The organism is Paenibacillus tyrphae (assembly GCF_024158745.1).
Classification (GTDB): Bacteria; Bacillota; Bacilli; order Paenibacillales; family NBRC-103111; genus Paenibacillus_G; species Paenibacillus_G tyrfis_A.
Window position 1 is genome coordinate 1 of the sequence record NZ_JAMZAW010000036.1, and the last position, 57,671, is coordinate 57,671.

Sequence of the window (57,671 nt, forward strand, 5' to 3'; positions counted from 1 at the left end):
TTATTTAAAGGTGGCTTCCGGCTGGTGTGTCTGGTCCTGATTCTGCTGCCCGGCAAAGTAATTGACGACGAAATCGCGAAAATGGCGGGCCGCCTTAGATAAATACCGCTTCTCATGCCAAGCGAGCTGGAACGTGCGTTGACATACAGGCTGTTCGATATGCAGCAGCGTAAGCGGCGTTGAGGTTGCGTTAATATTGCATCCCCCGGCAAAAGCGACGCCCAGCCCGGTGCGCACCAAGCTTGCTATGGCGGCAGGTTCGTCTACCCGGCAGACGAAGTTCGGCGATATCCCCGCCTCGCGGCAAAACGCATCGTTCATCTTTTGGAAAATAAATCCTTCCTTATACCCGATAAACGGCTCGTCTGCCACCTCGCTTAACGCAACGCTGCCACGGTCCGCCAGACGGTGACCCGGAGGCACGGCCAGAAACACTTCTTCGTGCAGAACGGCCACAGCATCGATGTCCGGACGTTCGATGGGCATCGCCGTGAAGCAAAAATCGACCTCTCCGGCTTCGAGAAGCTGCGCCATTTCATCCATGGAGGCTTGGGTAATACGAAAGTTCACATTCGGGTAAACGGCCAGAAACGCGCTTAGAGGGTCCGTCAGACGATTCAGCGTGGACATGGCCAAGCCGATGCTTCCTTGCTCGATACCGGCCATATCGGCCACTTCCCGGCGTCCTTCCTCCAGCGCGGTCAGCGCCGTTTCCACTTTGTCCAGAAACGCTTTACCGAACGAGTTGAGCCGGATTTGCCGGCCCTCGCGGTCGAATAACGGCACGCCTACATCGGCCTCCAGCCGGGAAATCGTTTTGCTGAGCGCAGGCTGCGCGATGTGAAGCTCTTGCGCCGCTCTCGTCATATGCTCCAGCTTGGCGACCGTCCGAAAATAATGGAGCTGCAGCAGTTCCATCCTCGTTCACTCCTTTTCATTCCCATTCATTCATATACTCGAGGTTATATAATATATGAGATAAGATGTATTTTTGTTTATTTATGTTCCAGTATAAAATAAATGCTGCAAGCGGGCAAATTCCTGCGAATCCCAAATCAGGAGGCATGACCAATGAGTGCAACATTGTTTATTAAAGCGAACAATCGTCCCATCGATCAAGCGGTAAGCGTGCAATTGTATCACACTTTTTTGGACAGCTATAGGGAAACGCATCCCGAAGATTCGATCACGGAACTGGATCTGTATCGGGAAAAGCTGCCGTACCTGGATACCCATCTGATCAGCGGAAGCTACAAATCCGGACGCGGCCTGCCGCTAACTCCCGAGGAACAGGCGATCACCTCGCTCGCGGACAAATACTTGGACCAATTTTTGGCCGCCGACAAAGTGGTCTTCGCTTTTCCGCTCTGGAACTTGACTGTCCCGGCCGTACTGCATACGTATTTCGATTATTTGAACCGAGCGGGGAAAACGTTCAAGTTTACGGCGGAAGGCGCCATCGGTCTGGTGCCGGATAAAAAGGCTGTTTTGCTGAGTGCGAGAGGCGGCATCTATTCGGAAGGCGAGGCGGCTTCCTATGAAATGTCGGTCAATTGGGTTCTGGCGAATCTGCGGTTATTCGGCATGACGGACATTGTTACCGTGATCGTCGAAGGCCACAGCCAATATCCGGACCGGAAGGAAGCCATCATTGGAGACGGAATTCAACGAGCCATTCAAGCGGCGAAGGTTTTTTGAGTCTAAGCGGAAAAGGGTTTGCGAATAGGCCTAAAAAGAAGCTGTGCGGGAACAGACGGTTCCTGCGGACGGCACAAATAAAAAGGAGGAGTTTGGTATGAAAGCGGCGGCGTTTTCTTCTCCGGGCACACCGGATGTGCTGCAAACGATGGAATTTGACGATCCCCAAGCGGGAGCGGGGCAGGTGAGAGTGCGCGTTAAGGCGGCAGGCGTGCAGCCGTTCGATTTGGCGTTGCGGAGCGGCTGGAGCCCTCCACCCGGTATAACGGTACAGTTCCCGCAAATTCCGGGCAACGAGTTCGCCGGGGTTATCGATCAAGTCGGGGAAGGGGTCACCGGCTTTTCCGTCGGCAGCGAGGTGATCGGCTACAAAATGCTAACCTGCTATGCCGAGTATGTGACGGTCGATGCCAGTCAAATCGTCGTTAAACCGCAGAGCATGCCTTGGGAGGTGGCGAGCGGTCTGTCCGGGGCAGGACAAGCGGCGTATACCGGGCTGAAGGAAATTGGAGCAGGCCATGGCGACACGGTATTGATCCATGCCGCAGCAGGCGCTGTCGGTACGATCGCCGTACAACTGGCCCGGGCTTGGGGCGCGACGGTTATCGGTACCGCCAGCGAGCGCAACCACGACTACCTGCGTTCGCTCGGAGCCATACCTGTCTCCTATGGAGAAGGTCTGGCCGACAGAGTGCGGGCTCTCGCTCCGCATGGAATCAATGCGGTGCTTGACGGGGCCGGAGGCGACGCCCTTCGCGTCTCGGTGGAATTGGTCCGGAACCGGGAGCGCATCGGCACCCTCGTCGGCTTCGACTTGGCCGAGGAATTGGGCATCCGTCCGATCCGCAGCCAGCGGTCGGCTGCCCGGTTGGCGGAGCTCGCCGATCTGTACGAGCAGGGCAAGCTGCGCCTCCATATTCGCAGCACATTCCCCCTGCGCCAAGCCGCCGATGCCCACCGTGAAGTCGAAACCGGACACGGGCGAGGCAAAGTTGTTCTAACGTTCGATTAGAAGCGGGGAAAAAGAGGGTGGGCGGATTCCGCAAGTTTTTCCGTTTTTAACCGGACGGGGTGCGAGAAACGTGAAGGCGGGCGTTATTACCGGCCTCACCGATACGAGCTATGCTCCGAATCGAAAGGCGAGCAGGGCAGAAGCCGCGGTAATGATCAGCCGTTGGCTTACCCTTGCCCAATGGATTAATTAACGGCCAGACAGCAAGCATTAGGATGGAATAGAAGCGACGGAGCCTCGAATTTGCGGGCTCCGTTTTTCGTTGGGAAAAAGTTTAGGTCCAGGCGAGCTTGTCTCATGTTGAAGGTAAAAGCAAAAAAACCGGCGTCCGCCAAGGCAGATACCGGTTTTATAGAAACAGTTGAATTTTAATCGATTTTATGTTAGAATGACGGTTAGCAGTTAAAAAAATGTGATATCTATCACTAATATCCAATTTTATACTATCACATATTTACGGCTTTGTCAAGAATTAATAAAGAGTGGGTTCGGAGAAGAGGGGGCAGCATATGGCGAACGATCAGCACAAGCAAGCGGAAACAGAGCTTACGATTGATCGGGTGAAACAGCAACTCATCGCGCAGGGCAAAGAGCAAGCTTCGCTCGCTTACAAAGAAATTACGGAGAAACTCGCTCCGTTCGATCCCGATCCGGAACAAATCAACGAGTTCGTCGAGCAGCTTAGCGAGCTTGGCATCGAGGTGGGCGGCGAACCGGACGAGGGGCCTGTATTCGGATCGGATCACGAGGAGCATGACCTGCTGCATGACGATCTGTCGCTCCCGCCGGGGATCAAGATCAATGACCCGGTACGTATGTATCTGAAGGAGATCGGACGGGTGCCGCTGCTTTCGGGGGATGACGAAATCAAGCTGGCGGAACGGATTCAGCAAGGGGACGAAGAAGCGAAACGCAGACTGGCCGAGGCAAACCTCCGTTTGGTGGTAAGTATCGCAAGACGTTATGTCGGCCGGGGCATGCTGTTTCTTGATTTGATACAGGAAGGCAATATGGGTTTAATCAAAGCGGTGGAAAAGTTCGATCACACCAAAGGCTTCAAATTCAGTACGTATGCCACATGGTGGATTCGTCAGGCGATTACGCGCGCGATTGCCGATCAGGCGAGAACGATCCGGATACCGGTACATATGGTGGAAACGATCAACAAGCTCGTACGCGTATCCAGACAGCTGCTGCAGGAGCTTGGCCGGGAAGCTACCCCGGAAGAAATTGCGAAGGAAATGGATTTGACGCCCGATAAAGTGCGGGAAATTATGAAGATCGCGCAGGAGCCCGTGTCGCTCGAAACGCCGATTGGCGAGGAGAACGATTCGAACTTGGGCGACTTTATCGAGGACCAGGAGGCGCTTGCCCCGGCGGACGCGGCAGCTTACGAGCTGCTGAAGGAGCAGCTTGAGGATGTGCTGGACACGCTTACGGAGCGGGAGGAAAACGTGTTGCGTCTTCGTTTCGGTCTCGATGACGGCCGTACGCGCACACTGGAAGAAGTGGGCAAGGTCTTCGGCGTGACCCGGGAGCGCATCCGGCAGATCGAAGCCAAGGCGCTGCGCAAGCTCAGACATCCAAGCCGCAGCAAGCGGCTGAAAGATTTTATGGATTGATCTTTATTCATGCGGCGAACGCGGGAAGTCGTGCTCTTGGAGCACGGCTTTTTTTTGTCAATAAGCTAAGGTTAATAATTTCTCATTAATTTCTAATAATAGCTTCTTATAGCAGGCGGGGAGCGGGAAAATTGATTTACTGGAAAATCATGTACTTTTTAATTGTGTTATGGTGTTCTTGGGGCGCTTGCCCAATCGCCAAACCAAGGAGGAAGTCATGATTAACACGAAGAAAAGCCGGATCGTCAAAGCGTTACTGGGAGTAACGATGAGCCTATCGATTGCCGTCACAGGAAATATGCTTGCAGTGCCGCAATCGGCTCAAGCGGCTACCGTATCTAAAGCATCGGTTGCAGATAAAATCATAGCCACGGGGAAGCGTTATTTAGGAGTCCGCTATCAGTTCGCGGCGCCTGCGGGAAGAACGGATGTATTTGATTGCTCTTCATTTACTCAATATGTATTCAAGCAGAACGGAATCAAGCTTCCTCGTTCCTCCAGACAACAAGCTACGGTTGGCATCAAGGTTGCCAAAAATCAACTGAAGCCGGGCGATCTGGTATTCTCGGACACGAATCGGGACGGAAAAATAAACCATGTGAGCATTTATATCGGAAACGGCAAGCTGCTCCATACGTATCGGGTCGGCGTCGGCGTTACCATTTCCAACTTTAAAGGCAGCACATGGGACAAGACTTTCGTTACCGCCCGTCGTGTTATCCGCTAAAACAGGGACGGCTTGCCGGCAGCATGCAAGCGGCTGCCGAATAAGCTTGTACAGGAAAATCCTTGAGCCAATCAAGGATTTTCTTGTTTTTCAGCGGAATAGCCTATGAAGCGGTTTTTCAAGTGATACATAAATGTTAGATATGGCCTATCTGAAAAGTCACATGCAACATATGTGAGTTATATTGACAATTACATAACATAGACATATAGTATAACTCAATAACTGAACTGAGAAGATAAATAAGATAAAGGAAAGGGTGAAGAAGGTGACAACGAACGTCTGCATGGAATGGCTGCGCCTGCTGCCAAAGGTCGACCTGCACCTGCATCTGGACGGGAGCGTCAAGCCGGAGACAGTTCTCGAACTTGCCGCGGCGGAGGGAATCCGGCTGCCTGCCGCTACGCCGGAAGGTCTGCTTCCTTACATGCAGGTTGATGAGCCGTGCGGCAGCTTGCCGGCGTACCTCGGGAAATTCGAGTTTGTCGGACGGTTCCTGCATCGGCCCGAAGCGTTGGAACGGGTGGCGTTCGAAGTCGTAGAGCAGGCGGCGGAGCACGGCTGCCGCTATATCGAGGTGCGATTCGGCCCGCAGCTGCATCGCAATCGCGGCATGACACCGGATGAAGTCATTAGCCGTGTAATCGCCGGGTTGAACCAGGGGGAAGCGCAGTTTGGCGTGAAGGCCAAGGGGATCGCCTGCTGTCTTCGGCATCATGAGCAGCTCGATAATATGGAAGTCATCGAAGCCGCTTCGCGTTTCCAGGGCAGAGGGATCGTGGGAGTCGATTTGGCCGGGGACGAGGCGGCTTACCCTGCCAGACTTCATCGCGAACTGTTTGCTTTGGCCCACCGCAAAGGGCTGCCGGTAACGATTCACGCCGGGGAAGCGGCCGGAGCCGACAGCGTGTACGAAGCGGTCGTCCGTCTGGGCGCGTCCCGTATCGGCCATGGCGTTCGCATGAAGGAAGATCCTTCCGTACTGGAGTTGGTCAAGGAGCGGCAGATTCCGCTTGAGATGTGTCCGGTGAGCAACATTCAGACGAGAGCCGTCCCCGGATGGGCTGCTTACCCGATCCGCGAATACTTCGATCTCGAAATTCCGGTGACGATCAACACCGACAACCTCACGGTTTCCGGCACGAATCTCACAAAGGAATATCATATCCTGATGGAAAAGTTCGGGTTTACCCCGGCGGAGATTGGCAAGCTTCTGTTAAACGGGCTGGAAGCGGGCTTTATGGATGAGGCGGACAAACGCGAGCTGCGTCGGTACTTTCTTCAAGCGTTGGCCGAACTGAATATTTCCTGATAGGCTGCGGCCCGTATGGCGGCGGACTCCCGAGCGGAGACCGCCGCTTCCTTTTTTGCAGGTAAGGACAATCCCGTTTGGGCGTTTCATTACAGCTCCCCCGGTGACTTCGATGTGCAAATATTTGTGTTTGTTTTTATTTATGGTAGACTACTTGCATAAAGAAGTGCGGCGGTGCCCGTCATTTCACGGAGAGGGGGGGAGCGGATTGTTCGCTGAGCAAAGGCATCAAGCAATTATTCAAAAAATAAACCGCGAGAAGTCGATCAAGGCGTCTGACTTGATGGAGCTGTTCGGCGTATCGTTCGAAACGGTCCGGCGCGACCTGGAGCATTTGGAGAAGGCGGGGTACTTGAAGCGCGTCCATGGCGGCGCAATCCTGAAGGAGTGGGATTACCGCGAAGAGATTCCGATGACCGTCCGGGAAAAGGTCCATTTGGACGGGAAAAACGAGCTGGCCGAAATTGCCGCGCGGTATGTGACCGAGGGGCAGTCCATCGCCCTTGACGTAAGCACAACCAATACGCAATTCATCAAAGCGCTGATGAAAAAGATCGAACGGTTGACGGTCATTACGAATTCGCTGCCGATCGCAAACGAGCTGGTCCATATGCCGGGCTACACGATCATTTTGATCGGGGGCGTGATCCGCAACGAAGAGCAGGGCATGATCGGTGATTTGGCCGAGGAGTTCGCTTCCCGGTTCCATGCCGATTTGTTTTTTATGAGCATGAGCGGCGTCACGCTGACCGAAGGCGTCACGGACTACGGTCTCGGCGAGGTGCAGATGAAGAAAATCATGCTGAAGAATGCCAAACGGACGATTGCGCTGGCCGACAGCAGCAAGTTCGAGGCGGTTTCGTTGATCAAAGTGTGCGGCTGTGCGGAGATCGAACGGTTCGTGACCGATTCGAGCATCGATCCGGCCATCGTGGACAAATATAAAAAGCACGGCGTCGAGATTGTCTGCCAATAGCGGGAGCCGCTCCGCCAGCTACAATAAAATACCCAGTAAGACTGGAGTCCCGGATTTTTGTCCGGGACTTTTTGATTTGGATGTGGCGTCGTTAGCTTGTGGAGTGAATAATAGGCTGTTGTAAATGTGTGTGTATGTGTGTTATTATGTTGGAAAAGTTGAATATCTCGGGAGGTGCTTGAAAATTATACTTTCATTGCTCCTTGTAATCGGATCGGGCATGACGCATGCGGTGTGGAATTTGTTCGCCAAGCAGAGCGAAGACAAAAGCGCGTTTTTGTGGGCGATCTTCATGCCTACGACGATCATGCTCATCCCATATCTTGTTCTTGAACTTGTCCAGACGGGGATTCCGGCCGAAGCCTTCCTATTCATCGTCGCATCCTTGGTGGCGCAAAGCGCTTACGCTCTGCTGCTGTCCCACACCTATAAGTTGGGAGATTTGTCGCAGGTGTACCCGGTGATGCGAGGAACGTCCACGCTGCTCATTCCCGCGACGGGAGTCCTCTTCTTGGGGGAATCTCTTCCGCTCTGGGGGTGGCTGGGGATCGGGTGCATGCTTCTGGGCTTTACGGTCATGAGCGGACGGAAGCGGGAACCGGAACGGGCGCCTGCGGTCTGGAAGCCTATCCTGTTCGCGCTATCGGTCGGACTCTGCATTACCTGCTACACGCTGATCGATAAGCAAAATTTGCAGTATTTATCGCCGCTGTCGCTGCTCGCCGTCTCCAATATCGGATTCGTGCTCGGTCTGACGCCGGCCGCTTTATCCTCCGGGAGATTGAAGCGGGCGGTTCGCGGACAGTGGAAGGTCGTGCTGCTCGGATCGATTTTGTCTCCCGGTTCGTATTTGTTGTTTTTATTGGCGATGAGGCACGCTCAAGTGTCCTATATTGCGCCGCTGCGGGAAATCGGCATCGTCTTCGGCACGCTGCTGGGTCTGATCGTGCTCAAGGAACGTCAAGGGACAAGAAGGCTCGCCGCATCGGTCATCGTCGTCGCAGGGATCGTCATGATCGCCGGTTCCGGGTAACGGATATCCTCATTTTCTCCTTGAAGGGAAGCGCTGAACATCAGAATGAATACCGTCTATGAAACGAAGATCGAGCCGCCGCTGCCCGATTATATGAACGCCGAAATGGACCGTGTAGTTAAGCGTTTGGACGAGCTGCCGCAGGAAGAAGCGCTCCGGCTTCTCTTCGTCACCGACCTTCATCACTGGAAGGGCGGGAACCAGCTTCGCACCGCCCGGGCCATCCAAGAGCTGACGCGCCGGCTGCCGCTTGACGCGGTCATCTGCGGCGGCGACCACAGCTTGAACGGGCCGATAGGCGATTTTATGGAATCGCAGCGCGAAATCATCCGCGAGCTGTCGGCAGCGGCATGCCCGGTGCTGCCGCTCAAGGGCAATCACGACGACAATTCGATTCACGACTTTTATCATCATCCGGAGAGTGCGGGCCACGTGGTCTTTCCGGAGGACAGCTTCGCTTTATACGTGGAGGAACGGCAGGAGGCCGTTACGCTGGACGCGGAGCATCCGTTGGGCTTGTATTATTCCTACGACATCCCGGAGAAGCGGGTGAGGGTCGTGCTGCTGAACATCATCGACATCCCGTACCGCGTAACGGAAAAAGGGAATTTGCAGTATAACGGCCAGTGGAAATACGCCTTCTCGGACAAGCAGCTCAACTGGGTAGCGCATAAGGCGTTTGACTTCAGCAGCAAGTCCGATTCGCGGGACTGGCGCGTCGTTCTGTTCTCGCACGCGTCCGTTTTGCAGGAGGGCGTATTCGGTGGCGATCACGGCATCGAGAACGACGAAGCGATGTGGGGCATTATGAAAGCGTTCCGGACGGGCACGTCTTACCGTTCGTCCCGCGAAGGGGAGTTCGGCTACGACGTGGAGGCCGATTACACGCAGCAGGGTCCCGGGGGACTGATCGCCAGCTTTTTCGGACATGTGCATTTCGATCAAATGCTGCTCAAAGACGGCATTCGCGTCATTTCAACCTTGAATGCGTATACGAATCAAGACTTCGAAGAGGCTCCAGCACGGACGGAGGGGACGATCACCGAGACGGCGTTCGATGTGATCACGATTCCGGTGCGGGGCAGCGAAGGTGAGGTGTACTTGACCCGCTTCGGCGCAGGCGAGGATCGGGTGGCGGATTATCGGCTGCACGGGCGGTAAAATGAATAAGCCATTAGGATTAGCTTTATGCGTCTGACCGCGGATAGGCTGCCGGGGGCTGTCCATATTCCATTCGGAAGACCTACAGTTTTCGACAATAGAACCTATTTTATCCTCTTTCCAAATTTAGTATCGTTTTAGTGGGTTACGAAACTGGAAGGAGGAGCGGTCATGCAGGAGCGCAGAAAATGGATTGACGTAGCCAGGGGATTAAGCATCATCCTGGTCGTATTGGGGCATTCCGGGAATGAAATCATCGACCATTATTTCGGTTGGTTCCGTATGCCGTTATTTTTTCTGGTCAGCGGGCTTTTGTTCAAAAGCGTGATGCCGGACAAGTACAGATCGTGGGCGCTGAAACGTATTCGCACGTTTATGATTCCGTATTTTGCCTACGGGATTTGCATTGCAGTGCTGGTCGCAGCCAAGCTGAGAGATCCGCTATCCGTTCCCCGCGATATTTGGAATCTCATTTACGGGGGAACGGTATTGGGCGGGTGGTACGGCGTCTTCTGGTTCATCACCTGTTTGCTGCTGGTGCATCTTTTGATGGGGTTTCTGACCCGATATCCGGTTAAGGTGCAAGCAGGAGCGGTGCTTGTGTCCTATGCGGCAGCTCATCTCGTCAGCATGACGCCTTTGGCCGAAGTGGACATCCCTTGGAATGCGGATGTGGCGCTGATGGCGGTTGCGTTCTTTTTTCTGGGCTATACCTTTAAGGCTCAGTTGGCTTCATGGTTGGAGCGGCGGACTTGGTTCATTCCGGCGCTGCTGATTTCGGCAGCCGCTATTGTTCTTAATAAAGAACAAATTTGGATTTTCCGCATGGACATGAAGATGAAGGTTTATACCCAGCCGGTGCTGGATCTCATCGTTCCGCTGGCGTGTGTCCTCGTCGCGCTTCAATTGTGCTACTGGATATCGCGCTGGCCGGGTTCTTCCGTTCTGGCCTTTTTGGGAACGGTGACCATCTCGATCATGTACCTGCACATTCCGGTCAACATCGTGCTAAAGTACGGTTTAGGCTTGGAATATGGCTCGCTTGTATTTACGCTGGCCGGCGTGCTGCTTCCGTTAGGGGCCGCTTGGCTCATGTCCAAATCGTCCTTGCTGACCACGCTTTTCCTGGGCCAGCAGGGCTTTGGGAGGAAGGAAAAGATCCAAGGCAAGCTGAAGGCGGCAGGTTGAGCTGATCGGGAAAGAGGTCAATGAGCTAATAGAGGTTACGAGGGGGTGGGGTATCTACTTCCGGTCGCTGTTGTCCGCGGGAAATTTTGATTTGAAGCCGCTTAACAGCGGGTATTTCCCGTAGACAAAGGTGAACGCTATCGCTCCTACAGTAGATACCCCACCTACGTATGTATCTCTAATCTTGTCAGAACCACTTTCCCGACACACTGAAGGCCAGCCTCTAGGCCGGCCTTGTTCGTTCAGCTTACTGGTACGTATCGCCGCCCTCGCCGTTCCAGGTCATCTCTGTGAAAGCGGACGGCGCGGCCGTGGTGATCGTGGCGGAGCCCGACGTTTTAAGCCCTCCCGCGACGCCGGTCATCGTATAATCCGAATACAGCTTCGTCGAGCCGAAGTTCGTATGAATCATCGCGCCGCCGAGATTCGAAGCGGTCACGGCTTTGAGCTCAAGATTGCTGCCGTACGATACGCCGTCGGTGGCGGTTATTTTGTTGGCGCGGAAAGCCTGGCCGGTCCCGGCGTTGTTTTTCACCGTCGTGCCGATCACCTGCACGTTGTTCGCGCGGATGAACAAGCCGTTGTTTCCTACCGTGGACTCCGGCACAGTATTCTTGAAATCGACCGTGCTTCCGATCACCTTGATGTGGTGCGTACCTTCCTTGAAGTCGAATCCGTCGTTCTTGGTGAGAATGGCCTTGCAGTTCAGGAACGTAATGTACCCGCTCCGGTCCGCATCCGGCTTCGTCTGCCAGTTCTGATCGGCATCCCCTACGTAGTACCCTTCCCCAAATTCCCCGCTTTGCCCTGTTGACTCTGCCGTGCAGTCTTCAAGTAGCCAGTACTGGCTGTTTTTGCGGATTTTAAAGGCTTCGCCCAGCGTATTTTTCACTGTCACTTTCGTAAGATAGCCGTGAGAGGCTTCGATCAGAATCCCTTTGTTCGATTTGGAATTCGAGTTAATCGTGACATTTTCCAGCTTGTAATAATTGTTTTTGATATGAAAAGCCGCATTGCCCGCGGATTCGGTAAAGGTGAAGCTTGCGCCGCTGCCCGTTCCCCGGATCGTAATATATTTGCCCGCGCTTCCGTTGACCGACGTCGCAATCGTGCCGTCCGATACGGCATACGTGCCCGAAACTTCGAGGATATCTCCCGGCTGGGCACCGGCCAAGTAGCTGCGCAAAGCGGCTACGTCGCCGGGCGGCACGGTTTTGGTCGCGGCCCATGCGGTGTGCGCGGGCGCTCCTATAGCGAGAATGGCAAAGCATACGAAAAATGCTAATGCGAGTGCTGCGTATGTTTTGGCGAACATCAGAACACGTCCTTTCGAATGAATAGCTTTACAGGCTGTGAGGCTTTGTCCAAGCCCAGCACCGGCCGGTTGGTTGTACTGCGGACTTTCTCACCGTCCCCCTTTCGCGAACCGTGCTGCCAAAGACGACATGTCGGAAGCGTTTTCGCTAAACGCCGCCAATTTTCGGATCGAATCCGCCGTTCGGACCGCTTGGAAAAAACAGGTTGTCTTTCCTCTAGCTTAACGGATTTGCGCGACCTCCGAAATGGCGGAAACTCAACTACAATTGACGGATATTGCTTTTTTCCTCGTTTTCGTCCGAACATAAATTATACTATTCCTAATGGAATACTTATGATATATTGATTTTTAACAAGTTCGCCAAGAGCTGGAAGGAGGAGGGAGCGCTCGTGAATATTGAGAATCTCGAGGCGTTCGTCTACGTCATTCATTTCAACAGCTTTAACAAAGCGGCCGACGCGCTGTTCTTGTCCCAACCGTCCATTACCGCCAGAATCCAGTCGCTGGAGCGTGAATTGGACGTCAAGCTTTTCGATCGGGAGGGCCGACATTTCTCGCTGACGGACAAGGGCAAGCAGTTTTTGCCCTACGCCCAGCAAGTGCTGCAGACCTACAAAAAAGGCAAGCAGCAGCTGCAGCAAATGAACGCCACGCCCCACGAGCTTCGGATCGGCTGCACCGTGTCGGCAGCCAATTATATGATCCCGGAGCTGGTGCCTCTCTTTAAGCAAAAATACCCCGATCTCCAGCTAAAATTAGTGACGGCTTCGAGCGAGTCAATCTTGGAGAAGCTGCTGAACAAGGAAGTGGACGTCGGACTTGTGCGCAACATTACGCATCCGCATGTGGACTCTGTCCGGTTCTACGAGGACCCGATCCGTCTCTTCGTGTACCAGGGGCATCCGTTTGTGAGCCAGGACCGCATTGCGCTGGAGGATATCGGAAGCGAGCCGATCGTGTTTTTCGAATGCGGAGCCCTCGATTGGATGAAAATTCACCGGCTGTTCGATACGCTCGACCGCCCGCCGAATATCGAGCTGCAGCTCGATAACCTGGAGACAGCCAAAAAGCTGGTGCTGAAAGAAATGGGAATCAGCTTTCTGCCGGAGCTGTGCGTGCGCAAGGAAGTGAAGGAAGGGCTGATGTGGCCGGTCGACATTCCTTCCCTTGCCGGCATCACCCTGCGCACCAATCTCGTTTCGCTCAAAGGGGAAGGCTCGGCTCTCGGCAAAATGGTGCTGGAGCTCAGCCGGGACATCGATTGGAAACGAAAGGCTTAAATCGAATTGTTCGATTTAAGAATAGAAATCCTCTATTACGTACCCGGTTGACGGACTACAGGGGCGGTGATAGACTTTTTTTAACCAAATAAAACCGACAAAACCTATTGGATTTTAATTAATTCGATAGCCGGATTACAGGAGGAATGGACGATGGGGCTGAAGCTAAGCATCTTGGATCAAAGTCCGTTTGACGAAGGAAAAACGGCAGTCGACGCGTTCCGGCATACGGTGGCTCTGGCGCGCAAAGCGGAGGAACTCGGTTACCACCGGTTCTGGGTGTCCGAGCATCACGATTCGGCCGCCGTCGCAGGCTCTTCCCCGGAAGTGCTGATCGCGCATTTGCTGGCGCAGACCGAGCGGATTCGCATCGGCTCCGGCGGGGTCATGCTGCAGCACTACAGCCCGTACAAGGTGGCGGAAAACTTCAACGTGCTCGCCTCGCTGGCCCCGGGACGGGTGGATCTCGGTATCGGCCGGGCGCCGGGAGGACTTCCCCGCTCGACGAAGGCGCTCCAACAGGAGACGGCCGGACATAGCAGACCGCTGGCGGATAAGCTGATCGAGCTGGAGCAGTTTTTGACCGATACGGTTCCCAGCGACCATCCGCTAAATGGGCTCAAAGCAATTCCGGTTCCGGCCGAGCCTGCAGACTTGTACCTGCTCGGAACGACGCCGGCCAGCGCGGAGCTTGCGGCGAGTCGAGGCATTCCCTACGTCTTCGCGCAGTTTATTAACGGGGATGAGGCGGTTGTCCGGCAGTCGCTGGACACGTACCGGAACCGGTTTGCTCCCCGGAAGTCCGCCCGCCCAGAGGCCATTCTTGCGCTGTCGGTCATTGTGGCGGATACGAACGAGGAAGCGAAACGGCTTGCCGCCGACGCCAAGCTCGTGAAAATTCACCTGGAGAGCGGAAGGACGATCACCGTCAAAACCGTAGAGCATGCGGAAGAATTCGGACGGCAAAGCGAGGAGAAATATACGATCGAAGTCAAGGATGCGGACGTCGTGCACGGCTCCAAGGAAACCGTACGCGCCAAGCTGCTGGACATCCAGCGAAAGTACGGCGTGGACGAACTGATTCTGATTCTCGCCTTGAAGGAATTCGAACAGCGGCTTCAGGCGCTGTCGCAGCTCAAGGAAGCATTCGCCGAATCGATCGTATAAACGTGGAAAACGAGGGAGGAATCGGAATGGCAAACGCAAGAAAGCTGAAATTGGGCGCAATCATCCACGGCGTCGGAGGGAATATGGCGGCTTGGCGACACCCGGATATCCAGGCGGACGCCAGCGTCAGCTTTGAATTTTATACGAAGCAAGCCCGCAAGGCTGAGGAGGGCAAGTTCGATCTGGTGTTTATCGCCGACGGCTTGTTCATTAACGAAAAGTCGATCCCCCACTTTCTGAACCGGTTCGAGCCGCTCACGATTTTATCCGCGCTTGGCGCGGTCACCTCAAAGATCGGTCTCGTCGGCACCTTGTCGACCTCCTACAGCGAACCGTTCACGGTCGCCAGACAGTTTGCTTCCCTCGATCATATCAGCGGAGGCCGGGCCGGATGGAATGTGGTCACTTCTCCGCTGGAAGGCACCGCCCTTAATTACGGCAAAAAAGAGCATCCGTCGCACGACTTGCGCTACAAGATCGCCGAGGAATTTTTGGAGGTGGCCCGCGGGCTGTGGGACTCCTGGGAGGACGACGCGTTCGTGCGGGATAAAGCTTCGGGCGTGTTCTTCGATCCGGACAAAATGCACCGGCTTGATCATAAAGGGCCATTTTTCTCCGTGCAGGGTCCGCTTAACATTGCCCGCTCCAAGCAGGGGCATCCGATCGTGTTCCAGGCCGGGTCGTCGGACAGCGGCCGCACCTTGGCGGCCAAGACGGCCGACGCGGTATTCACCGGGCACGAGTCGATCGAGGACGCCAAGCGCTTTTACCAGGACGTGAAGACGCGGGCAGCCGCATACGGCCGCAGCGCCGACGATATCCTCATCTTCCCGGGCATCGGGCCGATCGTCGGTCGGACGCAGGAGGAGGCCGAGCGCAAATACGAAGAGATCGCGAACCTCATGACGATCGAGAACGCTCTGAATTACCTAGGCCGCTTCTTCGACCATTTCGATTTCTCGCAGTTCCCGCTCGACGAACCTTTCCCCGATTTGGGCGATGTCGGCAGCAACAGCTTCCGCAGCACGACGGACAAAATCAAGCAGACCGCCAAGGAGCAGCGATTGACGCTGCGGCAGGTGGCGCTGCAGACGGCGACGCCGAAAGGCCAGTTCATCGGGACGCCGGAGAAGGTGGCCGACCTCGTTCAGCAGTGGTTCGAGGAGAAGGCAGCCGACGGATTTATTATTCATTCCAGCGTGCCGGGAGGACTCGACGATTTCGTCGAGCTGGTTGTACCGATCCTGCAGGAGCGGGGAATATACCGGGAGGAGTATGAATCCGACACGCTGCGCGGGAATTTGGGCCTCGCCAAGCCGGAAAACCGCCATACGCTCGCCAAACGAACGCCGCAGAATTTTGTGAAAAGCTCCTGATCGGATTCGTCTTGACTTGCAACTTTACGCACACGATTGGAGAGGGTCCCAGTGAAACGGTTACGGTTACTACGCCCATGGATGCTTGCCGCAGCGTTGCTTCTGCTTACGGCAGGCTGCGGAGGCGAAACCGGCGTCAAGCCTTCGTCAGGAGGGCTGGCGGGAGAGACGCAGCCGGGCGCGACGGGCGGCGAATTGACCTACGGCCTCGCCACGTCGCCGTCGGGGCTGGACCCGAACGTCGTCCCGGGAGCTGTCGATTACCGGGTGATGCGGGCGCTGTACGACAGCTTGGTCGTGCAAATGCCCGATCAATCGATCAAGCCGTGGCTTGCGACGGAATGGACGGTTTCCCCTGACGGCAAGAGCTATACTTTCAAGCTGCGCAAGGACGTGAAATTCCACGACGGCACGCCGTTCAATGCTGCGGCCGTCAAGTATAATTTTGACCGCATCGTCAATCCGGCGACCAAATCCCGGTTTGCGGTGACGCTGATCGGCCCTTACGAATCGTCGGAAGTGATAGATGACTATACGGTTAAAGTCAATTTGAAATCGCCTTACAGCGCCTTTCTGAGCAGCTTGAGCCAAGCGTTTCTCGGCATCGTGTCGCCGGCGGCAGCGGAGAAGCACAAGGACCAGCTGGCGAAACATCCAGTCGGCACCGGCCCGTTCACATTCGCCGGCTGGACGGAGAATGCCGCGATTCGGCTCGAGAAAAACGCGGACTACAAGTGGGGGCCTCCGATTGCCGAAAATTCCGGTCCGGCGCGCATCGATAAGCTGACCTTCAAAATCATTCCGGAGGAAGCGACCCGTATCGGCAGCGTGCAGAGCGGGCAGGTGTCGGCCGTCGAGACGGTCCCGCCGCAAAATCTCGTCTCGCTCAAGGGCGATCCGAACGTCAATCTGCTGCAGGCCGAGTCGACGGGCATTCCGTATACGCTCATGCTGAATCAGCAGCATCCCCCGTGGAACGAGCTTAAAGCGCGCAAGGCTGTGCAGCTGGGCATCGACTTCGAGGCGATCGTCAAGACGCTGTATCTGGGCGCATATCCGAGGGCATGGTCGCCCTTATCACCGTCCGTGCTGGGCTATAACGCTTCGCTCGAACAGATCGTGAAGCCGGACATCGCCAAAGCGAACGCGCTGCTCGACGAGCTCGGATGGGTGCGCGGAGCGGACGGCATCCGGGCGAAGGACGGCAAGCCGCTCACGATGCACTACATTGACGGTTCGCCCAACCGGGAGAAGCGCAACGATATCGCCGCCATGATTCAGCAGCAGCTGAAGCAGATCGGCATTGCCGTCAACATCGAGCTGCTTCCGGACACGACCAATGCGGTCATGATCAAGGGGACGAACGATTTAGTCGGCGTCAGCAACGTGTCGGGCGATCCGGACATTTTGCGGAGCTTCTTCCATACGAACGCCATTCCGACGCCGGAGAAATGGGGCCACAACCATACCCGGCACTCCGATCCGCAGCTGGATCAATGGCTGGAGGAAGGGCTGAGGGAGCAGGACCCGGCGAAACGCGCGGAAATTTACAAAAAGGTGCAGAGCTATGTCGTGGACAACGCCTACGGGTTCCCCGTTTACGTATTTCCATACACGGTGGCTGCCGCCAAATCGGTTCGTGGACTGAAATTCGATTCCCTCGGTTACCCGCTCTTCTATGACGTGACGGTGAAAAAATAACGACGGAAGGAGCCGGTTGCTATGGCTGGGGTGATCGTTCAGCGTCTCTTATCCTCCGTTGTAGTCATCATCGGAGCTTTGGTCCTCGTCTTTTTCATCCTGTACTTGCTGCCGGGCGATCCGGTCTTGATCATGCTGGCCGGGGCGCCGGCCAGTCCGGAGACGGTGCAGAACCTGCGCCATCAGCTCGGGCTCGACCAGCCGGTATGGGTTCAACTGGGAACTTACCTGTGGGATATGCTACGCGGAGATTTCGGCCGTTCGCTGGTCAGCGACGACCCGGTGCTGCCGAAAATTTGGGAGCAGTTTCCCGCTACCGCCCTTTTAACCTTGGTTAGCTCGTGCGTCGCCGTTGCGCTTGGCGTCGTGCTCGGAGTGCTCTCGGCGATCCATAAGGGTCGCGCGGTCGATCTGATCGCCCGGATCGTCAGCCTGTTCGGCATCTCGATGCCGACGTTCTGGTCGGGCATTCTGCTTATTCTGATCTTTTCAGTGCAGCTTCAGTGGCTGCCGGCTATGGGCTCGGAGGGCGTCCGAACGCTGATTCTACCTGCTTTGACGCTTGGGCTTGTCGGCGCCGGGTTCATCGTTCGCATGGTGCGCAACAGCATGCTTGAGGTGTTGGGCGAGCCGTTTATCGTTACGCTGCGCTCCAAAGGACTGCCGGAACAAATCGTCATGTACCGGCATGCGCTGCGCAACGCGCTCATTCCGGCCATCACGATGATCGGGATTCAAATCGGCGAATTGATGGCGGGGGCTGTCGTAATCGAAACCGTCTTTTCCCGGCAGGGCATCGGGCGTCTGCTGGCGGACGCCATCACGGCCAAAGATTTGCCGGTCGTTCAGGGTGTCGTCTTTTTTACCGCGATCGCGTATGTCGTCGTGAACCTGCTCGTAGATATTTCGTACTCGATCGTCGATCCGAGGGTAAGACGCTCAACTTAAACCAAGTAATACGGAAGGAAAAGAGGGTTAATTATGAAAAGCGTCGTTTCGGCCGCCAGACCGATTTTGTTCCGCAGGAGACCGCTCGTGTCCGCTTCGAGTCGATCAAAGCTATCGTCGTCGCTATCCGGGCCGTTCTTCTACGGGGCAGTATTGGCGGTGCTCTTCATAGCGGCGTGCGCCGTCTTTCCGCAGTGGATCGCTCCGTATTCGCCGACGGACATGCGGGCGGACCGGATTTTGCAGCCGCCGGGAGCATCCCATCCGTTCGGCACCGATTATTTCGGGCGGGACGTCTTCAGCGTCGTCGTCTACGGAGCCCGAAGCTCGCTGCTCATCGGCGTCGCTTCCGTTCTGCTCGGCGGCTTGGCCGGCAGTCTGATCGGAGCGCTGTCGGGCTATATTGGCGGTGCGGTCGATACCGTGCTCATGCGGTTCATCGATATTTTGATGGCGATCCCGAGCTTGCTGCTTGCGCTCGCCATTGCCGCTGCCCTCGGCCCGAGTCTGTTCAATGTGGTGCTGGCCGTGAGCGTATCGGCGATCCCGAAATACGCCCGTGTGCTGCGGGGCCAAGTGCTCAGCATCAAGGCGCGCCCTTATGTGGCGGCTTCCCGCTCGGTCGGCGCGTCTCATGCGCATATCCTCCTGCGGCATGTGCTCCCGGGCTCGTGGTCTCCGATGCTCGTGATGGCAACGATCGGCGTCGGTTCATCGATCTTGATCGGCGCGTCGCTCAGCTTTTTGGGGCTGGGGGTGTTACGGGAAATTCCGGACTGGGGCACGCTGCTAGCACAAGGGCGCGGCTACCTGACCGTCGCTTGGTGGATGGCGACGTTCCCCGGGCTAGCGATTACGTTGTTCGTACTGGCGGTCAATCTGATCGGCGATCAGTTCCGCGACCGGCTGGACCCGAAGCGGAGTCTGACATAGTAGTCAGTTGGATGCGTCAAATTTTCCACTACGTCAGGAGGAGATGCCCGAGTGAAGGCATTGCTTGAGATCGAGCATCTAACGGTTGATTTCGTCACCCCGGCCGGTTATCTTCCGGCGATCCGGGACGTGTCGCTCCGCATTGGAACAGGCGAAACGGTATGCCTGGTCGGGGAGTCCGGCAGCGGAAAGACCGTGACGGCCAAAGCCTTGATGCGCTTGATCGACTTCGAGAATGGCGTCATTACGGGCGGCTATGTGCGGATGGACAGCGTGGACTTGACGGCGCTGCCGCAGGAGGAAATCCGGCGCTGGAGAGGCAAACGAATCGCGATGGTGTTCCAGGAGCCGATGGCGGCGTTTGATCCGATCTTTACGGTCGGCAGTCAAATTGCCGAGTCGATGGTGCGCCATCATGTGGCTTCCCGGGCCGAAGCTTGGGAGCGCGGCATCGGGCTCCTGCGCAAGGTCGGCATCCCGGAGCCGGAACTCCGGATGAAGCAGTATCCCGGGGAGCTTTCCGGCGGCATGCTGCAGCGCGCGATGATCGCGATGGCGCTGGCCTGCGGCCCGGAGCTGCTTATCGCCGACGAGCCGACGACCGCGCTGGACGTGACGATTCAAGCGCAAATTCTCCAGCTGCTCCAGGAGCTGAAATCGGAGTTCAACATGTCAATTCTGCTCATTACGCACGATATGGGGGTGGCGGCGGAAATCGCGGACCGCATTATCGTCATGTATGCCGGAGAGATCGTGGAGCAGGCGGCGGCAGAGCAACTGTTTCGGGAGCCGCAGCATCCATATACGAAGGGGCTTCTGCAATCGGTCGCGACGCTGGAGAGCGACCGGGGAGCGAAGCTGTATTCGATAGACGGCTCGATCCCGAGCTTGTCCGCGCTGCCGGGCGGCTGCCGCTTTCATCCGCGCTGTCCGTTTGCCACGGAGGTCTGCGAGGAAGAGCGCCCGCCGCTCGCGGACATAGGCGGCGGGCAGGTGGCCTGCTGGCACGCCGGGGCTTTAGCGCATTCCGGGCGGTGGAAGACCGCCTTTGCCTCCGGAGCCTCCGAAACCGCCGCTGCCCGGGTGTCCCGAATCGTTGAACCGGAGGAGGATGAAGCCGCGCTGCTTCCTACCAGCAACCTGATCGAGGCGCACGAGCTGACCAGACATTTTCCGGTGAAGCAAGGCTTTCTTCGCTTCGGGCGTGCCGGAGCGCACATTCGCGCCGTCGATCAAGTGTCCTTCTCCATTCGCAAAGGGGAGACGTTCGGACTCGTCGGGGAATCGGGCAGCGGGAAGTCGACGCTGGGACGGCTGCTGCTCCAGTTGGACCGTCCTACAAGCGGCCGGGTCCGGTTCGACGGGCACGATTTGTCGAAGCTGACCGCCGGAAATTTACGGGAAGTCCGGCGCAACATGCAGATGATTTTCCAAGATCCGTTCGGCTCGCTCAATCCGCGCTGGAAGGTGGGCGATCTGATCGGGGAACCACTGGCGGTGCATGAAGGCTGGAGCGGACGCGCGAAGCGGGAGCGGGTAGAGCCGCTGCTCGCCGCCGTAGGGCTGAATCCGGCGTGGTACGACCGGTATCCGCACGAACTTTCCGGCGGACAGCGGCAGCGGATCGGCATCGCCCGGGCGATCGCGCTGCGTCCGAAATTTATTTTGGCGGACGAAGCGGTGTCCGCGCTCGACGTATCCGTCCAATCGCAGATCGTCAATTTGATGCAGGATTTGCAGCACCGTCTGGGGCTGACGTATTTGTTTATCGGCCACGGCCTGCAGATCGTCCGCTACATTTCCGACCGGATCGGGGTAATGTATCTGGGCAAGCTGGTCGAGATCGCTCCGAGCGAGGAGCTGTTCCGTCACCCGGCGCATCATTACACCAGGGCGCTGCTTGCTTCCATCCCTGTCCCCGACCCTTCCCGCAAAAGAACATGCTCCGCCATTCAAGGAGAAATCCCGTCTCCGGCCCATCCGCCTTCAGGCTGCCGCTTTCATCCTCGCTGCCCCGCAGCGACGGCGAGATGCCGGGAGGATGCGCCGGAGTTAACCGAGGTGGAAGCGGGCCGCTGGGCCGCTTGCCACTATCCCGCATAAAGTCAGGAGGAGACACTGTGAGCCAGAGTGTTATCGATATTGAAGCGTACTTGCATACGCATGAGCAGTTGAAGCAAGCCATCGAAGGCTTGTCGGAGAGTCAGCTGAAATGGAAGGCATCGCCGGAGCAATGGAGCGTAACGGAGGTGCTGTCGCATCTGGCCGATCACAGCATCGTCGTCTCGTTCCGCATCCGCGAGCTGTTGTCCGAATCGGCGGCGCAGCTGCCCGCCTTCAAGCAGGACCCTTGGGTAAGCTCGGTCCGCGCGAACGAAAGCTCCGCAGACGATATTTTGGACGTATTCCGGGTGCTGCTCGTCTTCAACAGCCGATTGTTCCACCGGTTAACCGGGGAAGATTGGAGCAAGAGCGGCGTCAATTTCAAAGGCGAAACCGTGACGCTGGAGCAAGCGGTTCAAGCTTTTATCAACCACGTGCAGACGCATCTGCGGCAGATCGAGCGAATAAAGCAGGCTCTCCCGCAGAATGAATCGGTAAAATAAGAATATTTGTGCCAAAAAAGAAGCTGATTGGACCGCCAAAAGCTCCTGTTTATTCAAGCAGGGGCTTTTTGGCTTTACGCTCGGACCGGCTGGACGAACAATTCATCATGATCATGGGGGTTACCATATGAAAAAACGATTACTTTCGGCGTCTCTGCTGACCGTCCTCCTTCTGGCAGGCTGCGGCGCTCAAGCCTCTACGGGAGGGGCGGGGAACAAAGAGGCGGCCGCGGGAGCGGGCAGCTCCAGTGCGCCAGCTTCCAATGGAAGTCAGGCCGTGAAAAAAATCATCGTCGGCACAGGCACTCAGTTTCCGAACATCTGCTTCATCGACAAGGACGGCAAGCTGACCGGGTACGATGTGGAGCTCGTCAAAGAAATCGACAAGCGTCTGCCGGAGTATGAGTTCGAGCTGAAAACGATGGAATTCAAAAATTTGCTGCTGAGCCTGGAAACGAAAAAGATCGATTTTATCGCGCATCAAATGGAAGTGAACGAGGAGAGACAGAAGAAGTTTTTGTACAACGACGAAGCGTACAACATTTTCCCGAACAAAATCGTCGTGCACAAGGACAATAACGACGTCAAGTCGATTGCGGATTTGAAGGGCAAGAAGCTGATCGCCACCGCGACGAGCAATGCGGCGGCGCTGGCCGAAAAATACAATAAGGAGCACGGCAATCCGATCCAGATCGTGTATACCGGCGCAGGCGAAGACACGAGCACGCAAGTCAAAACCGGGCGGGTCGACGCCTTGATCAGCACGCAGTTTGCCATCGATTACTTGAACAAAAGCGCGGACGCCCAGCTCAAAACGGTCGGCGAGACGCTTTCCAATTCGAAGGTGTATTTCATGCTTCGCAAGGACGAAGGCGAGCTGAAAAGCAAGATCGACGAGGCTTTGAAGGCGATCAAGGCCGACGGGACGCTGGCGAAGCTGAGCAAGCAATGGCTGGGCGACGACTATACCGTGGAAAAATAAACCAAATTCCCTTACAGAAAGGTATGGGTTGGAATGGGGAAATCGTTCGACGCCGCGCTCATAGGGGAGTTCCTTCCTATACTGCTGTCTTACCTGCATATTACTCTGTTTATTTTGGCCGCTTCGCTCTTCTTCGGCGTACTGCTGGGACTGCTGATCGCGCTGCCCCGGCTATACAACGTTCCGGTGCTGAACCGGATCGCCGCCGTTTACGTCTCGTTTGTCCGCGGAACGCCGATTTTGATCCAATTGTTTCTCGTCTTTTACGGGGTGCCTGCGCTGCTGCAGCTCGTGAACTTCGACATGTCGCGGATGAATCCGATCGTGTTCGTCATTATTACGTATGCGCTCGGCAGCGCCGCCTCGATCTCCGAGGTGATCCGCGGGGCGGTCAACGCCGTAGACCGCGGTCAGCTTGAAGGCGCGTACGCCGTGGGCATGACGGGACCGCAGGCCTTCTTCCGGATCGTCCTGCCGCAGGCGTTCGTCATTGCTTTTCCGAACTTCGCGAGCACGGTGATCGGCTTCTTGAAAGATACGTCGCTGGCGTACTCCATCGGCGTCATGGACATGATGGGGCGGGGGCAGACGCTGATTGCGACGACCGCCCACACGCTGGAGGTGTATATCGGTCTGACGATCATTTATTATTTGACCGTGCTCGTGCTGGAGAAGGGCTTTGCGTTGACGGAAATCCGACTGCAGCGGCACGAGCAAAGAATCGCGAGCGCATGACCGGCTGCCGGTCCGGGGATGGAGTGAGAACGAATGAGTATCGACATCGGGTTTATTGTGACGGCTTTTTTTGAAATATTGGATGCGCTGCCTCTGACGCTGGTCATTACGATCGTCCCGCTGCTGTTCGGGTTCGTCATCGGCGTGGTGACGGCGCTGATCCGCATGTACAAGGTGAAGGTGCTGCACCGGATCGCCGACGCGTATGTTTCCTTTTTGCGCGGAACGCCGGTCATTTTGCACGTGTTCCTCATTTATTGGGGGCTGCCAATGCTGATCGACAAGCTGTCGGCGTATTACGGATGGGGGATCAAGACGGCTTCGATCCCGATTCTGTCGTTCGTGTTGACGGCGTTCTCCTTGACCGCCGGCGCCTACATGTCCGAGATCATCCGCTCCGGTCTCCTGGCGGTAAACCGCGGTCAGATCGAGGCCGCCTACTCCGTCGGCATGAGCACGCCGCAAGCGCTCCGACGCATCGTGCTGCCGCAGGCGATCGGGGTTATTTTGCCGAATCTGTGCAACCTGTTCGTCGGATTTTTGCATACGTCGACGTTTGCGTTCACGGTCTCGCAGATGGAACTGCTGGGCAAAGCCAGCGTCGTGGCGTCGAATAATTTGAAGTTTCTGGAAGCCTTTATCGCGGCGGCGCTGATTTATTGGGGAATCACGGTCGTGGCGGAGCGGCTGACGGCTTATTTGGAGAAAAAAGTAACCAAATACAATCGGGGAGGCGTCACATGATTCGGCTGACGAACATTCAAAAGTCGTTCGGCAAGCAGGCGGTGCTGAAAGGGATCGACTTGTCGGTGGAAAAAGGAGAGGTCGTTGTCATTCTCGGGCCCAGCGGATCGGGCAAAACGACGCTGCTCCGCTGCGTCAACCTGCTGGAGCGCCCGCAGGACGGGGAGGTGGCGATCGGCGATTTTACGGTCAACTGCAAGCATCCGAGCAAGCGCGACATCTTGACGCTGCGCCGCAAAACGGCGATGGTGTTCCAGCATTACAATTTGTTCAAGCATAAGACGGCGCTGGAAAATGTGATGGAAGGTCTCGTGATTTCGCAGAAGCTGCCGAAGGAAGAGGCGAGGAAGCAAAGTCTTCAGGTGCTGGAGAAGGTCGGCCTCGCGGCAAAAGTCGATGCCTATCCCAGCCAGCTTTCGGGCGGGCAGCAGCAGCGGGTCGGGATCGCCCGCGCTTTGGCGCTTAATCCCGAGGTGATTTTGTTCGACGAGCCGACGTCGGCTCTCGATCCCGAGCTGGTCGGCGAGGTGCTGTCGGTCATCCGCAAAATTGCGCGCGAAGGCATCACGATGATCGTCGTGACGCATGAGATGAGCTTCGCCCGCGAAGTGTCGAACCGCGTGGTGTTTATGGACGAAGGCGTCATCGTCGAGGAGGGAAAGCCGGAGGACATTTTCTCCCGCCCTCAAGAAGAGCGCACCAAGCAGTTCCTGCGAAGAATCACGCCGGAATGGAGTTATGTGATATAATAGCGAAAATCGTGAGGTGGGTTCCGTGAACGAGGTGTACCGTCAAGCGACGTTAGACGATGCCGAGCAGGTTCTGGGTGTAATTCGCAAAGCTTATCGGAGCATCGGGGAGCTGGAAATCGAATTTGCGGCCGTCCATGCGGATTTGGAAATGGTGCGGACGAATATCGCCGAGCATGCCAGCTACGTGCTGGAGATCGGCGGAACGATCGTCGCGACCATTTCGCTCCGGTCGCTGCCGGAAGTGACCGATCTGCCGTTCCTGTACAACTTTGCCGTCGATCCGGCGTATGCGAACCGCGGTGTCGGCAGTAAGCTTCTGGCCTATGCGGAGGAAGCGGTCGTACGGGACATTCTGCTTTCGCCGGCTGTTGTGCTCGCGACCTCGGCGAAGCATCCCTGGCTGCTACCCATGTACGAACGGAAAGGTTATGTGCGCTTCTATGAACGGGAACTGGGACGGGACGACAAGCTCGTCTTTTTGCGTAAAAATTTGCTGCCTGAAGTCCGCGCCACCACAGGCTGAAACAAGGAGAATCTGCGCATGAACCCTGAACGATTGCTTCAAGAGGCTGAGGAACTGAAGCCCGAATTGGTGCGGCTTCGCCGCGATTTGCACCGCCATCCGGAGCTGTCGATGCAGGAGGTGGAGACGACCCGCAAAATCCGGGAAGCCTTAAGCGGAGCGGGCATCCGGCTGCTGCCGCTCGACCTGCCTGTCGGCGTGCTGGCGGAGGTCGAAGGGGCCGAGCCCGGGCCGACGGTCGCGCTGCGGGCGGATATCGACGCGCTGCCGGTGACAGAAGAAACCGGGCTGCCGTTCGCCTCGGAAATTCCCGGGAAAATGCACGCTTGCGGGCACGATTTTCATACCGCGGCGATTGTGGGCGCGGCGCTGCTGCTCAAGCGGCATGCCGCACAGCTCAAGGGAACCGTAAGGCTGCTGTTTCAGCCGGCGGAAGAGAAGGGCACGGGAGCGAAAGCGATGATCGGTGCGGGCGCTTTGGAAGGCGTGCAGGCCATCTTCGGTATGCATAACAAGCCCGAGCTGCCGGTCGGCACCGTGGGCTTGGCCCCGGGACCGCTGATGGCCAGCGTCGACGGCTTCAAGCTGACGGTGACCGGCAAGGGCGGTCATGCGGCCATTCCCGATGCGGCGATTGACCCGATCGTCGCCGCCAGCGCGATCGTAGGCGGCCTCCAGACCGCGGTCAGCCGCAGCATCAGCCCGCTCGACAGCGCAGTTGTCAGCGTATGCAGCTTTCATGCGGGCAGCACGTGGAACGTCATCCCGGATGAAGCCGTTCTGGACGGCACCGTGCGGACGTTCCGCCCGGAGGTCCGGCAGAAGCTGCCGGACCTGTTGGGGCGCATCGCCAGCGGCATCGCTGCGGGCTACGGCGCGGAGGCGCGCCTGACTTGGTTTGTGGGAATTCCGTCGGTTATGAATCATCCGGAAGCGGTAGAGATCGCCCGGGGAGCGGCGCAAGCCTTGAACCTCCAGGTGACGGAGGCACGTCGTTCCACGGGCGGCGAAGATTTTGCGCACTATCAGGAACAGGTGCCGGGCTGCTTCCTCTGGATGGGCACGAGCGGAACGGAGGAATGGCACCATCCGAAATTTACGCTAAACGAGGATGCGCTGGCGCCGGGAGCGGCTTTATTTGCGCTTACGGCGGTTCACGCTTTGGATCGTTTGCGTGGCTAGTCGCGCCGATACCACTCGCCGGACATCCACTCGCTTGCTTTCCAGCGCAGTACGTCCGGCGTGGCGAGATGGATGATTTCTTTCAAGAAGTCGAGCTGCTCCGTGTCGGACATCGGGCGGAATTGTTTGGCGATGGCGAGATTTTTCTCCAGCTGCTCCATCGTTTCCATCCCGATGATGGTCGTGGCAACGGGCAGCGAGAACGTATACCGCAGTGCCTGCTCGTACCATGGGGCGAGCTTACCGAGCGCCATCACCTTCATGCCGATCACGGCGACTCCTTTCTCGACGGCCCGCGGAACAAATTCGTGTGCGAAGCTGTAGATGAAATGGTCGGCGGCGGATAGCGCAACCAAGGCGCTGTCGAACGGGAACCGCTCGATGGCTTCGAGCTGGACTTCCGGGTTCGTATGTCCGCTGACGCTGATTGCCTTGATGATGCCTTGTTCCTTCGCTTCGAGCATCGCCTCCATCGCCCCGCCTTTGGCGAAGCATTGCTCCAAATCGTCCATGGTCACCAGATTATGCAGACGCCATTCGTCGACATGGTCGGTTTGCAGCCGGTTCAGGCTGGCTTCAAGCAGACGCCATGAGCCGTCTCTTGTCCGGTCGTGCGTCTTCGTTGCGATCCATACGTCTCCCCGGCGGTGCCGGAGCGCTTTGCCCAGCCGCTCCTCCGACTGTCCGTCGGAATAGCTCGGGGCCGTATCGAAGTAGGTGATGCCTTCGTCGATCGCCCGGTTGACGATGCGTATCGCTTCTTCCTCCGTGCATTGATGCTCGTCCACGATGCGCTGGGCCCCGAAGCCCAGAATCGGAAATTGCTTGTCGGACGCGCCGAAATATCTATGTTCCAAAAAAATTCACTCCTTCGGAATGTAGGTGGTCATAGTCTGATTATACCTAATTATAAGGCGGTTTAATATACGATTGGGAAGGAGTGACCGTTTATCCGTACGTCTTACGATGTCATTGTCATCGGCGCAGGCTCCATGGGCATGAGCGCGGGGGCGCAATTGGCGCGAAGAGGGATAAGCACGCTGCTTATCGACGCGTTCGACCCGCCCCATGGGGGAGGCAGCCATCACGGGGAAACGAGGCTGCTCCGTCATGCCTACGCCGGAGGGGGCCCTTACGCGGCTATGGCGGTTCGGGCTCACCGGCTCTGGAACGAGCTGGAGGAGGAAAACGGCCGGAAGCTGTTTTTTCGCAGCGGCGTGCTGAATATGGCGCCGGCAGGGCATTCGGGGCTCCGCGATAAGCTCGAATCGTCGGCTGCGCTTCAATTGCCGGTCGAGCTGCTGCGGATGGAAGAGATTTCCAAGCGTTGGCAGGGCGTTCAACTGCCGGACGACTACGCGGGGCTGTTCGAGCCGGAGGCCGGCTATTTGCTCAGCGAGCAGTGCGTGCAGGCGTACCGCGAGACGGCGCTGGCGCATCGGGCGGTGCTGCTTCCGTACACGCGCGTAACGGAGGTCGTGCCGGGGAACGCGGGCGTCACCGTAAAAACCGGGGTCGGCGACTTCTACGCGGACCGTCTTATTGTAAGTGCGGGCGCCGGAGTCGGCAGCGTGCTGCTTCCGTCGCTTGCGCTGCCTGTGGCGCCGGTCCGCAAAGCGGTTGCCTGGTTTCAGGCCGACGAAGAGTTGTTCGCTTCCGGGCGCTTTCCGGGATTCACGTTAAGCACTCCAGAGGGCGGTTTTTACGGCTTCCCGAGCATTCGAGGGTCCGGCGTGAAGATCGGCCGGCACGAAACCGGCCTTCCGCTCTCGCCGGTCGAGCAGCCGGCTGACTTCGGGACGCTGCCGGAGGACGAAGGCGATGTCCGCCGGGCGCTGGAGACGTATATGCCTGCTGCGGCGGGCGCTCTACTGCGCGGCGGGGTGTGCAAATACGAGCTGTCGCCGGACGAACATTTCATCATCGACCGGGCGCCGTCCGATCCGAACATTCAGATCGCCTGCGGCTTCTCGGGTCACGGCTTCAAGTTTGCCAGCGTCGTCGGCGAAATTTTGGCAGACCGGATCGAAGGAAAACCGGACGCGTTCGATCTAAGCCTGTTCCGACTGTCCCGTTTTCAGGAACAGCAGGTGAAGATCGTTCGGTAAAAATGAATATTTATTTAATGGAGAAGCCAATGTGAAAAACAGGCTTCTCTTTATTGTTTTTCTGGAAGAGATGGAACGAATCCGGTGCATCGAGAAGATATGATCGCTGCTGCACTGGATGGGGAGTTTTACGGTATGATTTGGACCGGGTGCATGTCGTTAAGGACTTTAACGACGATGTGCTATTTTTTTTATAATAAAGCTCCGGGGCATCCCCGGAGCTCAGAGTGTTGTGAAAGTGATTTTTGATAAGATAGAGATACATACGGAGGTGGGGTATCTACTGGAGGAGCGATAGCGTTCGCCTTTGTCTGCGGGAAATATCCGCTGTCAAGCGGCTTCCAATAAAAATTTCCTGCAGACCCGGGGTCCCCGCAAAGTAATCGGATTAAGCTTCCTCGATTCAACTTCACTTTGTGGGGTGGAGCAGCGACCGGAAGTAGATACCCCACCCCCTCGTAACCTCTACTACATTTACATCATCAATACCTATTCCGCTTATAAAACATAACGAAAAGAATCCCGCCAAACGCCACAAGCGCCATAAAAATCAGCATCATGTTGCTGTAAAGCGCAGCCGTTTGACTCGTTACGGTCCCGACAAGAGGAGAGTCCAGCCACGGCTTCGTCAGCAGACCGCCCACACCGGCAATGCCGATCCCTTCCGCGAGGAAGCAGGCGAAGTTGAGCATGCCCATACCGGAGCCCGCTTCATTCTCTTCCAGCGTACTGGCGACACTTGCGGAAACGGCGGTTTTGACAAACGACAGGCCGCCAAACGTCAGAATCATCGAAGCCGCAATAAACCACGGCGCACGGTCCGCAAAGAACAGGACGATCAGAAAACCGGCGACAGTCATGCTTATTCCGGTCAACATCGCGGCGATATGGCCCCGGCGGTCGGCCAGCATCCCGCCGAGCATCCCGAACAGGATGACGCTCAAGGTGCCGGGGAACAGAATGGCGCTTCCAATGAGGCCGGTCGGCATATCGTACACCGCTCTCATCAGATAAGGCACCATGGATATAAAGCCGGCGACCGTGCCGAGCAGCAAGGCGCCTGTAAGCACCCCGGCAAGATACCTTTTCTTCCAGAACAGGAACGGTTCCAGGAAAGGCTCCCGGTGCCTGCGGATATGAGGTGCGAGAATCGCAAACAAAATCAGACTTGCAATCAGGTAAATCCAATGGTACAGCGTCGTAAACAGAGCAAACGACAGAATGCCGGCAGACAACAGTAGTGCTCCGGTCATGTCGAATGTTTTTCCTGCTGTAGTCTCGTCAGGCAGCGTCCGAAGGACGAACGGCAGCGCCAGCAACGACAGCAATGGCAGGGCAAACAACAGCGACCAATGCATATAGCCGGACACCGCGCCTCCGATGACCGGACCGAGCCCCTCGCCGAATGCAACGACAGAGCCGATCAGGCCGAAAGCTTTGCCCTGTTTCCCCGGCTCAACAATTCTGACGATTATCACCATAATCAGCGACGGAACGGCCGAAGCCCCGATTCCCTGCAAAAAACGCGCGGCTAGCACGCCCGGATACCAGCCATGACCCAATAGGCCGACCACCGAACCGAAACCGTAGGTCAGCATACCGAATAACAACAGCTTTCGCATGCCTGAATGTTCCGATATTTTGCCGTATACAGCGACGCCAATGGCGAAAGAAAGCGAAAAGCAGGTGTTGGTCCAATTGGCTGCCGACGGCGCAATGTTGAAATAAGCCGCAATGTCCGGCAATGAAACGTTAAACATGGTTTCGTTCATTACGCTGAAGAACGTCAAAATGCTCAACCACAGGATGAATCGCGACGCGTGAGCTTCATTTCGGTGTTGCATTTGAATATGACCCCTTTATAAGGAAGGGGAATCGCAGTTTATAGGGTCAATGATGCGCCTTCCCCTAAATGTTGTACCCTTGCGAAATTGTTTTGCCGCATGATATGCTACGCCTCCAAATTAGTAAAAATGAGAAAATAAACCAACCCGATTATATCACATCCGATGGAAGGACGTAAGCGTCATTCATTGGAATAATCCGTCAGACCCGTATATACTGGAGTTATTACTATAGATTGGAGTGATCGGAATGCGGCAACTTAACCACATTCGAAAGGAGAATAACATGAACGGAGAAAAGAGGATTTTAACGCATGCATATTATAAATATAGGGATTCTGGCGCACGTAGACGCCGGAAAGACAAGTCTGGCTGAGCGTATTTTATATGATACGAATGTTATTGACGAGCTGGGAAGGGTAGATCAAGGAAATACGCAGATGGATGCCATGGAGCTGGAACGGAAAAGAGGCATCACGATCAAAGCGTCCGTCGTTTCTTTTGAACTTCATGGGTTGAAAGTGAATTTGATCGATACGCCGGGCCATGCGGATTTTATCGCGGAAGTGGAGCGGTCGCTGAGCGTATTGGACGGCGTTATTCTGGTTGTTTCGGCAGTGGAAGGCGTTCAGGCGCAGACCAAAATCCTGTTTTCCGTCTTGAAAAAAATGGGGCTTCCCACGATTTTGTTCGTGAACAAAATTGATCGTCTCGGCGCGCAATCCGATAATACGGCGCTGGAGTGGATTCGTGAAAAGCTGACACCGAACGCATTTCCTCTGTGTCAGGTCGAACATGCAGGCGATAAGAAGGCGTCTGTTGTTGAATCCCGTTTCGATTGGGCTGCGAACCCCGATTTTATGGAACGATGCATCGAGCTTGCGGCAGCGCACGACGAGCGGGTGTTGGAAGCTTATGTGAACGGCGAAGCGGTAACGGAAGAACAAGTGAAAGCGGCATTCGGAAAGCAAGTAAGGCAGGCGAACATCTACCCGGTTTATTTCGGGTCCGCCATGACGGGAGTAGGCGTGTCCGGCCTGCTCGCCGGGGTGGCCCAATGGTTTCCGGTGAATGAATACGCTGAGGGAGAGCCGTTGTCGGGGGTCGTATTTAAGCTCGAAAAAGAACCGTCCGGTGAAAAGATCGCTTATGTCAGACTGTTCTCAGGCAGCTTAAGCATGAGGGAACAAGTGAAGCTGCAGCGGAAAAACGGGGAGGGCGAATTCGAGGCGCGCACCTGCAAAATCAAAAAGCTTCACGCCTTGATGAACGGAAAGGCTGTTCCCGCCTCCAAGGTAACCGCGGGGGATTTGGGCAAAGTATGGGGACTGGAAGACGTCCGGATCGGGGATGTCGTCGGCGAGCGGTCTCATTTAATTAAGCATTTCAGCTTCGCAGTTCCCCGAATGGAGACGCGAATCGAAACGGTGGAGCCCAGCAAGGACCATCTGTTGTACAAGGCGCTTATCGGCCTGTCAGAGGAAGATCCGTTAATCCAGGTGATGAAAGATGATGTTCATCAAGAGCTTTATATCCGCATTTTCGGCGAAGTGCAAAAAGAAGTGATCGAAGAGGCCTTGAAGGAACAGTATGATTTGGAAGTCAGGTTTTCGGAGACCAGAACGGTTTGCCTGGAGAAACCGGCAGGAACGGGTCAGGCGCTGGAGATCATCGCAGAGGGCGATAATCCTTTTTATGCGACCGTGGGGTTTAAAGTCGAGCCCGGCTTGCCGGGAAGCGGAGTCGCCTACGCTTTGGAAGTCGAATTGGGCTCGCTGCCGCTGGCCTTCCATAAAGCCATTGAGGAGACGGTTCACCAGACCTTGAAACAAGGGCTGTCCGGGTGGGAGGTTACCGATATTGTCGTGACACTGACCCATACCGGTTATTTTAGTCCGGTATCGGCGGCGGGCGATTTTAGAAAGCTGGTACCCCTTGTATTGATGGAGGCGCTGGCGCAGGCAGGTACGCATGTTTATGAGCCTATTCAGGCGTTCGAGTTAACGGTGCCCGCGGCTATGATGAGTAAAGCGATCTACAAATTATCCGCGATCCAAGCGGTAGTGCACGAAACGGCTATGCATAACGGCATGTGTCTCATAACAGGCAACATTTCTGTAGCCGCAACGGAGAGCTTCAAGAGAAGCTTGCACGCGTTTACCCAGGGCGAAGGCTTCATGCTCGTTGAACCGGCCGGATTCGTAAGAATGCATGGCGACGTGCCGACAAGAGTGCGGACCGATTACAATCCGTTGAACCGGAATGAATATTTGCTTCACATTCTGCGTGCTTATTAAGGCTATGGCCGCCGAACCTGCACGCCGCCCTTCCCTTGCACTTGGAAGAAAAAGCCGCTCCGTGTCAGTCACCTATGGGCAAGTACGGCAATACTCTGTAAGTATCATAACGATAACAGAGGTGACATCATGGCCGTTGTCAAAGCCAGACAGCAAGATGTTGATTTGCTGGCCCGACTGCTTCGCGCGGAAGCGGAGGGAGAAGGGGAAAAAGGGATGATCCTGGTCGGCAATGTAGGAATCAACCGGATTCGCGCGAATTGCTCGGACTTTAAAGGGCTGCGCACGATTCCGCAAATGATTTATCAGCCGCATGCGTTTGAAGCTGTCATTCACGGGTACTTTTATCAGAAAGCGAGAGACCGGGAGAAACGTTTAGCGAAACGGACCGTAAATGGCGAACGGCAATGGCCGGCCAAGTTCAGTCTTTGGTATTTTCGGCCGCAGGGCGATTGTCCGCCGACATGGTATAACCAGCCGCTTGTGGCCAGGTACAAGAAACACTGTTTCTACCAGCCGACCGCGACAGAGTGCGAAAACATTTATAACACATTCTAGCGTGCAGCGGGCCTATCGCCCGATACTGCCGCCGGCCGTCGTTGTTGGAGCGCCGCTCCTTCTGTTTCGGGATAGCCGCAGTCAAAACTGCCGCTTCCGAGGCGAAGGGGCGGCGGTTTGTTTTTATACACGACGAATATGGAAAGCATAGCGCATCGCAGTTCCTCTAAGTTCGCAAATCTCACCGACGCAGCGAACGGTAAAAGGCAACGGGTTCAACGGCGGACAAGCATGGTAATGAAGAGAATAGAACGGATAGAGAGGAGCCGAGGAAATGGGCTTTCTTTTCATTTTGATCTATTTTGTCTTGATATTTATCGTGCTGGAAATTGCCGTCATGCTGCTGATCGTTACGGGTCTCGACAACGAAATCGCCCGCTTCCAAGCCGTCTCCATGCTGACTTCCACCGGGTTCACCACCAAGGAGTCGGAGTTGATCCTGCGGCATCCCGTTCGGCGTAAGATCGGTGTATTTCTCATCTTGTTCGGGGTGTTCTCGCTCGCGGTAATGATCTCCACGCTCAGCAATTTATTGGCCCAAAGCTTCCGCGTGCCGCAGTTGACAGGCGTGACGTTAGGGTTCGGCGCTGTTTTGCTTGCAATCAAAAACAAGCGTATCGTCAACAGCTTGAAGCGGCGGTTTCACAAGCATCTCAAGCAGGAATTCGAGCTGCACGAGCTGCCGATCGAGGAAGTGTTATATTTTACGGGCAGCGATTTATTTACCGGCATTTCGATCGGCAAGGGGTCCGCTATGGCGGGGCGCGGCCTCCGCGACGTCTGTTGTCCGAAGGAGGACATCAATGTCTTGTTCGTACAGAGAGGAGATACGAAAATCCGCAGCGGATGTTTGCGGTTGGCCCTTCAAGAGGGAGATATCCTATTCGTGTACGGAGACAAGGAAGCGATCGAACGAAGGTTCCGCGGTGAACTCGCCGCGATGCGTCAAGAGGAAGGGAATGAGAAGCATGTCACCGAACTGTGAACCGATTTTCGTCCAGCTTTTTTACGGAAAATTAATCTCCCAAGCTTTGACAAAATGGTAAAATGAATCTGGGCAGTATGCCCCAATATAGAAAATACTGGAGGTAACTGATGAGATCCTTTAAAGCTGTTCTTGCAAAAACGGCACTGGCGCTTTCGCTGCTCCTTCCGCTGCCGGGATGGATGGGGGACGCGCCGAAGGCGCTGGCGGAAGGGCCGACGGACCCTGCTCCGTTCCTTAATCCTACGGTTGTGAACGAGAATGCGGGCAAAAAAATTCTGTTCGACAACACGCACGGCCAGACGGCGGGGGCTGCGGACTGGGTGATTGACGGGGGGTTCTCGGATTTCGCCAATGCGCTCGCGAACAATGGCTACTACGTCAAGGAGCTTCGCAAAACGACGCCGATCACGCTGAGCGACTTGAGCAGCTACGACGTGTTCGTGGTCGGAGAGGCCAACATTCCTTACAAAACAAGCGAGCAGGACGCGATGGCGCAGTACGTCCGGAATGGCGGCAGCATCTTTTTCATCGCCGACCATTATAATGCGGATCGTAACAAAAACCGCTGGGATGCCTCCGAGGTGATGAACGGCTACCGGCGGGGAGCCTGGACCGATCCGGCGAAAGGCATGAGCGCCGAGGAACGCGCTTCCGATGCAATGCAGGGAGTGGTCAGCTCGGATTGGCTCGCCACGAATTTCGGCGTCCGTTTCCGGTACAATGCGCTGGGAAACGTTACGGCCAATCAGATCGTTTCGCCTAACCAGGCGTTCGGGATTACCCAAGGCGTCTCGGCGGTCGCGATGCATGCCGGTTCGACTCTTGCCATCATCGATCCTATAAAGGCAAAAGGCATCGTATACCTGCCGCAGACAGACGCCGCTTGGCCGAATGCGGTGGATCAAGGCGTATACAACGGCGGCGGGACAGCGGAAGGGCCGTACGCGGCTGTCGCCAAAGTGGCTGCCGGCAAGGCAGCGTTCATTGGCGATTCGTCGCCGGTTGAGGATGCCACGCCGAAATACCGCCGCGAAGAAACGGGACAAGCCAAAACGACTTACGACGGTTTCAAGGAGCAGGACGACGGCAAACTGCTGGTTAATATCGTCAACTGGCTTGCCAAAAAAGAAAGCTACACGCAGCTTAACCAAGTCCCGAGCCTGCAGTTGGACCAACCGACTGCGCTGCTGCCGTTCGAAAACCCGGCAAGCTCGACCGAGCCGAAGCCCGAGCCGTGGTCGGCACCGGCGGCCGGGTATAAATGGTGGGACCGTTCGACGTTCAAGCCGGGATCGTACGGCACCGGATCGGTAGTCAGCAATCCGGTGTACAGCTTCGTCAAGCAGGAGCCGCTCCCGAACGCCAAAGAGTTTCAGATTCGTGTCGTCGTGGACAATTTGGCTCCCGGGACGACGGTGTCGAACTTAAACCTGGGCATTTATGTGTCCGGCGGCACCCAAGTGGCGAAGATCCGCAATGCGGACGGCTCGTGGCCGGCGGGCTACGGCTACAGCTCGAATTTCTCGCTTACGGCCAACAGTCAAGGAAAGGCTACGATAGATTTGACGGTTCAGATTAAGCCGGGAACGAGCGGTTCGGCAAACCTCCGGCTCAAACAAGCGAGCAACAACTTGAAGACGGAAGCGGTCACCATCTCGAATGTACCTGCACAGCCGCTGCCTTAAAGCTTGGCGTTCCCGCAGCTTAACCGAACGCAAGAACCTCTGATGAAAAAAAGCACTCTTCGCCCGCCGGCGGCGCCATGCGCGTCGTACGGGACGAAGAGTGCTTTTTGTTTAGGAAACGGCGTGCTTTTCCGCTTCTTTTTTGGCGTGTTCGCGTTCCTGCCTCCGGCTGGCCAGCTTGCCGACCACGACGACCAGCACAGCCAATCCGATGGGCAGCACATAGTGACCGGCTGGGAAGGTTGTCTCGATCCAATGACCGACGGCTTTGTCGCTAAGCGTCATTTCCCCCGCCGTATAGCCGAGCAGCGCCGCTCCGAGCAGAACGATGACAGGAAAACGGTTCATAAGGCGCATCAGCAGCTGGCTTCCCCAAACGATCAGCGGAATGCTGATGGCCAGTCCCACGACGATCAGCAGCAGGTTTCCGCCGGCGGCACCAGCCACCGCAAGCACGTTATCGAGACTCATGACCAAATCGGCGACGATGATCGTCTGGATCGCTTCTCCGATCTTGCTGCTGGATTTCAAGGTTTCGGCGTTATCTTCGCCCTTCAGCAATTTCACGGCGATATACAGGAGCAGCAGCGCTCCGGCCACTTGCACGAACGGAACTTTTAGCAGCCAGACGGCTACGAAGGTGAGAACGATCCGCAGCAAAATCGCTCCGAAGCTCCCCCAGAATATGGCTTTTTTCTGTTGCTCAGCTGGCAAATTGCGGCAGGCCAAAGCAATGACGACGGCATTGTCTCCGCTAAGCACGATGTTGATCAGAATTAATTTTAGCAGCCCGACTAGCAAATCGCCTTCCATACGCAGACTCCTTCCACTTGCCTCAGTTTGCAGTGCTTGAACTAGTCTATCATACTACTAATTCCTTTAATATAAAATGATTTAAGAATAAAACAACAAGTAGCGTCACGAGCCGTTCCCCAAAAACCTGAATAAAAGCCAAAAACAGATGAGAATATTCCATGTTCGGGTGTTTCCGCTTCCATATATAATGTAGGCGAGATTAGTAAGCCGACAGCATAAGAGAGGGGCGGAATCGATGAGGGAGCTTGGAAAAGCGGAAGAACTGTGGAAGCAATTTGGCGGAGCTGCGTCGCTCTTCGAGCGGGATTGGGTGATGAAGCATGCGGAGGCTGCAATGCGGACAAGGCCCGTCGCGATAACGGATCGGCCGGCGCCGCTGAGCGAAGGAGGCCCTCACGATTATTATTCCAACGGCGATTATTGGTGGCCGAATCCGGATACGCCGGACGGATTGCCCTATATCCGGCGGGACGGGGAGAGCAATCCGGGCAATTTTGACAGCCACCGGCATCTTCTCCGCAGCATGCGGACGCACACGGCGCATTTGGCTGCGGCCTATAAGCTGACAGGGGGAGAGGCCTATGCGGAAAAGGCGGTGTCCTTTTTGCGCACCTTCTTTGCGGACGATGCGACCCGGATGAACCCGCACTTGGCGTACGCTCAAGCGATTCCGGGCATTTGCGCGGGGCGAGGCATCGGTATTATCGATACGCTGCATTTGATCGACGTGCCTGTCGCGATTGAGGCGTTGAGAGACTCACCGCATTTGACGCCGGAGCTGTATGAAGAGCTGCGGCGCTGGTTCGCCGATTACTTGCACTGGATGCGTACGCATGAGAACGGAATCGAAGAAATGAACGAGGGTAACAACCACGGCATTTGCTGGTTTGTGCAGGCGGCCGTGTTCGCACGGTTTACGGGCGACGGGGAGATGCTGCGCTTTTGCCGCCAACGTTACAAGGAGTCGTTGCTGCCGGAGCAAATGGCTATGGACGGGAGCTTTCCCCGCGAGCTCGTCCGCACGAAGCCTTACGGCTACTCGATCTTCGCGCTCGACAACTTGACGACCTTGTGCCACGTATTAACAACGCCGGAGGACGATCTATGGCGCTTTGAGCTATCGGACGGCCGGGGGATCCGGCGGGGCTTCGAATATTTGTTTCCGTACCTGGCCGACAAAAGCGCATGGCCGCTTCCCACGGATGTGGAGCATGACGAAGGCTGGCCGGCGAAGGTGTCGTCGCTGCTGCTTGCAGGACTTGCGTTGGGGCGGCCGGAGTACGTCGAGCTGTGGCGGCGGCTGGACTCCGACCCGGCCGATCCCGAGGTGCGGCGCAATATCGCGATTCGCCAGCCGCTGCTTTGGTTAAAGTAGCGCAAATACGAAAAAAGGACCGGGCTTCCTTGGAAGAAGCTCCGATCCTTATTCGCTGCCTTAATTTAAGGCTGCATGACCTTATCGATCAAGCCGTAAGTCACCGCATCGTCCGCGGACAGGAAGTAATCGCGGTCCATATCCCGCGCCACCTTCTCCAGCGGCTGGCCCGAGCGCTCGGAGACGATCCGGTTTAGCCGATCCCGGGTATCGAGGATGCGGTCGGCATGAATTTTCATATCGGACGCTTGCCCCTTCATCCCGCCCCATGGCTGATGAATCATGACTTCGGCGTTAGGCAGCGCATACCGCTTGCCTTTGGCTCCGGCGACGAGCAGAACGGCGGCGAAGGAGGCGGCGAAGCCAACGCAGATGGTCGACACATCGGGTTTGATGAACTGCATCGTATCGTAAATCGCGAAGCCTGCGGTGGTCGAGCCGCCGGGCGAATTGATGTAAAGATGAATGTCTTTCTCGGGGTCCTCTGCCGACAGCAGCAGCAGCTGAGCGGTGATCGAGTTGGCGACTTGATCGTCGATCTCGCTTCCGAGAAAGACGATGCGGTCTTTCAGCAAGCGGGAGTAAATATCGTAGGAACGTTCCCCGCGGCCGGTTTGTTCCACGACGACCGGTACATAGTTCATGCTTGATGCCCTCCTTGTGTGGCTCAGACCGCTCAGGCGGCCAGCGCTTGAATATTCGTGCCTCCACGGCTCAGGCCGCGTTGGCTGCGTGCAGTAAAGCCCGAGGAGACCATGATGAGCACTTCCTCGGCGCCGGGCTCTCCGGTTCGCGAAGACAGCGTCCAGCGAGTCACGGTCGCTTCCGAGCGATCGTTTCCGGCCTGCCGATAGTCGTCCAAGTGCGTCACCTGCCGGCGGCCTCGTTCGGCTTCCCGGTCCCTTTGCGGCTCCGACCACTGCCACACGACGGCCGGGGAGTTTTCTCCGCCGGCTTCGGCAGCACTGTTCTGCTTTGCTTCGTGCTCTCGTTCGCGTTCCATTATGCATTCCCTCCCGAGGATTGATCGATTTGCGGATATACGGCCAGCACGACGTGATACGGGTCTGCCGGTTCCGCTTCGTTCGCCGGTTTGCGGTACTTGGCGGTCAACTGCCGGACAAGGGCGGCGTACTCCTCGACAAAAGCTTGCCGCTCCTCCGCATCCCGGAGAGAGACTTGAAATTGCAGCGACGCGCTTGGAATGTCCTGACCTTCGTCCGAATGCTCCATCAGGAGCAGCGCATCCTGCTTGATGCGCTCCGCCGTTTGAACCAGATGGGACAACGAGCCTTGGTCCTTGAGGCGGCGGACCGTTTCCGGCTTCATTCCCAATTGATCCGACAGGATGAACGTCTTGGCGACGGCTTGATAAAGCACCTCGACCAGGTTGCGTACCTGCCTCGTACCGACCCGGCGCACGAGCCCGGCTTTCTCCAGCGCCTTCAAGTGATAGTTGATCCGCTGCGGCGCTTCGCCGATCGCCCGGGCCACTTCCGCCGCGGAAGCGGGTGCCGCCAGCCGGGCGGCAATATCCGCCCGCAGCGGATTGAGCAGCACCATGGCTTGCTCCGGGGCTTCAATCCGCAGGCTTTCCAATATGTCTTCGGTCACAGTGGTTCATCTCCGTAAAACAGTATTTGCTACGTAAAAATATATTATTACGTAACTTAGTCGTTGTCAATGGGCTCGGAAATTATCCCTCGGCAGCAGCGGAGCATGGGAAGGAAAAGCAAAAGAGCGATACATGATCTTAAAACTCCGTAATCATTTGCGTTTCGATTCCGTTTAAGATGAGCTTAGAGCAAAAGGAAAGTCAAGATGCGCCGCAACTTTAATGAACGAGCCGCCGTGCAAACATATCATCGTTGGCGTATACCCTGGGCGATTCGAAATGTGTCTGGCGCGCGAACCGGAAGCGGGATTGGTTCACGCCTAAACAAAGGAGGGCTTCCATGAACGGGGTCGATGTGACGCATAACGAGTTGAGGGACGCCGGGCTTCGGGCAACCGGGTTCTACGGCTTTGGCGGCGGATGCCAGAACGAAGTGACTTCCGGCAAGAAGGACGGCGAGGCGTATTTATTGCTGTTGGCATTGAAAGGCCGCGGAGAACTGCGGATGGATGCGGAATCGTTCGTTGTTCTCTCCGGCTACTATTATCTCGTCCCTCCGGAATACGGTTGTAAGCTCGCGTTGTCGACGGAAGGGCGGGCGCTCGGCGTCCAGTTCGAGCTGCGCGACGACGGTTTGGAGCGGATCGTCCGGGCCATGCCGCGGATGGGAGCTTGCGGCTCGGCCACGGTATCCAACATCGAATATTGGCTGCAAGCGGGAGGATTGCCGGGCGATGCGGCCGATCCTCTGGCGTCCTACCGGATGGACGCGGCGGTCAAGACGGTGCTGCTTACCTTGGCGCGGTTGGGCACGGAGCGGAGGCCGTTGACTCACGAGGTTCGCTGCGGACAAGTTTTATCCGGTGGCGGTCCGTTTCCGATGGCCGATTACATCCGGAATCATTATGCGGCCAAAGTCACGCTTGACGATATGGCCAAGCGCTTCGGTTTCCACCCGCATTACATCATACGGATGTTCAACCGGCGGCTCGGGATGAGCCCGATTCAATATTTGCAGGAAGTGCGGCTGCTCAAAGCGATGGAGCTGCTCGAAACGACGAGCATGACCGTGACGGAAATCAGCGAAAGCGTAGGCTGGACGACGTCCTACTTTTCCCGGCTGTTTCATGAGCGTAAAGGCGAGTCGCCTTCGCAATTCAGGAAAAAGAAAATGAAGTCCCCAGTTACCGCCATGAAGCATTTTTAACGACTCTAAACAATCTAACTTCGAGAAAAGAGAGGCGAATGGGATGAAATGGGAAATGCTTCCGGCGCCGCGACAAGGCGGTTTCCGGATGGAAGGGTATTGGGTATGGTGCGGCTCCGTCGTGCAAGGAGAGGACGGAAAATATCACATGTTCGCTTCGCGCTGGCCGAAGTCGCTGCCGATGCATCCGGGCTGGCTTCTGCAATCCGAGGTGGTCCGTGCCGTGTCGGATACGCCGGAAGGGCCGTATGCTTTTCAGGAAGTTGTGCTGCCGGCCCGCGGCGCCCAATATTGGGACGGGCGTAGTACGCACAATCCCCACATCGTGAAGCATAAAGACCGGTACATGCTGTTTTATATGGGCTCGACGCATCCGCTCAGCGAGCCCGAGCTGGAAACGTTCGAAGGCATGAACGATCCCCGGACCATCGTGGCTCGGGCGAACAAACGCATCGGCCTCGCCACGGCGCCCAGCGTGTTCGGTCCGTGGACCCGGCAGGACGCTCCGATTCTCGGCGTGCGGCCCGGCAAATTCGACAGCTTCCTGACGTCGAATCCGGCGCCGAGCGTCGGCGAGGACGGCTCCGTGCTGCTGATCTATAAAGCGCGCCGGTATGAAGGCAGCGTGCACGGCAAAATGACTATCGGCGCGGCAGCGGCCGATCATTACGAAGGCCCGTACCGGGTGCTGCAGGAAACGCCGGTTTTTCCGCCGGAGCGGTTCCATCTCGAAGATCCGTTTATTTGGCGGACCGAGAACGGCTATGAATTGGTTGCCAAAGATATGGAGGGCACCGTCTGCGGCGAAAAATACGGCGGCATCCGCGCGTATTCACGGGATGGGCTGAACTGGGAAGTAAGCGAGGAGCCCCAAGCTTACTCGCGTACCGTTGTTTGGGATGACTGGACGGTGACGACGCTCGGCAATCTGGAGCGGCCGTTTCTGCTTTTTGATGCGAACGGCAGGCCCACGCATCTGTTTGCAGCGGTATCGGACGGCGTGAAAGGTTTTTCGGATTGCAGCAACACTTGGAACCAGGTATTTCCCTTAAAGATGAAATAAGCGGTCATTATGCGTAAAAATTGGTCCAAAGGGGAGAAGCAAGTGGCACAATCGACATTGACCTGGCAGACGGCAGCTCCGGGAATATGGCGGCTGAAGGCGGGAAGGCCTTCGACGCTATCTCCCGCTTCAGTCATGAACCGGACTCCCAAGACGGCAGCTCTGCAATCGATGGGCGAAGCCGAATTCCCGTTCGATGCGGCGGATGTGAAAATAGAGCGGGTCGGCGGCCGTATCGTCGTGGCGCTGCCGCTCGGAAGCGAGGAGTCGCTGTATGGACTAGGCCTGCAGCTTCTGAAGCTGAATCACCGCGGCCGGACGCGTTATTTGCGGGTCAACAGCGACCCGAAGCAGGATACGGGAGAGACCCATGCGCCCGTTCCGTTCTATGTGTCCAGCAGAGGCTATGGGGTATATGCCGATACTTCGCGTATCGTGACCCTGTGCTGCGGCTCGTCGGTCCGGTCGGACAGCGGTCTGTCCGGGAACGCAAAGGATCGCAACCGCGACCCATCGTGGAAAGCGACGCCGGTGAGCGACCGGGTGGAAATTACGGTGGCGGACGAGGGGCTGGACATTTATGTTTTCGCCGGACCGACGCCGCTTGACGCCGTTCGCCGCTACAACTTGTATTTTGGCGGTGGCTCGCTTCCCCCGCGCTGGGGGCTTGGTTTCTGGCACCGGGTGCCCAAAAGCTACTCGGCCGACGAGGTGCGCGCGGAAGCTGCGGCGTTCCGGGAACGGGACATTCCGTGCGATGTCATCGGACTGGAGCCGGGCTGGCACACCCGCAGCTACCCGGTGACGTACGAGTGGAACCGGGAGCTGTTTCCCGATCCGGAACAATTTGTCCGGGACCTGGAAAAGGACGGCTTCAAAGTCAACCTGTGGGAACATCCCTACGTGTCGCCGGATGCGGCCATTTACGAGGCGCTTCGGCCGTTTTCCGGCTCCCACACGGTTTGGCACGGGCTGGCGCCGGACTATACGCTGCCCGAGGCGCAAGCGATTTATATGGAACAGCACGAACGCGAGCACGTGATGATCGGCGTATCCGGCTATAAGCTGGACGAATGCGACGGCAGCGAGCTGACCCGCAACTCGTGGATGTTCCCTGCGCATGCAAGCTTTCCTTCAGGCTGTGACGGCGAGCAGCTGCGGCAGCTGTACGGCTTGCTGCTTCAGAAAATGACCGACGATCTGTACCGCTCCCATAACCGCCGGACGTACGGCTTGGTTCGCGCTTCCGCAGGCGCCGCTTCGTCGCTTCCTTACGTGCTTTATTCCGATCTGTACGATCACCGCGACTATGTCCGCGCGTTGTGCAATTCGGGCTTCAGCGGCTTGCTCTGGACGCCCGAGGTGCGAAAAGCGCGGAGCAGCGAAGACTGGGTCCGCCGGATGCAGACCGTGTGCTTCTCGCCGCTTGCCATGCTGAATGCATGGGCAGACGGGACGAAGCCGTGGTCGTTCCCCGAGGTCGAGCCCATCGTTACCCGCTACATTCGCTTGCGCATGCAGTTGCTGCCTTACCTGTATTCGGCCTTCGCCAACTATTGGGCGGAAGGCGTGCCCCCGGTGCGGGCCATGGCTCTGGAAGCCGGCGTGACGGTGCGCGCGCAGGCCGGCAGCGGCCGCTTCGACTCGGATGAATTCGCTTACGGCGGCGCAGCCGATAAAGAATGGGACGACCAGTTCATGTTCGGCGATTCGCTGCTCGTTGCCCCGCTGTTTGAAGGAGAAACGGAGCGGATCGTTTATTTGCCGCAAGGTCTATGGTACGACTTCGATACGGGGGAACGCTTCGAAGGCGGCCGTACGATCCGCGTCCAGCCAGGGCTTGAGAAGATTCCGGTGTTTGTAAAGGACGGTGCGGTTATTCCAATGATGGCCGTCATGGACCATGCGCCGCGCGCCGGAGTGAAGGTCGATCTCGAGCTGCATCATTACGGCACGAGCCCGGGCAAGTTCCAACTGTTTGACGACGACGGCGAGACATTTGCCTACGAGAGCGGCGAGTACCGCTGGCGCACGGCCGAAGTTGCCGTGGATGCCGACGGCCGGAAAAGCGGCTCCGTTAGCCGCACGGAAGCCGGTTGGTCCTCCGCGTACGGCGAATTCGTGTGGGTATTTCATTAATGCAAAAAGACGCCAAAGGGCGCCTTGAGCTTGTTGAGAAAGTGGTCAGATGGAAACAATAGAGGTTACGATGGGGTAGGGTATCCACTTCCGACCGCTGTTGTCCTCGGGAAATTTTGATTGGAAGCCGCTTATCAGCGGACATTTCCCGAAGACAAAGGCGGCCGCTATCGCTTCTCCAGTGGATACCCTACCTCCGTATGTATCTCTATTTTTGTAAAAGCCATCTTTTTCAACAAGCATGCAAAAAGGCGCCAATCGGCGCCTTTTTTGCATGCTTTTATTTCGTAAGCGGATCGGCCGCAGGTTCCTCATCGAGCTCTATCCAAGAACTCGTCCATTTCTCCATTTCCAGGAAGACAGGGGCCAGAGCGTGGCCTTTGTCCGTGAGAGAATACTCAATGCGAACGGGAGTTTCCGGATACACGTCCCGCTTCACAATCCCCTCGTGTTCCAAATCTTTTAATCGCTCCGATAACAATCTTCCGCTAATCTGAAGGGCGGTCTCGATGGTGCAGAACCGCTGAGGGCCCTTAAGCAGCTGATGGATAATAAGCCCGGCCCATCGCTTGCTGACGATCCGCATGCCTTTTTCGAATCTGGGGCACACTGAAGACTGATTCATATCCCGTCACCTCGCTATAGTTCTATTATACCGCACGATTAACAAAAATAATATAGTTGCAAACAAAAAATTAGTTACTTGACATAGATAAATTATCATTGTATACTTACTTACATAAAGTAACCTTATTACTTAGGGGGTAGCATGATGATTCCAGCTTTATTTTTAGCGCACGGCTCTCCAATGCTTGCGATCGAGCAGACGCCTTACACCGATTTTTTGGCGAAATTGGGCGAGCAGTACGAACCCCGGGCGATTGTCATCTTTACGGCGCATTGGGAAAGCGAGACGTTGACGATTTCATCGACGGACGATGTCTACGATACGATCTACGATTTCGGCGGATTTCCGGATGAGCTATACCAGGTCAAGTATCCGGCCAGAGGGTCCAAAGCGATCGCGGCGATGCTGGAGCAAAAGCTGACGGCAAACGGTATCGAAGTCCGCACCGATTCAATCAGGGGGCTCGATCATGGCTCCTGGACGCTGCTCCATCGCATGTATCCGAAGGCGGACATTCCGGTAGTTCAAGTATCGGTGAACCCTTATCTTGCCCCTGATCAGCAATACCGGATCGGCGAGGCGATTCGCGGGCTCGGACAGGAAGGCATCTTGGTGATCGGCAGCGGGGTAACTGTGCACAATCTTCGAATGCTGAACTGGGGCCAGAAGACGCCGGAGCCGTGGGCGGTCGCCTTCGACGACTGGCTGCTGGAGAAACTGCAGTCCGGCGATTTGAACGCGTTGTTCCATTATGCGGAGCAAGCCCCGCATGCCCGTCAGGCCGTGCCGAGAGCGGAGCATTTCGTGCCGCTGTTCATCGCGATGGGAAGCGGGGAAGGGCAAGCTCAGGTGATCCATCGGAGCTACGATTTGGGCACGCTCAGCTATATGTGTTTGCAATTTTAACAATAACTATTAGGAAATAAGGAGAGGAAACTTTTGAATAAGAAATACGAAGTTAGTCTGTTGTTAATCCGTTTGGTGCTAGGCATTTCTTTTTTGGTTCATGGAGTGGTCAAATTTCAGAGCGGGATCGGCAATATCGCCGGTTGGTTCGAAAGCATCGGTCTTCCGGGCTTTGCAGCCTATGCTGTAGGGATTATCGAGGTGGTCGGAGGAATCGCCCTGATCCTGGGCCTTGGCACACGGATCGTTTCCACTTTGTTCGCATTGCTTATGATCGGCGCCATCGTGAAGGCGAAATGGGCCGGCGGATTTTTGGGAAGTCCGCAGATGGCCGGGTACGAATTGGATTTGGCGTTCTTCGTCATGGCGCTGGCTTTGGCCATAGCCGGTAACTCGCTGCTGTCGCTAGGCAGCTTGTTGTCCCCAGGCAAATCGAAACGCGCCGATACGTAAATAACAGATACGCAAAGAAGCAGGTCTGCAGATCTGCTTCTTTTGCATGCTCGAAAGATCTGCAGTCTTTTCGACATCTTTAGGATATTCGAGTTATTTCGACAAAAAGATGTAGACGGTATATAGGCCACGTAGGTATAATATAGAAAAGAAAAGGATCAAATTGGAAAGAAGGTAAAGACTATGCAGCAAATGATCGGCACCTATGACTGGTTTTTGGTCTTTCTTTCCTATGTGATCTCGGTCCTGGCTTCCTATACCGCACTGGATATGGGTGGCAGAATCAATGCGGCACGTGGACGTACCAGGTTAATATGGCTTTGCGGCGGGGCGCTGGCGATGGGGCTTGGGATTTGGTCGATGCATTTTGTAGGAATGCTCGCTTACCGGATGCCGATGGAGGTCCATTATGACGTCGCCCTTGTTCTGCTTTCGATGGTATTTGCCGTTATCGCCTCGTATATTGCCTTGGCTGCGGTTGGGGGCAGACATTTCGGATGGCGCAATTGGACCGTCGGCGGCCTGTTCATGGCCTTCGGCATCATAGGCATGCACTATACGGGAATGACGGCGATGAAGATGAACGCGGTCATTCAGTACCGCCCGCTGGTCTTGAGCCTATCCGTTATCATCGCAGTGATCGCGTCCATGGCCGCGATGTGGCTGACCTTTTATTTTCGCGATGACATCGGCAGATCCCGCATTTACCGTAAAATCGGCAGCGGCTTTGTGATGGGAGCGGCGATTTCGGGCATGCATTACACGGGGATGGGGGCAGCCCGCTTCATCAGTCTGGATCATATGAATTGGATGAGCAACGAGCTGAGCGTGGAAACGTCGTTGATTGCTTATGTAATCGGCATGATGACGCTGTTGCTGCTGGGGATTGCGCTTGTGTCGTCGTTCGTGGACAAGAGGCTTGCGTACCACGCGGCCAAGCTTCACGAAAGCGAGCAGCATTTTCAATCGCTGTTTGATTACAATACGGATGCGGTATTTTCCATCGATCTGGAAGGGCGATTCATCGCCGCGAATCCCGCGGTCGAAGCGATAACGGGCTATTCGACGGAGGAGACCGTAGGACGCAGCTTAAGCCGCATCTCGGAGCTTTGGGATACCGATGAGCTGAACTGGAGGTTTGCGGAATCCGTAAAGGGCATCCCCCAGAAGTTCGAAATGACCATCAAGCATAAGCAGGGTAAAGCTATAGATCTGAGCGTCACCTGCGTTCCCATTGTCGTGAACCGGGAGGTCACCGGACTGTTCGGGATATGTCAAGACATCACGGAAAAGAAACAAGCGGAGCGCCGGATCAACGACCTTGCTTACCGGGACGATCTGACAGGGATGCCGAACCGCCGTTATTTGCTGGAAACGTTGAATGGACTGGCGGAGGCGGAAGAAGCAATCGGAAGGGCGCTTCTGGTCATCGATATCGACCGCTTCAAGCTGATCAACGATTCCATCGGGCAAAAGCAGGGGGACAAGCTGCTGCGGCAGCTGTCGGACCGTCTGCACCACGCCGTCGGCGAAGATAAGGTTATCGCGCGAATCGGAAGCGACGAGTTTGCCGTGCTGCTGTACGAGATTGCGGGAGGAGAGAGCGAAGCGGCCGCCGAAGCGCTGCAGCTGCACGAAAATCTCCAGCGCCCCTTTACGCTGGGTGCGCACAAAGTGCATCTCAGCCTCACGATCGGCTACGCGGTGCAGACTGTCGCCGCTAACGGGGAAATGCTGCTCAAGCATGCCGATTCGGCGCTGTTTTATTCGAAGAAGCAAGGGCGGAACCGGATACAGGCTTATTCCTCGGAAATGGACGAGGCGTCCGAACAGAAGCTGGCGCTTGAGAACGGCTTGCGGCTTGCGCTGGAGCGGGATGAGTTCGAGGTGCACTATCAGCCGCAGGTGAATATGCAGGGGCAGGTGATCGGAGCCGAGGCGCTCGTGCGCTGGCGGCATCCTGAGCAAGGCCTCGTATCGCCGGGGTTATTCATCCCGGTCGCCGAGGAAAGCGGGCTGATTCATCTGATCGGCGAGCGGGTGCTGCGCTTGGCCTGCCGGCAAAACAAATTGTGGCAGGAAGCCGGATTCCCGCCGATGCCCGTTTCCGTCAACCTGTCGAACAAGCAGTTCGAGCAGCCGCATTTGATCGAAACGATCCGGGAAGCGCTGCACGAATCGGGGCTGGAGCCGAAATATCTCGATTTGGAAATTACGGAAAGCATGATGGCCGCAGATGCGAACAATGCGGAAACGACGCTGCGCCGGTTGAAGCAAATCGGCGTGCAAGTCAGCATGGACGATTTCGGCACGGGCTACAGCTCGCTCAGCTATTTGAACCGATTCCCGATTGACAAGCTGAAAATCGATCAATCATTCGTACGCGATATTGCCCACGGGTCCAGCGGGGCGTCAATTGTCGCTACGATTGTAGCCATGTCGCACCATCTCGGCCTGCAGGTCATCGCGGAAGGCGTGGAGACACAGGAGCAGATCGACTTTCTGCGCGACAAAAAATGCGATCTGGTGCAGGGCTACTATTACAGCAAGCCGCTGCCGCCGGATGAGTTTGAACGATACTTGCAAAACATGGCCCGTTCGGCTGAGCCTGCATGAGCCAAAGCATAAGGCCTCTCGAACGTAACTCTTCAATGGCGGGGATGTTGCGAAGAGGTCTTCTCGGCGTTATACTTGTATTTTTTCTACCAGATGCTTATAATACAATTTACAATCGTTTTTTGTCACAGACATGGCAAACTTGGCGAAAGTCAAGGACGCAAAGCTATAGGGACTAAGGTGTAACACGATGTCAGCCAGCTGCCGAAGGACAAGAGGAAATAGTCGAACACGGCCTCCCTTTTGGCGCTTGGGGCGGTCTTATTTTTTTATGTATAAAAACAACGGGTTGGGGGCAGTTCGGCGTGAAAAAAATCTTGATCGTGGACGATTCGCTATTCATGCGGATGATACTGAGAAACGTAATTCAGGAATTGGGTTACGAAACGGTAGCCGAGGCGAGCAATGGACTGGAAGCGCTGACATTATACTCTGAACTGAAGCCGGATCTTGTTACCCTTGATATCACGATGCCCGAAATGGATGGGATCACGGCACTGGAAGAGATCAAGAATATGGACCCCGACGCCAAAGTCATCATGGTGTCGGCTATGGGCCAGCAGGCGCTGTTGATTCGGGCGGTTTCGATGGGAGCAAGTGACTTTATCGTCAAGCCGTTCAGCAAGGACCGGGTCCGGGAGGCTTTGAAAAAGGCGTTTGCGAGCTAGGATTGACGATGTATAGGTGCAGCCGCGAAAGGAGCCGGCAGGAACGGTGCCTTTCTTTTTTGAGTTTCGCGTCTTCTCTTTGGTACAATAGAATTCGTGAAAGCTACTATTCGAATGAAAAGAAGGAGCTGGTCGTATGGAGATTTGGTATCATGGTCATTCCTGTGTTCAATTGACTCATGGAGGACATTCCTTAATCATCGATCCTTTTATTTCCGGGAACCGTCTGGCCACAACCAAGCCCGAGGATGTGAAGGCGGAATATGTCCTTCTTACACACGGCCATCCCGACCATATTCTCGATACCGTACCCATCGCCAAAAGCAATAATGCAACGGTCATTGCAACGTTCGAGCTGGCGACTTACATGAGCTGGCAAGGTCTGAACACCTTCGCGATGAATATCGGCGGCAGAGCGTCGATCGGATTCGCGGAGATCGAGATGATTCAAGCGTTCCACAGCTCGGGAATCGTGCTGGAAGAAGAAAAAAAGATCATCTATGGCGGCATGCCCGGCGGATATGTGATCAAGTGGGACGGGCTGACGATTCTTCATAGCGGGGACACGGCCCTGTTCTCCGATATGAAGCTGATCGGACAGCGCCACAAGATCGATCTGGCGTTCCTGCCGATCGGCGACGTCTTCACGATGGGGCCGGACGATGCGGCTCTAGCCGCCGAATGGCTGGGTGCAAAAGCGGTCGTGCCGCTTCATTTCAACACGTTCCCGCCGATCGTTCAGGATGCGGACCGTTTCGCCGCCGGACTTCGGGATAAAGGCATCCAGAGCCGGGCATTGCAGCCGGGAGAAAAACTTACGTTATAGCTTGGGGGAAAAGACATCATGGATTTGAGCATCATGCCTGTACATACAGAAGAACAGCTTCGCGACTGCTTTGCCGTACGTATTCGCGTGTTCGTGGAAGAGCAAGGGGTTTCGCCGGAAGAAGAGATGGACGAATACGATGCTTCGCCAAGCGCCGCAAGGCATTTTCTGATCATGAACGGAAATGAGCCCGCCGCGGCTGCCCGCTGGATCATGTACGATGGGAAGACGGCCAAGCTCCAGCGGATTGCCGTGATGAAGCCGTACCGCGGATACGGGCTCGGACGTCAGATCATTCAGGAGATGGAAGAGGATGTCCGGACGCAGGGCGTTCCGGCGATCATCCTGGACGCTCAAACCCAGGCAGAGGCGTTTTACGAGAAGTTAGGCTACAAAACGGTTTCTAGCGAGCCGTTCCTCGACGCCGGAATCTGGCACGTGCGTATGCGCAAGGAGCTGTAAAGAAGCCAAAATTGCATGACACGCTGATGTTCGGCGTGTTTTTTTGCATGTACAAGGTGACAATAATGTCACTCATGTAAGCCGATTCGATGAGAAGACCGCCGTATTTTCCGTTATAATTGTTATAAAATATGACAGCATGGGTGTGAACGACAATGCTTCAAGCTTATTTGTTTCCAATCGGCTTCGCGCTACAGACGTTTCCGCTGCTGGCGTTCGTCTTTACGCTGCCGTTTTTGATCGTACAGTACCGGAAATACGGCTACGTCAATAAAATACGTGTCATTGTCCTGTATTCTTTTTTACTGTATTTATTGTGCGCCCTGTACTTGGTCATCCTGCCGCTGCCGGATACCCGGCATACTTGCTCCGGGACGACGGGCTCGTTCAATCAATGGGTACCGTTCCAGTTTGTTCGCGATTTTCTGCGGGAAACCGGCCTGCAGTGGAACAATCCGGCAACCTATCTTAAGGTGTTCGGGGAACGGGGGGTTCTGCAAGTAGCGTTCAATGTGCTGCTGCTTGTCCCTTTGGGCGTGTTTTTGCGCTATTATTTCCGGCGCCGCATTGTGCGAACGGCGGTTACGACGTTTCTGGTATCGCTGTTTTTTGAAGTGACGCAGGGAACGGGACTGTATGGGATTTACGATTGCCCTTACCGTCTGTTCGATGTGGACGATCTGATGCTTAATACGGCAGGCGGCCTGGTCGGTTATGCGATAGCTCCGTGGTTGACGGCCTTTATGCCCAAAAGCGATACATTGGACGAAGGCGTCGATCTGTCCGTTACGCGTGTCAGCTACACCCGTCGTTTTGTCGCGTGGCTGATCGATTGGGCGATATTGTCGCCGTTCATTCTATTTTTCCTGGGTCGGCATATGCTGCTTCCGATCGCTGGAGCGGTCCTCTTCTATTTTGTCGTCGTCCCATACTTGACCGAAGGCAGAACGCTGGGCAAGCGGATCGTGCGCATTCGCCTGACTGGAAAAGACGGCGGGTTGACGCTGCACGCACTTTTGGTCCGCTGTGTTTCACTGTATTTTCTTATTGGCGGTCCAAATGTGCTGTTTATCGGTGGCGGAATGAACCACCTCCCTTCGGTGGTAATGATCCCGCTGCTGCTTGTCGCAGGGCTCCTGAACCTTGTCTTCGGCATCCATGCACTGCTCTGTTTCGTGCGGCGGGACCGGATGCTGTTCTATGAGCGGTGGAGCGAGACGAAGCATTCGATCACGTAAAAACCCGGTTTTGAAGATGGCCTTGTGGCGCCGTGTTGAATACGGTACTGCGGCCGTCTTTTTTGTTTGGGCTGGTTTGGAAATTTGGTTATAATTGTTTTTTCTTTTGGAAATAGATGGCCGAACAAGTGTTTCCTGTGATAAAATGTTTGTACGATAAAGGAGGGACGGAGAGGTTGAAGAAAGCGATACGAAAAATACCGGTTCGTGAATACGCCCTCTTGTTGAGCCGCTATTTGAAGCCACAGCGCAAAAGCATGATTTTGCTGGCCGTCCTGCTCGTAAGCGGCATTGCCATGCAGCTGGTAAACCCGCAAATTATCCGTTATTTCATCGACACGGCGCAGTCCCAGTCAAGCACCAGGCCCTTGCTGATCGCAGGCGGTCTGTTCATTGTCGTCACCCTGATTCAACAGGTTGTGGCCGTGGCCGCTACGTATGTCGGCGCGAATGTCGGGTGGCTGGCAACCAATCAGCTGCGCGGTGATGTGGCGGATCATTGCTTGAAGCTCGATATGACGTTTCATAAGTCGCAAACGTCCGGCACGATCATCGAGCGGGTGGATGGGGACATCAACAATTTATCCAACTTTTTCTCCAGCTTCGTCATTACGCTGCTGAGCAATCTCGTGCTGGTGGCGGGGATGCTGGTGCTGCTTTTCCGGGAGGGATGGTTGATCGGCGTCGGCATGCTCTTTTTTGTCGTGTTCGCGATGGTCGCCATCCAGTATATCCGGAAGTTTGCGGTGCCTCATTGGGGGAAGCTGAGACAGGTGAGCGCGAAGTTTTACGGCTTCTTGGGCGAGCATCTGGAAGGGACGGAGGATACGCGAGCCAACGGCGCGACCGGGTATGTGATGCGCCGGTATCACGAGTTGCTGCGCGAATGGCTGCCGGTGCGCGTGCGGGCGTTTCTCGGTTGGGCGTCGATGTGGATCACGACCCTGATCGTGTTTGCGATAGGCAACGCGGTTGCGTTTGCGCTGAGCTTTTATTTGTGGAAAAAGGGATCGATTACGCTCGGTACCGTGTACATGATCTTCTACTACACCGAGCTGATGGCCAAACCGATCGAGCAAATCCGCACACAGATGGAGGATTTGCAAAAGGCGGACGCCAGCATCGTCCGGGTGAAGGAGCTGCTGGAGACGCAATCGGTGATTCAGGACGGACCGGGTACGCTGGTGCCGCAGGGAGCGCTGTCTGTGGCGTTCGAGGGCGTCCGCTTCGGCTACGATGCGGACAGCCTGACGCTGCATGACGTCAGCTTCCGCTTGGAGCCGGGGCAGGTGCTGGGCTTGCTCGGCCGGACGGGCAGCGGTAAAACGACGCTGGCGCGCCTGCTGCTGCGTTTCTACGATCCGGGAGACGGACGGATCGTTCTCGGGGAGACGGATATTCGCGAGGCGAAGCTGCAGCAGCTGCGCAGCCGGGTCGGGATGGTGACTCAGTCGATCGAGCTGTTCCAAGGGACGGTCCGCGACAACCTGACGTTCTTTGACGAGACGATCTCCGACGAACGGGTGGAACAGGTGCTTCGGGAGCTGGGGATGGAGTCGTGGCTTCGCTCGCTGCCGGGCGGCTTGGATACGATGCTGGAGTCCGGGGGCGGTGGATTGTCCGCAGGCGAGGCACAGCTGCTGTCGTTCGCCAGGGTGTTTTTGTCCGATCCGGGACTCGTCATTCTCGACGAGGCGTCTTCCCGTCTGGACCCGGCGACCGAGCAGCGCATCGAGCGGGCAATGAACCGGCTGCTGCTGGGCCGGACCTGCATTATTATCGCCCACCGGCTGGCGACGATCCAGCGGGCGGACCGCATTCTTATCCTCGACAACGGACGTATCGCCGAGGAGGGAGACCGGGCAAGGCTCGGGGCCGATCCGAATTCCCGCTATAGCCGGATGCTGAAGGTCGGAATGGAGGAAATGCTGGTATGACGACCTTTTCTTTTTTATGGCGGCTGACGCGTTACCGGTTGGGGCTTTATATTTTGAACGCGCTCGCCTGGTCTTTGATTTATTTGGCCCCGATCGTTCCCGGGCTTGTGACGAAAGCGTTTTTCGACGAGTTGTCGGGTCATTCCGCCTACAGCTTCGGCATTTGGACGTTGGTCCTCTTTCTGCTGCTGGCGGCGTTGGCCCGGGTCGTGCTGATCGTGTTCGGCTTTATCACGGACGTCCAGTTCCGTTTCCGCGTCGCGGCGCTGCTGCGCCGGAACCTGCTGCGGCATGTGCTCAAGGAACCGGGGGCGCGGGCGATTCCGATCTCGCCGGGCGAGGCGATCAGCTCGTTCCGGGACGATGTTGAGCAGGTGGAGGAAACAGTTAGCTGGTCGGTGGACTCGTTCGGGATGACGCTGTTCGCTGCGGTATCGTGCTACATTCTTATTCGCATTAACGCGGAGATGACGCTTTGGGTGTTTTTGCCGCTTGTTATCGTGGTCACGATCGCTCAATTGTCGACGACAATGCTGCAAAAATACCGGGCGGCGAGCCGGGAAGCGACAAGCCAAGTCACCGGGGCAATCAGCGAAATGTTCTCTACGGTGCAATCGATTCAGGTGGCAGGTGCGGAAGACCGGGTCATCGGCCGCTTCAAGCGGTTGAATGACCAGCGCCGGGAAGCGATGCTGAAGGACCGGCTGCTAAGCACGACGCTGGAGTCGATTTTCTCCAACGCGGTTAATTTCGGCACCGGATTGATTTTGCTGCTGGCCGCGCAATCGATGCGGGACGGCAGCTTTACGGTCGGCGATTTCGCACTTTTCGTTTATTACCTGACGTTCGTGACGCAATTCATCCAAAATTTCGGGAAGTTCATGACGTACTTTAAGCAAAGCACGGTTTCGAAGGACCGTCTGGTGACGCTGCTGCAAGGGGCGGACGAGGAAAGGCTGACGGAGTACCATCCGCTGCATTTGCGGGGAAGCCTGCCGGAGATGGACGAAGGGGTTGCGGTTACCGGCGGCCGGACCTTGGAGATGGTGGAAGTGCGCGGCCTGACGTACCGTTATCCCGAAACAGGCCGGGGGATTGAAGGGATCGACCTGACGCTGCCGCGCGGTTCGTTCACCGTCATTACCGGGCGGGTCGGCTCAGGCAAGACGACGCTGGCGCGCACGCTGCTTGGGCTGCTGCCCATGCAAGCGGGAGACATTCGTTGGAACGGGGAGCCTGTGGCGAAGCCGGACGACTTTTTCATTCCGCCGCGCAGCGCCTATACGCCGCAAATTCCGCGGCTGTACAGCGATACGCTGGAGAACAATATTTTGCTGGGCATGCATGCCGAGTCGGAGCAGCTTGAGCGGGCGATCCGCTCCGCCGTACTGGAGCAGGATCTGGGGTATTTGCCGCATGGCCTCGACACGGTCATCGGGCCGCGCGGCGTAAAGCTCTCCGGCGGGCAGGCCCAACGTACCGCAGCTGCCCGGATGTTCGTACGCGATGCGGAGCTGCTTGTCTTCGACGATCTGTCGAGCGCGCTCGACGTCGATACCGAGGGGAAGCTGTGGGAGCGGCTCAAAGAACTGCGGCAAGGCGCGACCTGCTTAGTCATTTCCCACCGCAAAGCGGCGCTGGCCCGAGCGGACCGCATCGTCGTTCTGAAGGACGGACGCGTCGATGCCCAAGGCACGCTGGAGGAGCTGCTGGAATCGAACGCGGAGCTGCAGCGCCTGTGGCATCGCGGCGAGGCGTAGAAGGGGCCCGTTGGGGCCAGGCGCTTGTTAGGGGGGCTGCTGTGCTTCGTCCATTTCCCGGGCAAGCGCAGGAGTCGACAGGCTTCTACAGTGTGGAAGGTTATGAGGACGTCAGGATTACCGTGGTATCCGGGCGGTTAGATTGCGGCGAAACCGATGTGTTTTTTAGAGCATCGGCTTCGCTTTTTTTTTGCAGAGGATGGAAATAGAGCATCTCATTTCCGCTAATGGCTGGCGGGAAGAAGTGATCTGGGGAATAAAGGAACTCAGATGCGCTATGTGCTTCGTTTGGACGTGGGGCGAGAAAATTCGACAAGAGTAGAGCATCTGAGTTCCGCTAAGCTTTTGTAATGGCTTGATTTACCTCCGATAGCGCATTTCGGGTGTGCTATTTTATGAGCTGCTTCAGATGCATGATTTCAGGAGAGTATGTACTATCTTCTGATTTTTAAGAAAGCCGAGGACACGCCATCCGATTCGTAAAGGGATGCCGCATCTTCGGCTTTTCAATGCTTCTTCTCTTGCACGGGCACCTTTACGATTCGCGATTCGGCCAATACCCGGTTCTTGGAATCGACAACGCGTACTTGGACGTCAAGCGTTGCGGCATTGGCCGTGAGTGCCTTCGGCAGGCTGACGCTAAGCGAGGATTCGCTTTGCCAAGTCGTCTGCTGCGGTTCGCCATTGATGAAGACGGTGCTGCCAAGGCCGTATCTTCCGCCATGTACGGTAAGCTGCGATCTTCCGAAAGCATCGCCCCCGACGGTTAAGAAAGCGGGGCTTATCCGTTCGATGAGTGGCTCGCCGTAGCCGAGGATAAACGGCTTCCCCTTAGTATCGCCGCCCTTTGCACCGGCACCTGCAACTGCGTTACTCGCGTCGCCGTCCGCCGCGCCACTTGCGCTGCTGTCTGCCGTCCCGGCCATGCCAGTCGAGCTACTCCCGTCGCCGCCCGCTGCACCGGCACCTGCGGTTGCATTACTCGCGTCGCTGCCGCCCGTCGCGGCACTTGCGCTACTGTCTGTCATCGCGGCCTTGTCAATCGAGCTACTCCCGTGGCTGCCCGCTGCACCGGCACCTACAGCTCCGTTACTCGCGTCGCTGCTGCCCGCCGCGCCACTTGCGCTGCTGTCTGCCGTCCCGACCATGCCAGTCGAGCTACTCCCATCGCCGCCCGCTGCACCAGCACCTACAGCTGCGTTACTCGCGTCGTCGTTACCTGCCACGCGCTCACCACCAGCCTCGCTGCTCGCGCCACCATTGGCCGCCGCACTTGCGTTTCCGCTGCTTGCGGCCGCCTGCTTTTCCAGAGCTAGGATGGCTTTCTGCCGATCCTCGTACTGCTGCACCAGATTAACGTCGATGTTCATCGCTTCATAGTACGTTTTCGGCGGCAGCACCGGCATTTTTCGGTACAGGTCGGACAAAAAGTCCGTGTACGGACTACCCGGCCGCTTCGCCAGATTCAAAACGTATGGGCCTAGAAACGACGGGCTCATATGCAAT

51 protein-coding genes, 1 pseudogene and 1 riboswitch (1 of these 53 running past the window's edge) are annotated in these 57,671 nt (G+C 56.3%); of the genes and pseudogenes, 42 read left to right on the forward strand and 10 right to left on the reverse strand.

All coding sequences use genetic code 11. From position 1 onward, the window contains the following. A complete protein-coding gene (locus tag NI000_RS33540) occupies nt 1-918 on the reverse strand; it encodes a LysR family transcriptional regulator (protein WP_253415671.1) in 918 nt (305 codons plus the stop codon). Nucleotides 919-1,071: 153 nt separating this feature from the next. Here NI000_RS33540 and NI000_RS33545 point away from each other — a divergent pair, with 153 nt between their 5' ends. The 10 genes from NI000_RS33545 (at nt 1,072) to NI000_RS33585 (ending at nt 10,729) form a co-directional block, all read left to right on the forward strand. Then, nucleotides 1,072-1,698 carry an FMN-dependent NADH-azoreductase gene (locus NI000_RS33545; RefSeq protein WP_253415672.1) on the forward strand — a complete coding sequence of 209 codons (627 nt, stop codon included), beginning with the start codon at nt 1,072-1,074 and terminating at the stop codon, nt 1,696-1,698. Nucleotides 1,699-1,795: 97 nt separating this feature from the next. Further along, a complete protein-coding gene (locus NI000_RS33550; RefSeq protein WP_253415673.1) occupies nt 1,796-2,710 on the forward strand; it encodes an NADP-dependent oxidoreductase in 915 nt (304 codons plus the stop codon). Nucleotides 2,711-2,780: 70 nt separating this feature from the next. After that, nucleotides 2,781-2,903, forward strand: a complete 123-nt coding sequence (locus NI000_RS37255; protein WP_375541029.1) for an S-layer homology domain-containing protein — start codon at nt 2,781-2,783, stop codon at nt 2,901-2,903. A gap of 316 nt (nt 2,904-3,219) precedes the next feature. After that, nucleotides 3,220-4,332, forward strand: coding sequence for an RNA polymerase sigma factor RpoD (gene rpoD / locus NI000_RS33555; protein ID WP_253415674.1), 1,113 nt, complete (start codon nt 3,220-3,222; stop codon nt 4,330-4,332). A gap of 217 nt (nt 4,333-4,549) precedes the next feature. Then, nucleotides 4,550-5,059 (forward strand): C40 family peptidase, encoded by a 510-nt coding sequence (locus NI000_RS33560; protein ID WP_253415675.1) that lies wholly within the window; start codon nt 4,550-4,552, stop codon nt 5,057-5,059. A gap of 286 nt (nt 5,060-5,345) precedes the next feature. Further along, on the forward strand, nt 5,346-6,371 hold the full coding sequence (add, locus tag NI000_RS33565; protein WP_253415676.1) for an adenosine deaminase: 1,026 nt from the start codon (nt 5,346-5,348) through the stop codon (nt 6,369-6,371). A gap of 208 nt (nt 6,372-6,579) precedes the next feature. Next, the gene (locus NI000_RS33570) at nt 6,580-7,347 is read left to right on the forward strand and encodes a DeoR/GlpR family DNA-binding transcription regulator (RefSeq protein ID WP_253415677.1); all 768 of its coding nucleotides are present in this window, start codon (nt 6,580-6,582) and stop codon (nt 7,345-7,347) included. Nucleotides 7,348-7,471: 124 nt separating this feature from the next. Further along, nucleotides 7,472-8,380 carry a DMT family transporter gene (locus NI000_RS33575; RefSeq protein WP_446030841.1) on the forward strand — a complete coding sequence of 303 codons (909 nt, stop codon included), beginning with the start codon at nt 7,472-7,474 and terminating at the stop codon, nt 8,378-8,380. 45 nt (nt 8,381-8,425) lie between these two features. Beyond that, entirely contained in the window at nt 8,426-9,541 is a 1,116-nt protein-coding gene (locus NI000_RS33580; RefSeq protein WP_253415679.1) for a metallophosphoesterase family protein, read from the forward strand. Nucleotides 9,542-9,712: 171 nt separating this feature from the next. Continuing rightward, nucleotides 9,713-10,729 (forward strand): acyltransferase family protein, encoded by a 1,017-nt coding sequence (locus NI000_RS33585; RefSeq protein ID WP_253415680.1) that lies wholly within the window; start codon nt 9,713-9,715, stop codon nt 10,727-10,729. A gap of 247 nt (nt 10,730-10,976) precedes the next feature. Here NI000_RS33585 and NI000_RS33590 read toward each other — a convergent pair whose 3' ends face one another. Further along, nucleotides 10,977-12,044, reverse strand: coding sequence for a hypothetical protein (locus NI000_RS33590; RefSeq protein ID WP_253415681.1), 1,068 nt, complete (start codon nt 12,042-12,044; stop codon nt 10,977-10,979). Between the two features lie 392 nt (nt 12,045-12,436). Here NI000_RS33590 and NI000_RS33595 point away from each other — a divergent pair, with 392 nt between their 5' ends. From NI000_RS33595 to NI000_RS33660, 14 genes are all read left to right on the forward strand, one after another. Then, nucleotides 12,437-13,327, forward strand: coding sequence for a LysR substrate-binding domain-containing protein (locus tag NI000_RS33595; protein ID WP_253415682.1), 891 nt, complete (start codon nt 12,437-12,439; stop codon nt 13,325-13,327). A gap of 153 nt (nt 13,328-13,480) precedes the next feature. After that, nucleotides 13,481-14,494, forward strand: a complete 1,014-nt coding sequence (locus NI000_RS33600; protein WP_253415683.1) for an LLM class flavin-dependent oxidoreductase — start codon at nt 13,481-13,483, stop codon at nt 14,492-14,494. 26 nt (nt 14,495-14,520) lie between these two features. After that, entirely contained in the window at nt 14,521-15,870 is a 1,350-nt protein-coding gene (locus NI000_RS33605) for an LLM class flavin-dependent oxidoreductase (RefSeq protein ID WP_253415684.1), read from the forward strand. 81 nt (nt 15,871-15,951) lie between these two features. After that, nucleotides 15,952-17,571 carry an ABC transporter substrate-binding protein gene (locus tag NI000_RS33610; protein WP_253415729.1) on the forward strand — a complete coding sequence of 540 codons (1,620 nt, stop codon included), beginning with the start codon at nt 15,952-15,954 and terminating at the stop codon, nt 17,569-17,571. A gap of 21 nt (nt 17,572-17,592) precedes the next feature. Next, the gene (locus NI000_RS33615) at nt 17,593-18,519 is read left to right on the forward strand and encodes an ABC transporter permease (RefSeq protein ID WP_253415685.1); all 927 of its coding nucleotides are present in this window, start codon (nt 17,593-17,595) and stop codon (nt 18,517-18,519) included. Nucleotides 18,520-18,552: 33 nt separating this feature from the next. Continuing rightward, nucleotides 18,553-19,452, forward strand: coding sequence for an ABC transporter permease (locus tag NI000_RS33620; protein ID WP_253415686.1), 900 nt, complete (start codon nt 18,553-18,555; stop codon nt 19,450-19,452). 51 nt (nt 19,453-19,503) lie between these two features. Beyond that, nucleotides 19,504-21,555, forward strand: coding sequence for an ABC transporter ATP-binding protein (locus tag NI000_RS33625; protein WP_253415687.1), 2,052 nt, complete (start codon nt 19,504-19,506; stop codon nt 21,553-21,555). A gap of 17 nt (nt 21,556-21,572) precedes the next feature. Next, nucleotides 21,573-22,058, forward strand: a complete 486-nt coding sequence (locus tag NI000_RS33630; protein WP_253415688.1) for a DinB family protein — start codon at nt 21,573-21,575, stop codon at nt 22,056-22,058. Nucleotides 22,059-22,185: 127 nt separating this feature from the next. Then, nucleotides 22,186-23,040, forward strand: coding sequence for a transporter substrate-binding domain-containing protein (locus NI000_RS33635; protein ID WP_253415689.1), 855 nt, complete (start codon nt 22,186-22,188; stop codon nt 23,038-23,040). Between the two features lie 33 nt (nt 23,041-23,073). After that, a complete protein-coding gene (locus NI000_RS33640) occupies nt 23,074-23,775 on the forward strand; it encodes an amino acid ABC transporter permease (RefSeq protein ID WP_253415690.1) in 702 nt (233 codons plus the stop codon). Between the two features lie 33 nt (nt 23,776-23,808). Continuing rightward, nucleotides 23,809-24,519, forward strand: coding sequence for an amino acid ABC transporter permease (locus NI000_RS33645; protein WP_253415692.1), 711 nt, complete (start codon nt 23,809-23,811; stop codon nt 24,517-24,519). Then, complete coding sequence (locus tag NI000_RS33650; RefSeq protein WP_253415693.1) at nt 24,516-25,268, forward strand: amino acid ABC transporter ATP-binding protein; 753 nt, start codon at nt 24,516-24,518, stop codon at nt 25,266-25,268. Before NI000_RS33645 ends, NI000_RS33650 begins: the two co-directional genes overlap by 4 nt. Nucleotides 25,269-25,293: 25 nt before the next feature. Next, nucleotides 25,294-25,794, forward strand: coding sequence for a GNAT family N-acetyltransferase (locus tag NI000_RS33655; RefSeq protein ID WP_253415694.1), 501 nt, complete (start codon nt 25,294-25,296; stop codon nt 25,792-25,794). 18 nt (nt 25,795-25,812) lie between these two features. After that, complete coding sequence (locus NI000_RS33660) at nt 25,813-26,976, forward strand: amidohydrolase (RefSeq protein WP_253415695.1); 1,164 nt, start codon at nt 25,813-25,815, stop codon at nt 26,974-26,976. On the opposite strand, the gene NI000_RS33665 is transcribed toward NI000_RS33660, so the two are convergent. Further along, nucleotides 26,973-27,833 (reverse strand): aldo/keto reductase, encoded by an 861-nt coding sequence (locus NI000_RS33665; protein WP_253415696.1) that lies wholly within the window; start codon nt 27,831-27,833, stop codon nt 26,973-26,975. The genes NI000_RS33660 and NI000_RS33665 overlap by 4 nt on opposite strands. Nucleotides 27,834-27,926: 93 nt before the next feature. Between NI000_RS33665 and solA the strand changes: the two genes are divergently transcribed. Next, nucleotides 27,927-29,084 carry an N-methyl-L-tryptophan oxidase gene (solA, locus tag NI000_RS33670; protein ID WP_309247957.1) on the forward strand — a complete coding sequence of 386 codons (1,158 nt, stop codon included), beginning with the start codon at nt 27,927-27,929 and terminating at the stop codon, nt 29,082-29,084. Between the two features lie 482 nt (nt 29,085-29,566). On the opposite strand, the gene NI000_RS33675 is transcribed toward solA, so the two are convergent. Further along, entirely contained in the window at nt 29,567-30,928 is a 1,362-nt protein-coding gene (locus NI000_RS33675) for an MFS transporter (protein ID WP_253415698.1), read from the reverse strand. Between the two features lie 314 nt (nt 30,929-31,242). Here NI000_RS33675 and NI000_RS33680 point away from each other — a divergent pair, with 314 nt between their 5' ends. The 4 genes and pseudogenes from NI000_RS33680 to NI000_RS33695 all read left to right on the forward strand — a co-directional run. Beyond that, nucleotides 31,243-33,225, forward strand: coding sequence for an elongation factor G (locus tag NI000_RS33680; protein WP_253415699.1), 1,983 nt, complete (start codon nt 31,243-31,245; stop codon nt 33,223-33,225). A 129-nt stretch (nt 33,226-33,354) separates the two neighbouring features. Further along, entirely contained in the window at nt 33,355-33,783 is a 429-nt protein-coding gene (locus tag NI000_RS33685; protein WP_253415700.1) for a cell wall hydrolase, read from the forward strand. Between the two features lie 274 nt (nt 33,784-34,057). Then, nucleotides 34,058-34,768, forward strand: coding sequence for a TrkA C-terminal domain-containing protein (locus NI000_RS33690; protein WP_253415701.1), 711 nt, complete (start codon nt 34,058-34,060; stop codon nt 34,766-34,768). Between the two features lie 110 nt (nt 34,769-34,878). After that, nucleotides 34,879-36,453: pseudogene (locus NI000_RS33695) on the forward strand (endonuclease); the annotation flags it as partial. A gap of 114 nt (nt 36,454-36,567) precedes the next feature. Here NI000_RS33695 and NI000_RS33700 read toward each other — a convergent pair. Next, the gene (locus NI000_RS33700) at nt 36,568-37,269 is read right to left on the reverse strand and encodes a TerC family protein (RefSeq protein ID WP_253415702.1); all 702 of its coding nucleotides are present in this window, start codon (nt 37,267-37,269) and stop codon (nt 36,568-36,570) included. Nucleotides 37,270-37,507: 238 nt separating this feature from the next. Here NI000_RS33700 and NI000_RS33705 point away from each other — a divergent pair, with 238 nt between their 5' ends. Continuing rightward, complete coding sequence (locus NI000_RS33705; protein WP_253415703.1) at nt 37,508-38,647, forward strand: alginate lyase family protein; 1,140 nt, start codon at nt 37,508-37,510, stop codon at nt 38,645-38,647. 65 nt (nt 38,648-38,712) lie between these two features. Here NI000_RS33705 and clpP read toward each other — a convergent pair whose 3' ends face one another. Genes clpP through NI000_RS33720 form a run of 3 tightly spaced genes read right to left on the reverse strand, consistent with a single transcriptional unit; the run spans nt 38,713 to nt 40,261 of the window. Next, nucleotides 38,713-39,291: an ATP-dependent Clp endopeptidase proteolytic subunit ClpP gene (clpP, locus tag NI000_RS33710; protein WP_036681016.1), complete on the reverse strand. Its 579-nt coding sequence runs from the start codon at nt 39,289-39,291 to the stop codon at nt 38,713-38,715. A gap of 32 nt (nt 39,292-39,323) precedes the next feature. After that, nucleotides 39,324-39,650, reverse strand: a complete 327-nt coding sequence (locus NI000_RS33715) for a hypothetical protein (protein WP_253415704.1) — start codon at nt 39,648-39,650, stop codon at nt 39,324-39,326. After that, on the reverse strand, nt 39,650-40,261 hold the full coding sequence (locus tag NI000_RS33720) for a helix-turn-helix domain-containing protein (protein WP_253415705.1): 612 nt from the start codon (nt 40,259-40,261) through the stop codon (nt 39,650-39,652). The genes NI000_RS33715 and NI000_RS33720 overlap by 1 nt, the downstream gene beginning before the upstream one ends. Nucleotides 40,262-40,602: 341 nt before the next feature. On the opposite strand from NI000_RS33720, the gene NI000_RS33725 reads away from it, so the two are divergent. Genes NI000_RS33725 through NI000_RS33735 form a run of 3 tightly spaced genes read left to right on the forward strand, consistent with a single transcriptional unit; the run spans nt 40,603 to nt 44,671 of the window. Then, the gene (locus tag NI000_RS33725; protein WP_253415706.1) at nt 40,603-41,469 is read left to right on the forward strand and encodes a helix-turn-helix domain-containing protein; all 867 of its coding nucleotides are present in this window, start codon (nt 40,603-40,605) and stop codon (nt 41,467-41,469) included. A gap of 43 nt (nt 41,470-41,512) precedes the next feature. Continuing rightward, entirely contained in the window at nt 41,513-42,532 is a 1,020-nt protein-coding gene (locus tag NI000_RS33730) for a glycoside hydrolase family protein (protein WP_253415707.1), read from the forward strand. 9 nt (nt 42,533-42,541) lie between these two features. Continuing rightward, complete coding sequence (locus tag NI000_RS33735; RefSeq protein ID WP_253415710.1) at nt 42,542-44,671, forward strand: glycoside hydrolase family 31 protein; 2,130 nt, start codon at nt 42,542-42,544, stop codon at nt 44,669-44,671. A 280-nt stretch (nt 44,672-44,951) separates the two neighbouring features. On the opposite strand, the gene NI000_RS33740 is transcribed toward NI000_RS33735, so the two are convergent. Beyond that, on the reverse strand, nt 44,952-45,296 hold the full coding sequence (locus NI000_RS33740; protein WP_253415711.1) for a winged helix-turn-helix transcriptional regulator: 345 nt from the start codon (nt 45,294-45,296) through the stop codon (nt 44,952-44,954). Between the two features lie 147 nt (nt 45,297-45,443). On the opposite strand from NI000_RS33740, the gene NI000_RS33745 reads away from it, so the two are divergent. The 9 genes from NI000_RS33745 to NI000_RS33785 all read left to right on the forward strand — a co-directional run bounded on the left by NI000_RS33745 (nt 45,444) and on the right by NI000_RS33785 (nt 56,165). Continuing rightward, complete coding sequence (locus tag NI000_RS33745) at nt 45,444-46,205, forward strand: DODA-type extradiol aromatic ring-opening family dioxygenase (protein ID WP_253415712.1); 762 nt, start codon at nt 45,444-45,446, stop codon at nt 46,203-46,205. 33 nt (nt 46,206-46,238) lie between these two features. Further along, entirely contained in the window at nt 46,239-46,658 is a 420-nt protein-coding gene (locus NI000_RS33750; protein WP_253415713.1) for a DoxX family protein, read from the forward strand. A gap of 183 nt (nt 46,659-46,841) precedes the next feature. After that, entirely contained in the window at nt 46,842-49,274 is a 2,433-nt protein-coding gene (locus NI000_RS33755) for an EAL domain-containing protein (RefSeq protein WP_253415714.1), read from the forward strand. A 125-nt stretch (nt 49,275-49,399) separates the two neighbouring features. Then, nucleotides 49,400-49,483: riboswitch (cyclic di-GMP riboswitch) on the forward strand. Between the two features lie 96 nt (nt 49,484-49,579). Next, a complete protein-coding gene (locus NI000_RS33760; protein WP_010494316.1) occupies nt 49,580-49,942 on the forward strand; it encodes a response regulator in 363 nt (120 codons plus the stop codon). Between the two features lie 136 nt (nt 49,943-50,078). Then, nucleotides 50,079-50,768, forward strand: coding sequence for a metal-dependent hydrolase (locus NI000_RS33765; RefSeq protein WP_054977672.1), 690 nt, complete (start codon nt 50,079-50,081; stop codon nt 50,766-50,768). An 18-nt stretch (nt 50,769-50,786) separates the two neighbouring features. Next, entirely contained in the window at nt 50,787-51,230 is a 444-nt protein-coding gene (locus NI000_RS33770) for a GNAT family N-acetyltransferase (protein WP_253415715.1), read from the forward strand. 155 nt (nt 51,231-51,385) lie between these two features. After that, on the forward strand, nt 51,386-52,468 hold the full coding sequence (locus NI000_RS33775; RefSeq protein ID WP_253415716.1) for a VanZ family protein: 1,083 nt from the start codon (nt 51,386-51,388) through the stop codon (nt 52,466-52,468). Between the two features lie 176 nt (nt 52,469-52,644). Beyond that, nucleotides 52,645-54,405: an ABC transporter ATP-binding protein gene (locus NI000_RS33780; RefSeq protein WP_253415717.1), complete on the forward strand. Its 1,761-nt coding sequence runs from the start codon at nt 52,645-52,647 to the stop codon at nt 54,403-54,405. Next, nucleotides 54,402-56,165, forward strand: a complete 1,764-nt coding sequence (locus tag NI000_RS33785; RefSeq protein ID WP_253415718.1) for an ABC transporter ATP-binding protein — start codon at nt 54,402-54,404, stop codon at nt 56,163-56,165. The genes NI000_RS33780 and NI000_RS33785 overlap by 4 nt, the downstream gene beginning before the upstream one ends. 506 nt (nt 56,166-56,671) lie before the next feature. Here the strand turns inward: NI000_RS33785 and NI000_RS33790 are convergent. Next, a protein-coding gene (locus NI000_RS33790; protein WP_253415719.1) for a sulfatase-like hydrolase/transferase crosses the window boundary here: on the reverse strand, nt 56,672-57,671 show its 3' portion. 983 nt of this gene lie beyond the right edge of the window; only the last 1,000 of its 1,983 coding nucleotides appear in the window; its start codon lies beyond the right edge, outside the window; its stop codon occupies nt 56,672-56,674.

Excerpts from the sequence above, each read along its gene's own strand:
- NI000_RS33540 (WP_253415671.1), bottom strand. The coding sequence starts at position 918 with ATGGAACTGCTGCAGCTCCATTATTTTCGGACGGTCGCCAAGCTGGAG.
- NI000_RS33545 (WP_253415672.1), top strand. The coding sequence starts at position 1,072 with ATGAGTGCAACATTGTTTATTAAAGCGAACAATCGTCCCATCGATCAA.
- NI000_RS33550 (WP_253415673.1), top strand. The coding sequence starts at position 1,796 with ATGAAAGCGGCGGCGTTTTCTTCTCCGGGCACACCGGATGTGCTGCAA.
- rpoD (WP_253415674.1), top strand. The coding sequence starts at position 3,220 with ATGGCGAACGATCAGCACAAGCAAGCGGAAACAGAGCTTACGATTGAT.
- NI000_RS33560 (WP_253415675.1), top strand. The coding sequence starts at position 4,550 with ATGATTAACACGAAGAAAAGCCGGATCGTCAAAGCGTTACTGGGAGTA.
- add (WP_253415676.1), top strand. The coding sequence starts at position 5,346 with ATGGAATGGCTGCGCCTGCTGCCAAAGGTCGACCTGCACCTGCATCTG.
- NI000_RS33575 (WP_446030841.1), top strand. The coding sequence starts at position 7,472 with ATGTGTGTGTATGTGTGTTATTATGTTGGAAAAGTTGAATATCTCGGG.
- NI000_RS33580 (WP_253415679.1), top strand. The coding sequence starts at position 8,426 with ATGAATACCGTCTATGAAACGAAGATCGAGCCGCCGCTGCCCGATTAT.
- NI000_RS33585 (WP_253415680.1), top strand. The coding sequence starts at position 9,713 with ATGCAGGAGCGCAGAAAATGGATTGACGTAGCCAGGGGATTAAGCATC.
- NI000_RS33590 (WP_253415681.1), bottom strand. The coding sequence starts at position 12,044 with ATGTTCGCCAAAACATACGCAGCACTCGCATTAGCATTTTTCGTATGC.
- NI000_RS33600 (WP_253415683.1), top strand. The coding sequence starts at position 13,481 with ATGGGGCTGAAGCTAAGCATCTTGGATCAAAGTCCGTTTGACGAAGGA.
- NI000_RS33605 (WP_253415684.1), top strand. The coding sequence starts at position 14,521 with ATGGCAAACGCAAGAAAGCTGAAATTGGGCGCAATCATCCACGGCGTC.
- NI000_RS33610 (WP_253415729.1), top strand. The coding sequence starts at position 15,952 with ATGCTTGCCGCAGCGTTGCTTCTGCTTACGGCAGGCTGCGGAGGCGAA.
- NI000_RS33615 (WP_253415685.1), top strand. The coding sequence starts at position 17,593 with ATGGCTGGGGTGATCGTTCAGCGTCTCTTATCCTCCGTTGTAGTCATC.
- NI000_RS33620 (WP_253415686.1), top strand. The coding sequence starts at position 18,553 with ATGAAAAGCGTCGTTTCGGCCGCCAGACCGATTTTGTTCCGCAGGAGA.
- NI000_RS33635 (WP_253415689.1), top strand. The coding sequence starts at position 22,186 with ATGAAAAAACGATTACTTTCGGCGTCTCTGCTGACCGTCCTCCTTCTG.
- NI000_RS33640 (WP_253415690.1), top strand. The coding sequence starts at position 23,074 with ATGGGGAAATCGTTCGACGCCGCGCTCATAGGGGAGTTCCTTCCTATA.
- NI000_RS33645 (WP_253415692.1), top strand. The coding sequence starts at position 23,809 with ATGAGTATCGACATCGGGTTTATTGTGACGGCTTTTTTTGAAATATTG.
- NI000_RS33650 (WP_253415693.1), top strand. The coding sequence starts at position 24,516 with ATGATTCGGCTGACGAACATTCAAAAGTCGTTCGGCAAGCAGGCGGTG.
- NI000_RS33660 (WP_253415695.1), top strand. The coding sequence starts at position 25,813 with ATGAACCCTGAACGATTGCTTCAAGAGGCTGAGGAACTGAAGCCCGAA.
- NI000_RS33675 (WP_253415698.1), bottom strand. The coding sequence starts at position 30,928 with ATGCAACACCGAAATGAAGCTCACGCGTCGCGATTCATCCTGTGGTTG.
- NI000_RS33680 (WP_253415699.1), top strand. The coding sequence starts at position 31,243 with ATGCATATTATAAATATAGGGATTCTGGCGCACGTAGACGCCGGAAAG.
- NI000_RS33685 (WP_253415700.1), top strand. The coding sequence starts at position 33,355 with ATGGCCGTTGTCAAAGCCAGACAGCAAGATGTTGATTTGCTGGCCCGA.
- NI000_RS33690 (WP_253415701.1), top strand. The coding sequence starts at position 34,058 with ATGGGCTTTCTTTTCATTTTGATCTATTTTGTCTTGATATTTATCGTG.
- NI000_RS33700 (WP_253415702.1), bottom strand. The coding sequence starts at position 37,269 with ATGGAAGGCGATTTGCTAGTCGGGCTGCTAAAATTAATTCTGATCAAC.
- NI000_RS33705 (WP_253415703.1), top strand. The coding sequence starts at position 37,508 with ATGAGGGAGCTTGGAAAAGCGGAAGAACTGTGGAAGCAATTTGGCGGA.
- clpP (WP_036681016.1), bottom strand. The coding sequence starts at position 39,291 with ATGAACTATGTACCGGTCGTCGTGGAACAAACCGGCCGCGGGGAACGT.
- NI000_RS33715 (WP_253415704.1), bottom strand. The coding sequence starts at position 39,650 with ATGGAACGCGAACGAGAGCACGAAGCAAAGCAGAACAGTGCTGCCGAA.
- NI000_RS33725 (WP_253415706.1), top strand. The coding sequence starts at position 40,603 with ATGAACGGGGTCGATGTGACGCATAACGAGTTGAGGGACGCCGGGCTT.
- NI000_RS33730 (WP_253415707.1), top strand. The coding sequence starts at position 41,513 with ATGAAATGGGAAATGCTTCCGGCGCCGCGACAAGGCGGTTTCCGGATG.
- NI000_RS33735 (WP_253415710.1), top strand. The coding sequence starts at position 42,542 with ATGCGTAAAAATTGGTCCAAAGGGGAGAAGCAAGTGGCACAATCGACA.
- NI000_RS33740 (WP_253415711.1), bottom strand. The coding sequence starts at position 45,296 with ATGAATCAGTCTTCAGTGTGCCCCAGATTCGAAAAAGGCATGCGGATC.
- NI000_RS33745 (WP_253415712.1), top strand. The coding sequence starts at position 45,444 with ATGATTCCAGCTTTATTTTTAGCGCACGGCTCTCCAATGCTTGCGATC.
- NI000_RS33755 (WP_253415714.1), top strand. The coding sequence starts at position 46,842 with ATGCAGCAAATGATCGGCACCTATGACTGGTTTTTGGTCTTTCTTTCC.
- NI000_RS33765 (WP_054977672.1), top strand. The coding sequence starts at position 50,079 with ATGGAGATTTGGTATCATGGTCATTCCTGTGTTCAATTGACTCATGGA.
- NI000_RS33770 (WP_253415715.1), top strand. The coding sequence starts at position 50,787 with ATGGATTTGAGCATCATGCCTGTACATACAGAAGAACAGCTTCGCGAC.
- NI000_RS33775 (WP_253415716.1), top strand. The coding sequence starts at position 51,386 with ATGCTTCAAGCTTATTTGTTTCCAATCGGCTTCGCGCTACAGACGTTT.
- NI000_RS33785 (WP_253415718.1), top strand. The coding sequence starts at position 54,402 with ATGACGACCTTTTCTTTTTTATGGCGGCTGACGCGTTACCGGTTGGGG.